This window comes from Pseudomonas yamanorum (assembly GCF_013386765.1).
Taxonomy (GTDB): Bacteria; Pseudomonadota; Gammaproteobacteria; order Pseudomonadales; family Pseudomonadaceae; genus Aquipseudomonas; species Aquipseudomonas yamanorum_A.
This window is the reverse complement of record NZ_JACARE010000014.1, coordinates 1-55,688: the sequence shown is the minus strand read 5'-3', so window position 1 is coordinate 55,688 and position 55,688 is coordinate 1. Positions and strand designations below refer to the sequence as shown.

Annotated in this window: 56 protein-coding genes and 2 pseudogenes (1 of these 58 running past the window's edge); 27 read left to right on the top strand and 31 right to left on the bottom strand. The window is 61.3% G+C overall.

Features of this window, described 5'->3' with window-relative positions; all coding sequences use genetic code 11:
* Positions 1–830, top strand: the 3' portion of a protein-coding gene (locus HX875_RS08620) for a transporter (protein ID WP_177042868.1). 193 nt of this gene lie to the left of the window's left edge; the window shows 830 of its 1,023 coding nt (coding positions 194–1,023); its start codon lies beyond the left edge, outside the window; it ends in the stop codon at positions 828–830.
* A gap of 217 nt (positions 831–1,047) precedes the next feature.
* Positions 1,048–2,664 carry an inorganic phosphate transporter gene (locus HX875_RS08615; RefSeq protein ID WP_177042867.1) on the top strand — a complete coding sequence of 539 codons (1,617 nt, stop codon included), beginning with the start codon at positions 1,048–1,050 and terminating at the stop codon, positions 2,662–2,664.
* Between the two features lie 154 nt (positions 2,665–2,818).
* On the opposite strand, the gene HX875_RS08610 is transcribed toward HX875_RS08615, so the two are convergent.
* From HX875_RS08610 to HX875_RS08600, 3 genes are all read right to left on the bottom strand, one after another.
* Positions 2,819–3,793 (bottom strand): biotin-dependent carboxyltransferase family protein, encoded by a 975-nt coding sequence (locus tag HX875_RS08610; RefSeq protein WP_177042866.1) that lies wholly within the window; start codon positions 3,791–3,793, stop codon positions 2,819–2,821.
* Complete coding sequence (locus HX875_RS08605) at positions 3,790–4,668, bottom strand: 5-oxoprolinase subunit B family protein (RefSeq protein WP_177042865.1); 879 nt, start codon at positions 4,666–4,668, stop codon at positions 3,790–3,792. Before HX875_RS08605 ends, HX875_RS08610 begins: the two co-directional genes overlap by 4 nt.
* A gap of 76 nt (positions 4,669–4,744) precedes the next feature.
* Positions 4,745–5,503, bottom strand: a complete 759-nt coding sequence (locus HX875_RS08600; protein WP_177042864.1) for a 5-oxoprolinase subunit PxpA — start codon at positions 5,501–5,503, stop codon at positions 4,745–4,747.
* Positions 5,504–5,609: 106 nt separating this feature from the next.
* Between HX875_RS08600 and HX875_RS08595 the strand changes: the two genes are divergently transcribed.
* A complete protein-coding gene (locus tag HX875_RS08595) occupies positions 5,610–6,527 on the top strand; it encodes a LysR family transcriptional regulator (RefSeq protein ID WP_177042863.1) in 918 nt (305 codons plus the stop codon).
* Here HX875_RS08595 and HX875_RS08590 read toward each other — a convergent pair.
* Positions 6,448–7,419, bottom strand: a complete 972-nt coding sequence (locus HX875_RS08590) for a LysR family transcriptional regulator (RefSeq protein WP_177042862.1) — start codon at positions 7,417–7,419, stop codon at positions 6,448–6,450. The genes HX875_RS08595 and HX875_RS08590 overlap by 80 nt on opposite strands.
* A 112-nt stretch (positions 7,420–7,531) precedes the next feature.
* Here HX875_RS08590 and HX875_RS08585 point away from each other — a divergent pair, with 112 nt between their 5' ends.
* Together HX875_RS08585 and HX875_RS08580 are read left to right on the top strand one after the other, a co-directional pair.
* Complete coding sequence (locus tag HX875_RS08585; RefSeq protein WP_177042861.1) at positions 7,532–8,290, top strand: SDR family NAD(P)-dependent oxidoreductase; 759 nt, start codon at positions 7,532–7,534, stop codon at positions 8,288–8,290.
* 57 nt (positions 8,291–8,347) lie between these two features.
* The gene (locus HX875_RS08580) at positions 8,348–9,256 is read left to right on the top strand and encodes a LysR family transcriptional regulator (protein ID WP_177042860.1); all 909 of its coding nucleotides are present in this window, start codon (positions 8,348–8,350) and stop codon (positions 9,254–9,256) included.
* Positions 9,257–9,417: 161 nt separating this feature from the next.
* On the opposite strand, the gene HX875_RS08575 is transcribed toward HX875_RS08580, so the two are convergent.
* Positions 9,418–9,861 carry a multidrug/biocide efflux PACE transporter gene (locus HX875_RS08575; protein WP_177042859.1) on the bottom strand — a complete coding sequence of 148 codons (444 nt, stop codon included), beginning with the start codon at positions 9,859–9,861 and terminating at the stop codon, positions 9,418–9,420.
* An 89-nt stretch (positions 9,862–9,950) separates the two neighbouring features.
* Here HX875_RS08575 and HX875_RS08570 point away from each other — a divergent pair, with 89 nt between their 5' ends.
* Complete coding sequence (locus HX875_RS08570; protein WP_177042858.1) at positions 9,951–10,805, top strand: LysR family transcriptional regulator; 855 nt, start codon at positions 9,951–9,953, stop codon at positions 10,803–10,805.
* 69 nt (positions 10,806–10,874) lie between these two features.
* On the opposite strand, the gene HX875_RS08565 is transcribed toward HX875_RS08570, so the two are convergent.
* Entirely contained in the window at positions 10,875–11,747 is an 873-nt protein-coding gene (locus tag HX875_RS08565) for a LysR family transcriptional regulator (protein WP_177042857.1), read from the bottom strand.
* Between the two features lie 111 nt (positions 11,748–11,858).
* On the opposite strand from HX875_RS08565, the gene HX875_RS08560 reads away from it, so the two are divergent.
* Positions 11,859–12,584, top strand: coding sequence for an SDR family oxidoreductase (locus tag HX875_RS08560; RefSeq protein ID WP_177042856.1), 726 nt, complete (start codon positions 11,859–11,861; stop codon positions 12,582–12,584).
* Between the two features lie 118 nt (positions 12,585–12,702).
* Here the strand turns inward: HX875_RS08560 and HX875_RS08555 are convergent, their stop codons facing one another.
* From HX875_RS08555 to HX875_RS08540, 4 genes are read right to left on the bottom strand one after another with little or no spacing between them, the layout of a single operon-like run.
* Positions 12,703–13,920 carry an RNA polymerase sigma factor gene (locus HX875_RS08555; protein ID WP_177042855.1) on the bottom strand — a complete coding sequence of 406 codons (1,218 nt, stop codon included), beginning with the start codon at positions 13,918–13,920 and terminating at the stop codon, positions 12,703–12,705.
* Positions 13,917–14,399, bottom strand: coding sequence for an SRPBCC family protein (locus HX875_RS08550; RefSeq protein ID WP_177042854.1), 483 nt, complete (start codon positions 14,397–14,399; stop codon positions 13,917–13,919). Before HX875_RS08550 ends, HX875_RS08555 begins: the two co-directional genes overlap by 4 nt.
* Positions 14,400–14,428: 29 nt before the next feature.
* On the bottom strand, positions 14,429–14,773 hold the full coding sequence (locus tag HX875_RS08545; protein WP_177042853.1) for a YciI family protein: 345 nt from the start codon (positions 14,771–14,773) through the stop codon (positions 14,429–14,431).
* Between the two features lie 42 nt (positions 14,774–14,815).
* On the bottom strand, positions 14,816–15,247 hold the full coding sequence (locus HX875_RS08540) for a YybH family protein (RefSeq protein WP_177042852.1): 432 nt from the start codon (positions 15,245–15,247) through the stop codon (positions 14,816–14,818).
* Between the two features lie 146 nt (positions 15,248–15,393).
* Here HX875_RS08540 and HX875_RS08535 point away from each other — a divergent pair, with 146 nt between their 5' ends.
* The 5 genes from HX875_RS08535 to HX875_RS08515 all read left to right on the top strand — a co-directional run bounded on the left by HX875_RS08535 (position 15,394) and on the right by HX875_RS08515 (position 19,396).
* Complete coding sequence (locus HX875_RS08535; protein WP_177042851.1) at positions 15,394–15,909, top strand: GNAT family N-acetyltransferase; 516 nt, start codon at positions 15,394–15,396, stop codon at positions 15,907–15,909.
* 42 nt (positions 15,910–15,951) lie between these two features.
* Positions 15,952–16,206: a helix-turn-helix domain-containing protein gene (locus HX875_RS08530; RefSeq protein WP_177042850.1), complete on the top strand. Its 255-nt coding sequence runs from the start codon at positions 15,952–15,954 to the stop codon at positions 16,204–16,206.
* Entirely contained in the window at positions 16,199–17,407 is a 1,209-nt protein-coding gene (locus HX875_RS08525; protein ID WP_177042849.1) for a type II toxin-antitoxin system HipA family toxin, read from the top strand. Before HX875_RS08530 ends, HX875_RS08525 begins: the two co-directional genes overlap by 8 nt.
* A gap of 33 nt (positions 17,408–17,440) precedes the next feature.
* Complete coding sequence (locus HX875_RS08520; RefSeq protein WP_063027754.1) at positions 17,441–18,046, top strand: pyridoxamine 5'-phosphate oxidase family protein; 606 nt, start codon at positions 17,441–17,443, stop codon at positions 18,044–18,046.
* A 165-nt stretch (positions 18,047–18,211) separates the two neighbouring features.
* Entirely contained in the window at positions 18,212–19,396 is a 1,185-nt protein-coding gene (locus tag HX875_RS08515) for a hypothetical protein (protein WP_177042848.1), read from the top strand.
* Positions 19,397–19,443: 47 nt separating this feature from the next.
* Here HX875_RS08515 and HX875_RS08510 read toward each other — a convergent pair whose 3' ends face one another.
* Positions 19,444–19,926, bottom strand: coding sequence for a GyrI-like domain-containing protein (locus HX875_RS08510; RefSeq protein WP_177042847.1), 483 nt, complete (start codon positions 19,924–19,926; stop codon positions 19,444–19,446).
* A 196-nt stretch (positions 19,927–20,122) separates the two neighbouring features.
* On the opposite strand from HX875_RS08510, the gene alaC reads away from it, so the two are divergent.
* Positions 20,123–21,349, top strand: a complete 1,227-nt coding sequence (gene alaC / locus HX875_RS08505; protein ID WP_177042846.1) for an alanine transaminase — start codon at positions 20,123–20,125, stop codon at positions 21,347–21,349.
* Between the two features lie 125 nt (positions 21,350–21,474).
* On the opposite strand, the gene HX875_RS08500 is transcribed toward alaC, so the two are convergent.
* Both HX875_RS08500 and HX875_RS08495 read right to left on the bottom strand, forming a co-directional pair.
* A complete protein-coding gene (locus tag HX875_RS08500; protein ID WP_177042845.1) occupies positions 21,475–22,830 on the bottom strand; it encodes a GntP family permease in 1,356 nt (451 codons plus the stop codon).
* A gap of 84 nt (positions 22,831–22,914) precedes the next feature.
* Complete coding sequence (locus HX875_RS08495) at positions 22,915–23,448, bottom strand: gluconokinase (RefSeq protein WP_177042844.1); 534 nt, start codon at positions 23,446–23,448, stop codon at positions 22,915–22,917.
* Between the two features lie 212 nt (positions 23,449–23,660).
* Here HX875_RS08495 and HX875_RS08490 point away from each other — a divergent pair, with 212 nt between their 5' ends.
* The 6 genes from HX875_RS08490 to HX875_RS08465 all read left to right on the top strand — a co-directional run bounded on the left by HX875_RS08490 (position 23,661) and on the right by HX875_RS08465 (position 28,889).
* Positions 23,661–24,692, top strand: coding sequence for a LacI family DNA-binding transcriptional regulator (locus HX875_RS08490; RefSeq protein ID WP_177043103.1), 1,032 nt, complete (start codon positions 23,661–23,663; stop codon positions 24,690–24,692).
* Between the two features lie 341 nt (positions 24,693–25,033).
* Positions 25,034–25,270: a DUF6124 family protein gene (locus tag HX875_RS08485; RefSeq protein ID WP_177042843.1), complete on the top strand. Its 237-nt coding sequence runs from the start codon at positions 25,034–25,036 to the stop codon at positions 25,268–25,270.
* A gap of 176 nt (positions 25,271–25,446) precedes the next feature.
* The gene (locus HX875_RS08480; protein WP_177042842.1) at positions 25,447–26,079 is read left to right on the top strand and encodes a glutathione S-transferase family protein; all 633 of its coding nucleotides are present in this window, start codon (positions 25,447–25,449) and stop codon (positions 26,077–26,079) included.
* 9 nt (positions 26,080–26,088) lie between these two features.
* Positions 26,089–26,826 carry an NAD-dependent epimerase/dehydratase family protein gene (locus tag HX875_RS08475; RefSeq protein ID WP_177042841.1) on the top strand — a complete coding sequence of 246 codons (738 nt, stop codon included), beginning with the start codon at positions 26,089–26,091 and terminating at the stop codon, positions 26,824–26,826.
* Between the two features lie 11 nt (positions 26,827–26,837).
* A complete protein-coding gene (locus tag HX875_RS08470; RefSeq protein ID WP_177042840.1) occupies positions 26,838–28,247 on the top strand; it encodes an MFS transporter in 1,410 nt (469 codons plus the stop codon).
* A gap of 135 nt (positions 28,248–28,382) precedes the next feature.
* Positions 28,383–28,889: a hypothetical protein gene (locus HX875_RS08465; protein ID WP_177042839.1), complete on the top strand. Its 507-nt coding sequence runs from the start codon at positions 28,383–28,385 to the stop codon at positions 28,887–28,889.
* Between the two features lie 209 nt (positions 28,890–29,098).
* On the opposite strand, the pseudogene HX875_RS33115 reads toward HX875_RS08465, so the two are convergent.
* From HX875_RS33115 to HX875_RS08455, 3 genes and pseudogenes are all read right to left on the bottom strand, one after another.
* A pseudogene (locus tag HX875_RS33115) lies at positions 29,099–29,518 on the bottom strand (methyl-accepting chemotaxis protein); the annotation flags it as partial.
* A gap of 171 nt (positions 29,519–29,689) precedes the next feature.
* Positions 29,690–30,313, bottom strand: a pseudogene (locus tag HX875_RS33110) (PAS domain-containing protein); the annotation flags it as partial.
* Positions 30,314–30,585: 272 nt separating this feature from the next.
* Positions 30,586–31,455 (bottom strand): LysR family transcriptional regulator, encoded by an 870-nt coding sequence (locus HX875_RS08455; protein WP_177042837.1) that lies wholly within the window; start codon positions 31,453–31,455, stop codon positions 30,586–30,588.
* Positions 31,456–31,553: 98 nt separating this feature from the next.
* Between HX875_RS08455 and gstA the strand changes: the two genes are divergently transcribed.
* Positions 31,554–32,156 (top strand): glutathione transferase GstA, encoded by a 603-nt coding sequence (gene gstA, locus HX875_RS08450; protein ID WP_177042836.1) that lies wholly within the window; start codon positions 31,554–31,556, stop codon positions 32,154–32,156.
* A 107-nt stretch (positions 32,157–32,263) separates the two neighbouring features.
* Here gstA and HX875_RS08445 read toward each other — a convergent pair whose 3' ends face one another.
* From HX875_RS08445 to HX875_RS08405, 9 genes are all read right to left on the bottom strand, one after another.
* On the bottom strand, positions 32,264–33,658 hold the full coding sequence (locus tag HX875_RS08445) for an aromatic amino acid lyase (RefSeq protein ID WP_177042835.1): 1,395 nt from the start codon (positions 33,656–33,658) through the stop codon (positions 32,264–32,266).
* Complete coding sequence (locus tag HX875_RS08440; RefSeq protein WP_177042834.1) at positions 33,655–34,659, bottom strand: ornithine cyclodeaminase family protein; 1,005 nt, start codon at positions 34,657–34,659, stop codon at positions 33,655–33,657. The genes HX875_RS08445 and HX875_RS08440 overlap by 4 nt, the downstream gene beginning before the upstream one ends.
* 359 nt (positions 34,660–35,018) lie before the next feature.
* Positions 35,019–35,945, bottom strand: a complete 927-nt coding sequence (locus HX875_RS08435) for an aliphatic sulfonate ABC transporter substrate-binding protein (RefSeq protein ID WP_177042833.1) — start codon at positions 35,943–35,945, stop codon at positions 35,019–35,021.
* Complete coding sequence (locus HX875_RS08430) at positions 35,945–36,958, bottom strand: ABC transporter substrate-binding protein (RefSeq protein WP_177042832.1); 1,014 nt, start codon at positions 36,956–36,958, stop codon at positions 35,945–35,947. The genes HX875_RS08435 and HX875_RS08430 overlap by 1 nt, the downstream gene beginning before the upstream one ends.
* 165 nt (positions 36,959–37,123) lie before the next feature.
* Positions 37,124–39,763 (bottom strand): TonB-dependent receptor, encoded by a 2,640-nt coding sequence (locus HX875_RS08425; protein ID WP_177042831.1) that lies wholly within the window; start codon positions 39,761–39,763, stop codon positions 37,124–37,126.
* Between the two features lie 253 nt (positions 39,764–40,016).
* The gene (locus tag HX875_RS08420) at positions 40,017–40,952 is read right to left on the bottom strand and encodes a FecR domain-containing protein (protein WP_177042830.1); all 936 of its coding nucleotides are present in this window, start codon (positions 40,950–40,952) and stop codon (positions 40,017–40,019) included.
* Positions 40,949–41,458, bottom strand: a complete 510-nt coding sequence (locus HX875_RS08415) for a sigma-70 family RNA polymerase sigma factor (protein WP_177042829.1) — start codon at positions 41,456–41,458, stop codon at positions 40,949–40,951. The genes HX875_RS08420 and HX875_RS08415 overlap by 4 nt, the downstream gene beginning before the upstream one ends.
* Before the next feature lie 108 nt (positions 41,459–41,566).
* Entirely contained in the window at positions 41,567–42,346 is a 780-nt protein-coding gene (locus HX875_RS08410) for a phosphate/phosphite/phosphonate ABC transporter substrate-binding protein (RefSeq protein ID WP_177042828.1), read from the bottom strand.
* Between the two features lie 9 nt (positions 42,347–42,355).
* Entirely contained in the window at positions 42,356–43,297 is a 942-nt protein-coding gene (locus HX875_RS08405) for a fatty acid desaturase (RefSeq protein ID WP_177042827.1), read from the bottom strand.
* Positions 43,298–43,631: 334 nt separating this feature from the next.
* Between HX875_RS08405 and HX875_RS08400 the strand changes: the two genes are divergently transcribed.
* Both HX875_RS08400 and HX875_RS08395 read left to right on the top strand, forming a co-directional pair.
* A complete protein-coding gene (locus HX875_RS08400) occupies positions 43,632–44,069 on the top strand; it encodes a GNAT family N-acetyltransferase (protein ID WP_177043102.1) in 438 nt (145 codons plus the stop codon).
* Between the two features lie 60 nt (positions 44,070–44,129).
* Positions 44,130–44,948: a class I SAM-dependent methyltransferase gene (locus HX875_RS08395; protein ID WP_177042826.1), complete on the top strand. Its 819-nt coding sequence runs from the start codon at positions 44,130–44,132 to the stop codon at positions 44,946–44,948.
* 172 nt (positions 44,949–45,120) lie between these two features.
* On the opposite strand, the gene def is transcribed toward HX875_RS08395, so the two are convergent.
* The 3 genes from def to HX875_RS08380 form a co-directional block, all read right to left on the bottom strand.
* Positions 45,121–45,660 carry a peptide deformylase gene (def, locus tag HX875_RS08390; RefSeq protein ID WP_003213049.1) on the bottom strand — a complete coding sequence of 180 codons (540 nt, stop codon included), beginning with the start codon at positions 45,658–45,660 and terminating at the stop codon, positions 45,121–45,123.
* Positions 45,661–45,663: 3 nt separating this feature from the next.
* Positions 45,664–46,608, bottom strand: coding sequence for a YihY/virulence factor BrkB family protein (locus HX875_RS08385; protein ID WP_177042825.1), 945 nt, complete (start codon positions 46,606–46,608; stop codon positions 45,664–45,666).
* 182 nt (positions 46,609–46,790) lie between these two features.
* Entirely contained in the window at positions 46,791–46,976 is a 186-nt protein-coding gene (locus HX875_RS08380) for a CsbD family protein (RefSeq protein WP_003213044.1), read from the bottom strand.
* A 199-nt stretch (positions 46,977–47,175) separates the two neighbouring features.
* Here HX875_RS08380 and HX875_RS08375 point away from each other — a divergent pair, with 199 nt between their 5' ends.
* Positions 47,176–47,553 (top strand): hypothetical protein, encoded by a 378-nt coding sequence (locus HX875_RS08375; RefSeq protein ID WP_177042824.1) that lies wholly within the window; start codon positions 47,176–47,178, stop codon positions 47,551–47,553.
* Positions 47,554–47,724: 171 nt separating this feature from the next.
* Here the strand turns inward: HX875_RS08375 and fadD1 are convergent, their stop codons facing one another.
* Together fadD1 and fadD2 are read right to left on the bottom strand one after the other, a co-directional pair.
* Entirely contained in the window at positions 47,725–49,416 is a 1,692-nt protein-coding gene (gene fadD1 / locus HX875_RS08370; protein ID WP_177042823.1) for a long-chain-fatty-acid--CoA ligase FadD1, read from the bottom strand.
* A 393-nt stretch (positions 49,417–49,809) separates the two neighbouring features.
* A complete protein-coding gene (fadD2, locus tag HX875_RS08365) occupies positions 49,810–51,498 on the bottom strand; it encodes a long-chain-fatty-acid--CoA ligase FadD2 (protein WP_177042822.1) in 1,689 nt (562 codons plus the stop codon).
* A 209-nt stretch (positions 51,499–51,707) separates the two neighbouring features.
* Here fadD2 and HX875_RS08360 point away from each other — a divergent pair, with 209 nt between their 5' ends.
* Together HX875_RS08360 and HX875_RS08355 are read left to right on the top strand one after the other, a co-directional pair.
* Positions 51,708–52,652 (top strand): alpha/beta hydrolase, encoded by a 945-nt coding sequence (locus HX875_RS08360; RefSeq protein ID WP_177042821.1) that lies wholly within the window; start codon positions 51,708–51,710, stop codon positions 52,650–52,652.
* Between the two features lie 58 nt (positions 52,653–52,710).
* Positions 52,711–53,181 carry a MaoC family dehydratase gene (locus HX875_RS08355; RefSeq protein ID WP_177042820.1) on the top strand — a complete coding sequence of 157 codons (471 nt, stop codon included), beginning with the start codon at positions 52,711–52,713 and terminating at the stop codon, positions 53,179–53,181.
* 56 nt (positions 53,182–53,237) lie between these two features.
* Here HX875_RS08355 and HX875_RS08350 read toward each other — a convergent pair whose 3' ends face one another.
* Positions 53,238–53,705 carry a ferritin-like domain-containing protein gene (locus HX875_RS08350; RefSeq protein WP_177042819.1) on the bottom strand — a complete coding sequence of 156 codons (468 nt, stop codon included), beginning with the start codon at positions 53,703–53,705 and terminating at the stop codon, positions 53,238–53,240.
* 206 nt (positions 53,706–53,911) lie between these two features.
* Here HX875_RS08350 and HX875_RS08345 point away from each other — a divergent pair, with 206 nt between their 5' ends.
* Positions 53,912–54,148, top strand: a complete 237-nt coding sequence (locus tag HX875_RS08345) for a DUF3820 family protein (protein WP_003213031.1) — start codon at positions 53,912–53,914, stop codon at positions 54,146–54,148.
* Between the two features lie 12 nt (positions 54,149–54,160).
* The gene (locus HX875_RS08340; protein ID WP_177042818.1) at positions 54,161–55,336 is read left to right on the top strand and encodes an aminotransferase class V-fold PLP-dependent enzyme; all 1,176 of its coding nucleotides are present in this window, start codon (positions 54,161–54,163) and stop codon (positions 55,334–55,336) included.
* Positions 55,337–55,688 lie beyond the last annotated feature (352 nt).

The window sequence follows — 55,688 nt, the reverse complement described above, 5'->3', positions numbered from 1 at the left end:
GGATGCAGGCGCACCTGGAACTGCCGGCGGAGTTCTTCGAAGCCTTGCACGAAGGCTCGCGCTCCACCCGTATCGAACACGTGGACTCGGCCTTGCTGGCGGTGGTCAACGACGTGGTGTTCAACTTCAGCAGCATGGTGTCTTCCGACATCTCCACCTTGTGGGTCTGCGCCCGCAGCCGGCTGCTGGTCAGCGCCCGCCTGCAACCGCTGCACTCGGTGGACAAGCTGCGCTCGTCGGTCAAGGCCGGTGAGCAGTTTCGTTCGCCTCTGGAATTGCTGGTGCATTTGCTGCGGGACCAGGGCGAGGTGCTGACGCAGATCGTGCGCAAGACCAGCCTCAGCGTCGACCAGATCGAAGATCAGTTGCTGTCGTCGCGGCTGTCCACCAACCGTGCCGAACTGGGCGCCGCGCGCCGGGTGCTGGTGCGCCTGCAACGGCTGCTGGCACTGGAGCCCGGCTCGTTGCTGCGGCTGCTCAACCGCCCACCGCAATGGTTGCAGAAGGAAGACGTTAAGGAATTGCGCAAATCCACCGAGGAATTTGCGCTGATCATCAACGACCTGACGGCGCTTGGGGAGCGGATCAAACTGCTGCAGGAAGAGATCGCCGCCAACCTCAACGAGCAAAGCAACCGCACGCTGTTTACCCTGACGGTGGTCACGGTGCTGGCGCTGCCGATCAATATCATCGCCGGTTTTTTTGGCATGAACGTGGGTGGCGTGCCGCTTTCTACGGACCCCGAGGGCTTCTGGATTCTGGTGGCGCTGGTGGCCACGTTCACGTTGATTGCCGGGCGCTGGGCGTTTCGCAAGCGCGGGGATTACTAGAGCTGAAATGCAATCAAATGTGGGAGCTGGCTTGCCTGCGATAGCGGTGTGTCAGTCACCACCGCTATCGCAGGCTTGCCAGCTCCCACATTTGATATGCGGTGTTTTGTAGACCGGCGGCAATCCCAATTCCTTAAACACTGATTTACCGCAGCATCTCTGTAACATTTTGCAATGATCATGACGGATATCCTTCCTCAACACTGGATGCTCCGGCATGGCCACCCCTTCCCTGACCGCCTCCACCGCCTCCGCCACCACCGACCCCAAACCGCGCCTGGACAAGAAACCCGGCCTTGTGACGGTGATCATTTTCTTCGCCGTACTCGCCATGGGCCTGCTGTTCACCGCCTACAGCCTGATGCACGACATGCACGAACTGGGCACCGTGGTCACCACCTGGACCCCGTTCCTGCTGCTGGGTGTGGCGCTGTTGATCGCCCTGGGTTTCGAGTTCGTCAACGGCTTCCACGACACCGCCAACGCCGTGGCCACGGTGATCTACACCAACTCGCTGCCGCCGCATTTCGCGGTGGTGTGGTCGGGCTTTTTCAACTTCCTCGGGGTGCTGCTGTCCAGCGGCGCGGTGGCGTTCGGCATCATCGCGCTGCTGCCGGTGGAGTTGATTTTGCAGGTCGGCTCCTCCGCCGGTTTTGCGATGATCTTCGCGCTGTTGATCGCCGCAATCCTGTGGAACCTCGGCACCTGGTGGCTGGGTTTGCCGGCGTCGTCGTCCCACACCCTGATCGGTTCGATCATCGGCGTCGGCGTGGCCAACGCATTGATGCACGGGCGTGACGGCACCAGCGGCGTCGACTGGGGCCAGGCGATCAAGATTGGTTATGCACTGCTGCTGTCGCCACTGATCGGCTTCGCCTTCGCCGCCTTGCTGTTGCTGGCGTTGCGGGCCTTCGTGAAAAACCGTGCACTGTACAAGGCGCCAAAAGGCGACACCCCGCCGCCCTGGTGGATTCGTGGCATGTTGATCGCCACCTGCACCGGTGTGTCGTTCGCCCACGGTTCCAACGACGGCCAGAAAGGCATGGGCCTGATCATGTTGATCCTGGTGGGCACCCTGCCGATGGCCTACGCGCTGAACCGCACCATGCCGGCCGGTGAGTCCTTGCAGTTCGCCGCCGTGGCCGAAGTCACCCAGGCGGCCCTGGTGAAAAGCGCCCCGCAACTGGCACCGGCCGATTCCCGTGCCACCTTGTCGACCTATGTGCGCACCAAGGAAGCCACGCCGGAACTGGTGCCCGCCCTCGCCGCCATCACCGGGCATATCGGCGAAGAAGTGAAGAGCTACGGCTCCCTCGCTGCCGTACCGGTGGAAGCGGTGGGCAACGTGCGTAACGACATGTACCTGACCAGCGAAACCATTCGCCTGATGGACAAGGGCAAGGTCGGCAACTTTGACGCCGACACCCAGAACAAGCTGCAACTGTTCAAGCAACAGATTGACAGCGCCACGCGGTTTATCCCGTTGTGGGTCAAGATCGCCGTGGCCATCGCCCTCGGCCTTGGGACCATGGTCGGCTGGAAACGTATCGTGGTGACGGTGGGCGAGAAGATCGGCAAGACCCACCTGACCTACGCCCAGGGCGCATCGGCGGAGATGGTGGCGATGCTGACCATCGGCGCGGCGGACATGTATGGCTTGCCGGTGTCCACCACCCATGTGCTGTCGTCGGGCGTAGCCGGGACCATGGTGGCGAACGGGGCGGGTTTGCAGATGAAGACCATCCGCAATTTGCTGATGGCCTGGGTGCTGACGTTGCCGGCGGCGATTTTGCTGTCGGGTAGCTTGTACTGGTTGTTTACCAAGTTGTTCTGACACAACCCGATGAAAATGTGGGAGCTGGCTTGTGTGGGAGCCGGGCTTGCCCGCGATGCAGGCGCCGCGGTGTATCAGTTACACCAAGGTGATGCTATCGCAGGCAAGCCAGCTCCCACACAAGCCAGTTCTCACAGTGGGTTCGGCGGTGTTTTCAGCTATTGAACAACCCGCCCATCAGCTTCAGCCGCTTCTTGTACACCCGCCGCGCCTCCAGCGCTTGCTCCAGCGTCACCGCCACAAACCCCGCTCGCTGGTTCGGCTGCATCTGCCCGATCAGGTCCAGATCGGCACTGATCACCGTGCCAATCATCGCGTAGCCGCCACCCGACACCGCGTCCCGATGCAGCACGATCGGCTCCAGCCCGGCCGGCACCTGGATCGAGCCGATGGGGTAGCAACTGTCGACGATGTTCGACGGATCCGAGCCAGCCCCAAACGGCTGCTCCCGTGGCTGAAAACTCAAGGCACTGCCGCCCTTGAATCGATAGCCGATGCGGTCCGCTTCCGAACCGACTGTCCAGGGCTCGGCAAAGAAACTGGTTTTTGCTGCGGGCGTCAGTCGCTCGTAATACAACCCCGGCACCACCCGTAGCGTCACGTCGCCGCCCACCGATTGGCGCAACGCCATGGGCAAGCTATTGCCCGCCCGGCCTTTGCCGCTGGCCTCGCCAACGGGCAGCTCATCACCCTCCACCAACCGCCGGCCCTGAAAACCGCCCAAGGCGCCAAGGGTGTAAGTAGAGCGGCTGCCCAACACCAGCGGCACATCAATGCCACCTGCCACCGCCAGGTAAGTCCGCGCACCGGCCTTGGGAAATTCGAAGCGCAATACTTGCCCGGCACGCACTTGAAACGCGGTGTCCTGATGCACCACCACACCGTCCAGGCGCGGCGACATCAAGGCGCCGCACAACGCCACCAGGGCGTCCTGCTGAAATTCCAGCTCCGGCCCGATCAACGTGCATTCCAGACCGGCGGCGCCGGCCGGGTTGCCCACCAGGTGGTTGGCCGCGCTCAACGCGTATTGGTCCAGCGCGCCGGACGGCGGGATGCCCAGGTGGTAATAACCTTCACGGCCAAGGTCCTGCACCGAGGTGGCGAGGCCGGGTTTGAGTACCTTGATCATGCCAGCGCCTCCTGCAGGGTTTTCGGATAACCGATGGGGTCGGCGAGAAAGGCGTCGAGGGAAAATTCCACCGGGCGGATGCGCAGGTCGAAACGCCCCGCGTCCACTTCTGCCACGGCCAGGTCATAGGCGTCGCGGTCCATGGGTTTGAATTGCACGATGTCGCCCGGGCGGAAGAACACCATGTGTTCCTTGAGGTACGCCAACTGCTGCTGAGGGTCGTAGATCGGTGCCGGGGTGACGCCGAACATCTGGTAACCGCCAGCGCCGCGTACCGAGTAGATACAGCCGAAGCAACCGCCGTGGCCGAGGGTCAGTTTTGGCGTGTCGGTGCGCGGGCGCAGGTACTTGGGCACCTGCAACTGCCGCTCGCGCTCCACCATCTGGAACATGAACGGCAGGCCCGCCACAAACCCCACCATCGAGACAAACCACGGCGCGCCACTGTGGGCCGCAATAAACGCCTCCACATCCGCCAGGCCGTTGATCCGCGCTGCGTACTCCAGGTCGGTACCGGTGGGGTCTTGATGACGGTCGCGAAAGCGCATCAAGGTTTCATGGGTCCAGGGGTCGTTGTACAGCACCGGGATTTCGATGATGCGGGTGTGCAAGGTGCGTTCGGCCACAGCCTGGGCTTCGGCGCTTTGCACCGCGTCGAGCAGCACATGGGGCGCGATGCGGTCCGGGTCGAAGCGGATCTGGAACGAGGCATTCGCCAGGCACACGTCCAGCACACCGTCCAGGGCCAGGCGCTCCACCGCGCGGGTGACGGCCATGCCCTTGAAGAAAGCCTCCAGGGACATGCTCTCGCTGACCTCGGCAAACAGGTGCTCATCACCGCCAAAGCTGTAGCGGATCGGGGAAGATTCGGCCATGTCTGTTCCTCTTGGAATCATTGTAGAAAGGCAGGCAAAAAATCAGTCAGACCCGGTGTCTGGGCACCGGTGTCGGTCAGCGAGGTGTGTGCACTTCAATCCCCGCCTGGTCCAGCGCTTCACGGGTGGCTTCCACCAATTCAAGGGCGCCGGGGGTGTCGCTGTGCAGGCAGATGGAATCGAATTCGATAAACAGGTCTTCCCCTTCGACGGTACGCACCAGCCCGGTCTGACACGCCCGCAGCACCCGCGCCGCCACCGTCGCAGGGTCCAGCGCCCGCACATTGCGGGTAAACACGATGGAGCCCGACAGATCGTACTCACGGTCGGCGTAAAACTCCCGCACCACCGGCTGGCCCAGTTCCTTGGCGATCCGCCAGATCACCGAATTGGGCATGCAATACAGCAACAACGTGGGCTCCAGCCGTTGCAGGTTTTCCACCAGCAAGCGTGCCGCCTCTTCGTCCCGGGCCAAGTGCATGTAGAGCGCGCCGTGGGGTTTGATGTGTTGCAGCGTCAGGCCCTGGGCCCGGGCGATTTCCCGCAGGGCGCCGAGCTGATAGAGCATGTCGTCCACCAGTTCCTGGGCCGGGGCATTGATGTGGCGACGGCCAAAACCCACCAGGTCACGAAAGCCCGGGTGTGCACCAATCGCCACGCCCAACTGCTTGGCGCGCTCGACGGTACGGCGCATGGTGCCCGGGTCGCCGGCGTGGAAGCCGGTGGCGATATTGGCCGAGCTGATGTAGGCCATCAGTTCACTGTCGACGCCGTCGCCGATGGTCCAGGGGCCGAAGCCTTCGCCCATGTCTGAGTTGAAATCCACTGCCTGCATCGGGGTCGCTCCGTTGAAGTTCATGCCATGGAAATTAGGCTGCGGCTTGACCCCTTGGGAAGATCTATTATCAGATGGGTCATCTTCTGAAAATCAGATACCCGACATGTCCCTGACCCTGCGCCAAATCCGTTACTTCGTCGCCACCGCCGAAATCGGCCAGATCTCCCAGGCGGCGATTCACCTGAACATCTCCCAATCGGCGGTGACCACCGCGATCAAGGAGCTGGAAGCGATGCTCGGCGCGCAGTTGTTTGTGCGCTCGGCCCAAGGCATGAGCCTGACCGACGCCGGGCGACATTTTCTGAACCGCGCCTATGTGATTGTGCGCAGCGTCGACGATGCCCTGAACAGCCCGTTGCCCGACTACCGCGCCAGCGGCGTACTGCGGGTGGCGGCCAGCTACACCGTGCTCGGCTACTTCCTGCCGCACCACTTGCAGCGCATGGAACACTGGCACCCGGACGTGACCATCGAGGTCTTCGAACAGGAACGCCAGGCCATCGAACACGGCCTGCTCAACGGCCAGTTCGACATGGCCGTGGTGCTCACCGCCAACCTCACTCACCCGGATATCGTCTCGGAAATCCTCTTCAACTCCGAGCGCCGCCTGTGGCTGCCCAGCCATCACCCGTTGTGCGAACGCCCGGCCGTCAGCCTCGCGGACGTGGCCCGGGAGCCGTACATTTTCCTCACTGTCGATGAAGCCGAACAAAGCGCCATGCGCTATTGGGAACAGGCCGGGCAAACGCCCAGGGTGCGGCTGCGCACCAGTTCGGTGGAGGCGGTGCGCAGCATGGTCGCCAACGGCAGCGGCGTGGCGATTTTGTCGGACCTGGTGCATCGCCCCTGGTCACTGGAAGGCAAGCGCATCGAAACCGTGAGCGTGACGGACAAGGTCACGCCCATGAGCGTCGGCCTGGCCTGGCACCGCGAGCGTGACTTCACCCCGGCGATGCAGGCGTTTCGGGATTACTTCCACGATGCGTTCCTGGCGCCGCAGCAGTTGTCTGCCCGGCGTTAAGCGCGGCCTGCAAGGTGGCGGCCAGCCAGTCCATGAACACTCGCACCCGCAGCGGCAAATGCCGTTGGCCCGCGTACAGCAGGGACACGTCCAGTGCCGGCGCCGGATAGTCCGGCAGTACCGCCACCAACTCGCCGCTGGCCAGTTGATCGTGAATGCCCAGGGCCGGCACCTGGGTCAGGCCAAAGCCACCGATGCACGCCGCCCGGTAAGCGTCGGTGCTGTTGACCGTGACGCGCCCGGCCATGGGAAGCCGGTGCACCTTGTTGCCTTGCACGTATTCAAACCCTGGCGAACGTGAGCCCAGCGGCCGTACGTAATGCACCAGTTGATGGTGAGCCAAATCAGCGAGCGTCTTGGGTACCCCATGGCGCTTCAGGTACGCAGCACTGGCGCAGTTGATCATCGGCATGCTGCACAACAACCGGGCTACCACCGACTGGTCCGGCTGTGCACCCACGCGCAATACGCAGTCGAAGCCCTCCGCCAGCAGATCAACCTGGCGGTCGGTGCTGCTGATTTCCAGCTCGATCAGCGGGTGCAGGTCCATGAATTCCGGCAGGCGCGGCAGGATCAGTTCGCGGGCCATGACGTTGGGCATGTCCACCCGGATTCGCCCCGCCAACTGCGCCTCATCCTGGCGAAACAAGCCTTCCAGCTCTTCCATATGGGACAGCAAATCCTTGCTGCGCTCGTACAGCACGCGGCCATCCTGGGTCGCCTGGACCTTGCGCGTGGTGCGCTGCAACAGGCGCGCCCCCAGCAATTCTTCCAGCGCCTGTACATGCTCCGACACCGTCGAGCGCGGCAGGCCCAGGCTCTCGCCCGCCTGGGTGAAGCTCGACAGTTCGGTGACGCGCACGAAGGTGCGCAGCAGCTCAAGTTTGTTCATGGGATTGTTCGCCTTATCCGGCCAGTGATTCCGGTATAGCTCTGTTTATCACGTTATGGGCGGACAAATACACTCAGTCCCACGAACACTCACACGCTCCGAGGACTCAACCATGACCCGTAAAATCGCACTGATCACCGGCGCCAGCCGCGGCCTGGGCAAAAGCGCTGCGCTGCACCTGGCGGCACAAGGCGTCGACATCATCGGCACGTACCACAGCGCGGCGGACGAAGCCCAGGCGGTGGTCGCCCAAGTCGAGGCGCTGGGCGGCAAGGCCGCGATGCTGCAACTGGATGTCAGCCAGAGTTCGACCTTCGATGCCTTCATCACCCAGGTCGGTTCGGTATTGCAGGAAGTGTTCGCCCAGGCGCACTTCAACTTCCTGATCAACAACGCCGGGATCGGCGCCCACGCCAGCTTCGCCGAAACCACCGAAGCGCAGTTCGACCAACTGGTAGCGATCCACTTCAAGGGCCCGTTTTTCCTGACCCAGAAACTGCTGCCGCTGATCAGCGACGGTGGCCGCATCATCAACATCTCCAGCGGCCTGGCGCGCTTCAGCCTGCCGGGATACTCGGCCTACGCTTCGATGAAAGGCGCGGTGGAAGTGCTGACCCGCTACCAGGCCAAGGAATTGGGCGCCCGTGGCATCACCGTCAACACCCTGGCCCCCGGCGCCATTGCCACCGACTTCAGCGGCGGCGCGGTGCGCGACAACCCGGACGTGAACGCCATGGTTGCCAACAACACTGCCCTGGGTCGCGCGGGCTTGCCGGATGACATTGGCGGGGCGATCTCCACCCTGCTGGCCGATGGCAGCAACTGGATCACCGGGCAGCGAGTCGAAGCGTCGGGCGGGATGTTTCTGTAACGCGCTCGGATTCTCCGCTAGCATCAATGCTTTCGGATACCTGACAGGCAATCACCCATGAGTTTTGATCCAGGACTGGCCGGTGGCATGGGCGTACTGGCCGCCGTGGTCGACAGCGGCAGTTTTGCCCGCGCCGCCGACAGCCTGGAGATGACGCCTTCGGGGGTCAGCCGGGCCATTTCGCGCCTGGAAAAACGCCTGGGGATTCGCCTGTTTGACCGCACCACCCGCTCGGTGCAATTGACCGACGAGGGCCGGCGTTTCTACCAGCAAATCGCCCCGCTGCTGGCCGGCCTGGAAGAGGCCGCCAGCTCCGCGGCCGACAGCGCCCTGACCGTGCGCGGGCGGCTACGGGTCAATATCGACCCGTACTTTTCGCGGCTGGTGCTGGGGCCGGTGCTCGGCGAATTCATGAGCCAATACCCGCAGCTGCAACTGGACCTGCACACCCGGGATCAACTCGGGGACCTGGTGGCGGATGGCTTTGACCTGGCCATCCGTTTTGGCATTCCGCAATCCTCCTCATTGATCGCGCGCCAGCTGATGGAAGTGCGGGTGCTGACCCTGGCCTCGCCGGCCTATCTCGAGCGCCATGGCCGCCCTTCACACCCGCTGGACCTGGAAGACGGCCAGCACGTGTGCATCGATTTTCGCGACTCCCAGACCGGCCGACCGTTTGGCTGGGAATTCCACCGGCCCGGCGAACAGATCAACGTCGCCACCAGCGGGCGGCTGGTGGTCAACGATGCCGGGACCTTGTACAGCGTGTGCGAACACGGGCATGCAGTGGCGCAGATGCTCGACCTCGGGCTTATGCCTGCGCTCGAATCCGGCGCGTTGGTCGAGCTGTTTCCCGACTGGCCCGACGAGCGCTTCCCGTTGTATGCCTTCTACCCGTCGCGGCATTTGCCGGCGGCCAAGGTGCGGGCGTTCCTCGATTTTGTCAGCGCGTTAAAACTCACCTGACTTCCCCCCCCGTAGCAGCTGTCGAGCCCAGGCGAGGCTGCGTAGGCCGCGCCGCCGATCCCGATGGCTGGCTCGGAACCGAGTCGCTCCCGACGCAGCCTCGCCCAGGCTCGACAGCTGCTACGCAAGTTGTTTACCCGGGTTTGTTTACCCGGGTTTTTCTAGGCGAGTTGTTTCGTCTCGCGTTTCTGCATGATCCGCTCCCGCACCGCGTCATACGCCCAGTGATACACATAGGTGTACGGCAGGAAAAACAGCAGCACGCCAATGTCGAGGATAAACGCCTGCATCAGGCTGATATTCAGCCACCAGGCAATCAACGGTACGCAGATCGCCACCAGGCCGCCTTCAAACATCAACGCATGCAGCACGCGGGTCCATACCCCGCCGGACAGTTGCAGGCGCGCCTTGAGACGGTCGAACAGGCCGTTGAAAATCACGTTCCAGGCCAGCGCCATAAGGCTGATGGCCAGGGTCACCATGCCCATCTCCAGGGCCGGTTTATCCATAATCCACGCCAGCAGCGGCGTACAGATCAACAAGGCCAGGCCTTCAAAACCAATGGCCTGCCAAACGCGTTCAGTAATCGACTTGGTGGGTGTCATGCCCCGTTCTCCGTGAGTGACGATGGTTGCCATCATTACCCCTTGAGCCGATACTTCATAACCAATAACCATCGATCAAGGCGATAGTCATGGCCTCCCATGAAGTGCTTCAGGCGTTTGTCCAGGCGGCGACCCAGGGTTCGTTTTCAGCGGCGGCGCGCAAATTGGGCAAGAGCCAGTCCACCGTCAGCGCGGCGGTGGCCAGCCTGGAGATTGACCTGGACGTGGTGCTGTTTGATCGCAGCAGCCGCAAGCCGACACTGACCCCGGCCGGGCACGTGCTGCTGCAACGCGCCGAGCAGGTGCTGGAGGCCAGCAGCCGCCTGGAGTTGGCGGCCAGCCAGTTGTCCCAGGGGTTGGAGCCCAAGCTGAGTATCGCCATGTCCGATACCTATCAGTCGGACCGCTTCGAAACCGCCCTCAGCGCGTTCGAGCAGCGCTACCCGGACCTGGAACTGGAATGCCTGATCGCCGAATGCGAAGACTTGATCGCCCTGGTACAAAGCGGCCGGGCGCAGATTGCGTTTATCGAGATGCAGGAAGTCTACCCGCCGGACCTCACCAGCACCGCCGTGGAAGAGCGTACGGAAATTGCGCTGTTTGTCTCACCCAAACATCCACTGGCGAACCTTGCGGACATCGACCAGCAGACCCTGGAAAAACACCGCGAACTGCGCCTGGCGAGCATCATCAACCCGAATGAAACCCGTGGCCTTGGCCGTGTGTGGTCGGCGCCGAGTTACCTGATGCTGATGGAAATGGCGCAACTGGGCTTCGGCTGGGCACCGCTGCCACGCTGGTTGGTGGAGCGGTTTGGCGGCGGCCACCTGTGTGAAATCAAGGCCCGGGGCTGGCCAAGGTCGGTGGCGGTGGATGCGTTGTGGTCACGCCAGCACCCGCCGGGCCCGGCGGGCAGTTGGTTGCTGGGCAAAATGCTGGAATAACGCCGGACCACCCTATTCGGAACAATGAAGATCCAATGTGGGAGCTGGCTTGCCTGCGATAGCGGTGTGTCAGTCACCACCGCTATCGCAGGCAAGCCAGCTCCCACATTGAATTTGCGGCGGGCGGTTGTTCTGGAAATACTCATGCAGCGCCCGCAACGCCGGCAACTCCAGAGCCTGGGCGGCAAAGCACAACCCCACCCGGCGCGTCGGTGCCGGCAGGTGCCAGGGGCGAATCACTACCCCGGCCCGTTCCGCCGCCAGCGACTGCGGCAACATCGCCACGCCCACACCGGCCGCCACCATGTGCAACGCCTGGGTCAACGAACCCGCATGCCCGGCCACCGCCTGGGGCGAGCGACCATACAACGCCATCAAACGCTGGTGGGAATCATGCTGCGGGCAGGTGATCCAGTCTTCAATCGGCGCCCACGCCTGGTCTTTTCCACCCGCCGCCATCGGGTGCGCAACCGGCAGTGCCATGACGTAGGACTCTTCCCAAAGCGGCAGGAACAATTCGTCCTCGCAGCACATTTCCTCCACCGCCAGGCGCCCTTCGCCTTCGCAGCCTTCCTGCAAGGTCAGCAGCAAACCGGGTAGGCCCTGGTGCGCCATGCGCAGGAAGGTTTCGATCTGGCTGTCGGCAATGTCGCCTTCCACCCCCAATTCCAGGGCGATGCGATTTTCGCGCCCGCGAAACAGCCGGCTCAATGCATCGGCCTCGGCCACCATGCGCCGCGCCTGCGGGTATAGCACCCGCGCTTCATCACTCACCTCAACCCCGCGGGGCTGGCGCAGAAACAGCGCCACGCCCAACTCTTCTTCCAGTTGCTTGATGGTCACCGACAACGTCGGCTGGCTGATGAACAGGCGCTGGGCGGCGGCGGTGATATTGCGCTCTTCGAACACCGCGAGAAACGCCTTGAGATGACGCACATCCATAGTTAATACCGATGACAGACAGAGAAATAAGGCATTTTTCAGCCAACCAAGGGCTAAATATACTGCGGCCCACGTTCAGTTATTTGTTTTTCTTATTTCAGGAGTTCCACCATGAGCAAGCCATTGATCATCATCACCGGCGCCAGTTCGGGTATTGGCGAAGCCACCGCGCGCTTGCTGTCGGCCGCCGGCCACCCGCTGTTGCTGCTGGCCCGTCGCATCGACCGGCTGAATGCCCTGGAGCTGCCGAACACCTTGAGTCGTGGCGTCGACATCACCGACCGCGCCGCGCTGGTGGCGGCGGTGAAAGAAGCCGAAGCCCAATTCGGCCCGGCCGATGCGCTGATCAACAATGCCGGCGTGATGCTGCTGGGCGCCGTCAGCGAACAGGACCCGGCACAGTGGGACCAGATGCTCGACGTCAACGTGAAAGGCCTGCTGAACGGTATTCATGCGGTGGCCGCCAGCATGGTCGAGCGCAAGGGCGGCACCATCATCAACGTCAGCTCGGTGGCCGGGCGCAAGACCTTCCCCAACCACGTTGCGTATGTGGGCACCAAGTTTGCGGTGCATGGGATTTCGGAAAACCTGCGGGAAGAATTGTCGCCGCACAATGTGCGCGTTATCACCATTGCCCCGGGCGCGGTGGAAACCGAACTGCTGAGCCACACCACTGATGAAGCGATCAAGACCGGCTACCAGGCTTGGAAACAGGACATGGGCGGCACCGTGCTGAGCGCGGATGATGTGGCCTCGGCGATTGCCTATGCCTACCAGCAACCGCAGCATGTGTGCATTCGCGAGATCGTGTTGGCGGCGACGCGTCAGCAGCCGTAAGAAGCCAAGCCAGACGACACAAATCCACTGTAGGAGCTGGCTTGCCTGCGATAGCGATGTATCAGCAACAGATGTATGGCTGACCCACCGCTATCGCTGGCAAGCCAGCTCCTACAGGCTATTTGAGTTCGGCCAGGCGCCGCTCGATGAAGCGCTGTTCGGGCGCTTGCCGGGTCAATGCCAGCGCCCGCTCAAAGGCCAGTCGCGCCTCGTCCACCCGCCCCAACCGCCGACAGAGTTCACCCCGCGCCGAGTACGCCAGGTGATAGTCCACCAACTCCCCCCGCGCCAGAATCCCGTCCACCAACTGCAATCCCGCCTGCGCCCCATCGCGCATCGCAACCGCCACCGCGCGATTCAGCTCGATCACCGGCGACGGCACCGCCCCTAACAACACGTCGTAAAGCCCGACAATCTGCGGCCAGTCGGTCTCATCAGCGCTCACGGCTTCAGCATGCACCGCCGCAATCGCCGCCTGCAGGCTGTAGGGCCCGAAGCGTCGCGAGGTCAGGGATTTCTCCACCAGGGAACATCCTTCAGCGATCAACGAAGCGTCCCACAGCGAACGGTCCTGCTCATCCAGCAGCACCAACTCACCGCCGGCCGAGGTGCGCGCCGGGCGCCGGGATTCGTGGAGCAGCATCAACGCCAGCAAGCCCATCACTTCCGGCTCCGGCAATAACTCCATCAGCAAGCGGCCCAGGCGAATCGCTTCGCGGGTCAGGTCTTCACGGGTCAAATCAGCGCCCATGGACGCCGAATACCCTTCGTTGAATACCAGGTAAATCACCCGCAGCACGCTGTCCAGGCGCTCGGGCAACTCCGCCAGGGCGGGCACTTGATAGGGGATTTTCGCTTCACGGATCTTGCCCTTGGCCCGCACGATGCGCTGGGCGATGGTGGCCGGCGTGGCGAGAAACGCCCGGGCGATTTCTTCGGTGGTGAGGTCACAGATCTCACGCAGGGTCAGCGCCGCCTGGGCGTCCGCCGCCAGTGCCGGGTGGCAACAGGTGAAAATCAGGCGCAGGCGGTCGTCTTCCACGTCTTCAACGCTCCAGTCGGCGGCTTCCAGCGCATCGGCCTGCGCCTGCAACAACGGGGTAAAACGCGCCTGGCGACGTAAACGGTCAATCGCCTTGAAGCGCCCGGTGGAGACCAGCCAGGCCCGGGGATTGTCGGGCACGCCGTCCTGCTCCCAGCGTTCGACCGCGACGAAGAACGCCTCGTGCAAGGCTTCTTCGGCGAGGTCGAAATCGCCAAGCAGGCGAATCAGGGTCGCCAGGATGCGCCGCGATTCGCTGCGATAAACCGCTTCTACCCGGGCTTGAACCGTCAATCGCGCAGGCCTTCGGTCACCAGCGTCACCAGGCGGTCCAGGCTCTGGCCCCAGCCTTCGTGAAAGCCCATGGCTTCGTGGGCCTGCTTGGTTTCGGCGCTCCAGTGCATGGCGCGGGCGGTGTAGAGGGTCTTGCCGTCGACGTCTTCAAAGGTCACTTCGGCGGTCATGAACGGCTGGCCCGAAGGGATCCAGCCAGGCGTGAAGGCGTCGGTAAACACCAGCCGACTGGGTGCGGTAATTTCGAGAAACACACCTTGCGTCGGGTACTCGCTGCCGTCGGGTGCACGCATCAGCGTGCGAAACTGCCCACCCACCCACAGGTCCATTTCGCACTCGGGCGTGGTCATGCCGTGTGGGCCCCACCACTGCTGCAACAACGCTGGCTCGGTCCAGGCGCGGAACACACGGCTGCGAGGGGCATCGATCAAGCGGCTGATAGACAGTTCAAATTCGGCGGGTCTGGGTTGATTGCTCATGGGAAACCTCCTGAGTTTTATTGTTGTGATCAGAGATTCAATTCGCGCACGGGGCGTACTTCCACACTGCCGACCCGGGCAGCCGGTATGCCGCCGGCCACCTGGATCGCTTCATTCAGGTCACGGGCTTCGATCAGATAAAACCCGGCGAGCTGCTCCTTGGTTTCGGCAAACGGCCCGTCGGTGATCGACAGCTTGCCGTTGCGCATGCGCACGGTGGTGGCGGTCGTCACCGACTCCAGCGGCTCGGCGGCGAGCATGCGCCCGCTGGCCATCACGGACTCGGCATAGGCAAAACATTCCGGGTCCTTGGGGCTGTCTGGCGAGTCGTGCAGCACCTGTTCGTTGCTATAGATCAGGCAGAGGTATTTCATGGGATTCTCCGTTTTCGGACACTCAACTATAGTCCCCGGCGATCAGGGTTCCAGCTCGAACAAGGTGGTGCCGGTGAGCATGTCGAACGGCGCCGACCAGTGTTCATGCACCACCTGCCATTGGCCGTTGATGCGCTGGTAGCCGGCGGTCACCCGCATCCAGCACGCTTTCACCACCCCGTCCGGCCCGGCGCCGCCGCAACGGGCCAGCCAGAAGGCAAACGCACTCTCGGCGGCCGGCACGATATGCAGTTCATGAAACTCGAAAATACCGGGGCCGGGGCACACCTTCATGCACGCCTCCCAATGGGCGCGGTAGGCGGCCTTGCCTTTGAATTGCAGGGCGCCAACGGCGTCGAATGAGACGATATCATCGGCGTAGAAGCTGACAATACGCTCGATATCCTTGGCCATCACGGCTTGCTGCCATTGTTCGATCAAACGGCTGATATCAGTTTTAACCTGGGCATTCATGGCGATACTCCTTGCGGGAAAAATCACTGAAGACACCCTTAGTCGAGTGGGATATCGGCTGATCGACAGCCCCGCGAAAAATAATTGCGATTACCGCAAACCCGCTAGAATCCGCGCTTCTTTGTAGGATTTCGGATGCCACGCCGATGGAAACCCGCCTCGTTCCCTATGAGACGTTGACTGCCCTGCAACAACAGCAACTCAACGCCCTGGAAGTGCATCCCGAACAACTGGCGTTTTCCGGCGATATCTACTGTGCGCTGAACACCCTGCTGGTCAATCCGAGCCCCGGTGTGGCGGGCTTTGCGCTCCTCGCCGACGAGACTCCCGTGGCCTTCCTGCTGCTCAAACGCCCGCCGTGCCTGCCCCACTGGGCCGATGAACACAGCGCCACCCTTCACGCCCTGCAAGTCGACCGCCATCAACAAGGCCTGGGATTCGGCAAAGCCTGCCTGCAAGCCCTGCCCGCCGCCGCGCGCCTGGTCTGGCCGCAGATCAAGGCGCTGGAGCTGTCGGTGGATACGGACAATGTGGCGGCGATGGGGTTGTATCTGCAGCAGGGCTGGGTGGACAGCGGGGAGGCGTATAAGGGGCGGATTGGGTATGAGCGCCGATTGGCGTGGGTGTTTGGACTCAAGAATCTTGACAACGTCAAAATGTAACGTATACATAACTTATTAATGCATATGTAATGGTTACGAGACATGGACCCTTCTGTCATCATCAAAAGAATCGGCAGCCAATTGCGCACGATGCGGCTCAATCGAGGCTATAAACAAGCGGAATTGGCCCGTTTAGCGGGCGTCACTCGGCAAAAACTGATTGAAATCGAGCAGGGCAGCCCGACGGTCTCCATGCACGCCTACGCTCGAGTGATTGCCGCCTTGGGCAGTGAAGTAAAGCTGCTACCTGCCACCATGCCGACACTGGAAGAAGTGGAGGACTTGTTTAATGAATAGCCCGAAGCTTCAAGTTCATACCCCTCAGGGTGCCAGCGGCAGCGTATTCACCAGTGCTGGCGACTATCTTTTCCGCTACGGCGATAACGCGCCGCCTCATAGCGCACTCAGCCTGGTAATGCCCGTTCGCGCGGATGAATACCGCCGACGAGAGTTGCACCCGATCTTCCAGATGAACCTGCCAGAAGGCTTCGTGCTGGAACAGCTTCGCAATCGCCTCGCCAAGACAGTCAGGGTAGACCCTATGCTACTGCTGGCATTGTCCGGTAGCAGTGCGCCTATCGGCCGGGTCTTCGTTTCCTCGGACCAAGTCAATGAGTTGATTCAGCGCAACGGCGCTCCGTCGACGGGAGAAAACCTCGACGAAATTCTCGCCTGGGACGGGGCGGAAGATCTTTTTGCCGACTTGGTGGACCGATACATCCTGCGAGCAGGGATTTCTGGCGTGCAGCCCAAGGTACTGGTGCCCGAAAAGCCACAAACATCGGAGCAGAAATTCACCTCGAAAACTCATGATCTGATTATCAAAAGCGGACGCGACGAGTTTCCGGGATTGGCCATTAACGAATACTTGTGCATGTCCATTGCCAGAGACGCAGGCATACCCGTGCCGCCGTTCTACCTGTCTCAGAATCATAAGCTCTTCATCATGCGGCGCTTTGATCGGGATGAGCACCTCAACCCTCTGGGCTTTGAAGACATGACCACCCTGATGGGCCTGTCTGCCGAGCAGAAATACAGCAAGAGCTACAACATGATTGCCAAGGCCGTGCGTCTTTACTGTGCGATCGAGCATGAACGCAGCTCTCTCGACCAGTTGTTCGACAGCGTGGCCTTGAGCTGCATCGTGGGCAACGGCGACGCCCACCTGAAGAATTTCGGCCTGCTGTATAGCAACCCAATCAACAGCGATGCCAGGCTTGCACCGGCTTACGACATCGCAAATACCACCGCCTACATCCCCGAGGATGCGCTCGCCTTGGACCTTGCCGGCAACAAGTCATTTTTTGCCTCACGCCTGGGCATCCTTGAGTTCGCCAGAACCTGTGAGGTGGAAAAACCCGAGGAGCGAATTCGGGCACTGCTCCAAACTCTTGAAGTTGTTCTCAAGCGCGAAGACGATTATTGCCGCCAGGCCCCTAACGTTGTGCAGGCCATACGACAATCAGCGCAAGGCTATCACCGCAGCTTCGGTGGCTGAACACATCCCCTGACCGATCGATAAGGAGTCCCAATGCTGACCACGCTGGAACAACTCGAATCCCTCTACGGCCTCCCCCACGAGCGGGCCGTGCGCAAGGAAATCCCGTTTCTCAACGAGGATTACCAGGCCATGGTCCGCGCCTCTCCCCTGGTGGTGGTCAGTTCGTCCGGCCCGGACGGCATTGATGGCTCGCCCCGTGGCGATGTGCCTGGGTTTGTACGAATCATCGATGAGCGCACGTTGGCCATTCCGGATCGGCCGGGGAATAACCGCCTCGACACCTTGCGTAACCTGGTGGTGGACCCGCGTATTGCGTTGCTGTTCATCATCCCGGGAATTGGCGAGACCTTGCGGGTCAACGGTCGCGCGCAGATTTCCATCGAGCCCGAGTTACTGGAGAGCTTTGCGGTGAATGGCAAAGCGGCCCGCTCGGTGATTCTGGTGCAGGTGGAGGCGGCGTATTTCCATTGCTCCAAAGCGTTTGTGCGCTCCGATTGCTGGAACCCGGAAAAGCATCTGGATCGCTCGGCACTGCCCAGCGCCGGGGCGTTTCACAAGCGCTTGAATGACGGGGCATTTGACGCCGAAGCCTATGACCGGGAAATGCCGGAGCGGGTCAAGGCCACACTGTATTGAGAGGAGGCTGCGAACGCCTCGCCGGCCCCTTGTGTGCGCCCTACCTGTTATTTCTAACAGCTATCCGCCCTGCGGTTTGTGGTGTGTACTGCTGCTCCGACGTTGTCGCTTCGTGATGTTGAAGGAGCAGGTGTGGATAACTTGCCACTCACAAGGAGCTCCATCATGACCAACGCCCTAAACATTGCCGGCAGTTTGGATACCAGCTTTGGCACAGACCACAACGGTATCGTTCGCTTGGAACCACTCGCCGGATTCACCCGTCTGCTCGACGACCAAACCCTGATCACGGCAGGAATCAAGCACAGCACACAAACCGAATACGCTTTCGAAGCGGTAAAACACGACGTCGACGGGTATTTCGAGAAAGAACTCGCGACCACTTCTCTTCGGGGAAACGGCCTGTTCGCTGCAATGACTGTGCAAGCCGATGGCAAATACCTGGTGCTATGGGGACTACACAGCGCCTCTCATTATGATGCTTACGTCACCCGGTTCACTCGAGAAGGCATGCCGGACCTGGACTTCGCCCCATCCCTTAACGGCACGGTTCCACTTTTCCAGACCATCGTAGACGACCTGATACAAAAATGGGGTCTGAAGGTTCGTGAAAGTGACGGGGAAGTCTTTGTGGCATTCAGGACCTCCCAATACGACAGTCATATTTTCAAAATCGCCGGCGATGCATCAAAGCGCTCATTACCAAATAGAGAATGGCGTGTTTATGTTCCCGGCACAGCATTGCATGACCTGGCATTTCGCAAGGACGGCCGCCTTCTGGTGGTCGGTACCCATAAGGACAAAGCCATTATCAGTTGCTACGACGATACTGGGAAACTCGACCCCCTGTTTGGCACCGCCGGCCATGTTGAGCTGAACTCTGCAGATGCCGACAACCCGTTATGTATCTTCAGTATCGTGGTCGACGATCAGGATCGAATCACCGTCGCCGGGTCAAACGCCAAACTGCGGCAAACCCAAAATTTCGTGGCCGGTTTCACCGCCAATGGACAACCGGACCATACGTTCAATCAAGGCGCAGTGCTGCATAGCGACGTGGAAGACGGCTCCTATGTCTGCCACGTGGTCCAGAGCGACGGAAAAGTCGTGGTATTGGCTCGGGAACAAGCAACGGGGTTCACCACCAAACTGGTGAGGTACACCCGCGATGCACGCAAGGATCAAAGCTTTGGGAATGCAGGTGTGGCGCTGGCCTACACAAGGAGCAGCGGCCCGGGGAGGGCTTTTGTAGACACCGTAGAGTTGCAGCACCCTGGCGAAAAATTCCTGGTGTCCGGCCCCAACGAGAACTACTACACCTATATCACGCGTCTGCTCAACGACACCTGAGTCACGGCCACCGGGTGGGAGGCGCTCCCACCCGGTGTTTCAAGCCATCAGGACTCAGCTTCGATCGGAATCCAAATTTCTACTGAGCCCGTGCCCTTATCCACATCGAAGTCGGCGCTGTAGCGCTCAAAATCAGCCCCGACCACCTTGTACCCTGAACCCGGCAGCCACTCGAACATGATACGTTCATAGGTCTGCGCCAGCGCCTGCACCGGGCCGTAGTGCGGGAACACGGCATAACGATGGGCGGGTATTTCAATCGACTGGAAGTTGCTCGGCACATCGCCCTTGGTCGGGACTTCAACACCGGCCAGGTAGTCGAATTCATCGTGCCTGGCGTTGTAGCACACGCCGTAAGTCACGCCGCCCACGCGCTTCTTGATCTCTCTGAAGCAGCTGTCAAACAACTCCCATAACTTGGGAATATCGCCAATCGTGGCTTTCGAGTAACGCCCTTGCACACCCGCGATCACCAGGGCCTTGCCCTCTTCCATGCGCGGCTGTAACGGCAGTTTTGTCTGTTGATCCATCTGAACAGTCTCCTTCTTATGAGGGAACAAACCCGCGTAGAGTATAGGGGCATATCCCGGCCGTACTCCAAGCAGAAATTTTTACAGCCGCATCTGGACAATTGGCCATCATCGACCGTATTGTCTGCCCCGCAGGCCACCGCAGTGGCCGACGTCGCTCGGACGGTTCCGGGCGCTTACGTATTTCGAGGCAACAATGGCCGAACCAAGTTCGCCGCGCCGCTTTGCGCGCATAGATCGACTCCCCCCTTACGTTTTCAATATCACTGCCGAGCTGAAGATGGCTGCGCGTCGGCGCGGCGAAGACATCATCGACTTGAGCATGGGTAACCCCGACGGCGCCACTCCACCGCACATCGTGGAAAAAATGGTCACCGTCGCCCAGCGTGAAGACACCCACGGTTACTCCACCTCCAAAGGCATTCCGCGGCTGCGCCGGGCGATTTCCCGCTGGTACAAAGACCGCTACGAAGTGGACATCGACCCGGAAACCGAAGCCATCGTGACCATCGGTTCCAAGGAAGGCCTGGCGCACTTGATGCTGGCCACCCTGGACCAGGGCGACACGGTGCTGGTGCCCAACCCCAGCTACCCGATTCACATCTACGGTGCCGTGATTGCCGGTGCCCAGGTGCGTTCGGTGCCGCTGATTCCCGGCGTGGATTTCTTCGCTGAACTGGAACGCGCTATCCGTGGCTCGATTCCCAAGCCGAAGATGATGATCCTCGGTTTCCCGTCCAACCCCACCGCGCAGTGCGTGGAGCTGGACTTCTTCGAACGAGTGATCGCCCTGGCCAAGCAGTACGACGTGCTGGTGGTGCATGACCTGGCCTACGCCGACATCGTCTACGACGGCTGGAAAGCCCCTTCGATCATGCAAGTGCCGGGCGCCAAGGACATTGCGGTGGAGTTTTTCACCCTGTCCAAGAGCTACAACATGGCCGGCTGGCGCATTGGTTTCATGGTGGGCAACCCGGAACTGGTCAACGCCCTGGCGCGGATCAAGAGTTACCACGACTACGGCACCTTCACCCCGCTGCAAGTGGCGGCGATTGCCGCGCTGGAAGGCGATCAGCAGTGCGTGAAAGACATTGCCGAGCAGTACCGCCAGCGGCGTAACGTACTGGTCAAAGGCCTGCATGAGTTGGGCTGGATGGTCGAGAACCCGAAGGCATCGATGTACGTCTGGGCGAAGATCCCCGAGGCGTATGCCGCGATGGGGTCGCTGGAGTTTGCCAAGAAGTTGCTGCTTGAGGCGAAGGTGTGTGTGTCGCCGGGGATTGGCTTTGGTGAATATGGCGACGACCATGTGCGATTTGCGCTGATCGAAAACCAGGACCGGATTCGCCAGGCAGTGCGGGGCATCCGGGCGATGTTCCGGGCGGATGGGCTGGTTAAAAAGCTGACGCCTGACCCAATCTAACGGTAGAAACCCAATCTATGTAGGAGCTGGCTTGCCTGCGATGCAGGCACCTCGGTATATCAGCCATACCGAGGTGATGCTATCGCAGGCAAGCCAGCTCCCACATTTGTTTTGCGGTGTGCCTGTTAGACCACCAACGACAGCAACATGATAAAGCCCAACGCCACCACCGACAGGATGGTCTCCATCGCCGTCCAGGTCTTGAACGTCTCGGCCACGGTCATGTTGAAGTACTGCTTCACCAGCCAGAACCCCGCATCGTTGACGTGAGACAGCACCAACGAGCCCGCCCCCGTCGCCAATACGAGCAACTCGCGGTTCACGCCAGGAATCATCCCCACCACCGGCACCACAATGCCGGCGCCGGTAATGGTCGCCACGGTCGCGGAGCCAGTGGCCACACGAATCACCGCCGCTACCAGCCAGGCCAGCAGGATCGGGTTGATCTGCGCGGTCACCGCCATATGGCCGATCACATCACCCACGCCGCTGGTCACCAGCATCTGCTTGAAACCACCACCGGCACCGATGATCAGGATGATCGCCGCAGTCGGCGCCAGGCTGGCGTCGAGCAGCTTGAGGATTTGCTTGGAACCGATGCCCTGGCGATGGCCAAAGGTGTACAGCGACAGCAGCAAGGCCAGCAGCAAGGCGGTGATCGGGTGACCGATCATGTCCATCCAGTTGCGGATCACGTGGCCGTCCGGCAGGGCGACGTCGGCAAAGGTTTTCAGCAGCATCAGGAACACCGGCAGCAGCACGGTGATCAGGGTGATGCTGAAGCTCGGCAGGGTCTTGGACTCCGGCTGCTCACTGGCCAGTTGGTCCACCAGCTCCTGGGACGGGTTGCCCGGGATGTACTTGGCGATAAACGAACCGTAGAGCGGGCCGGCGATGATGGCTGTAGGCAGCGCGACAATCAGGCCGTAGAGAATGGTCTTGCCGATGTCGGCACCGAACACGCCGATCGCCAGCAACGGGCCCGGGTGCGGTGGCACCAGGCCGTGCACCGCCGACAGGCCGGCCAGCAGCGGGATGCCGATCTTGATCAGCGACACGCCGGTGCGGCGCGCCACGATAAACACCAGCGGGATCAGCAGTACAAAACCGATCTCGAAGAACAGCGGAATGCCCACCAGGAACGCGGCGAACATCATGGCCCACTGCACCTTCTCCTTGCCGAAGGCCCGCACCAGGGTTTGGGCGATCTGATCGGCACCGCCGGAATCGGCCATCATCTTGCCAAGCATCGTACCCAGCGCGAGGATAATCCCGACAAAGCCGAGCACCCCGCCAAAGCCGTCCTGGAAGGCCTTGATGATCTTGTCCACGGGCATGCCCGAGGTCAGGCCGAGGAAGCCTGCGGCGATGATCAGCGCCAGGAACGGGTGGACTTTGAACCGGGTGATCAACACGATCAGGCCGATAATGGTGACCACTGCATCGAGTAGCAGGTAGGTATCGTGGGACAAGCCAAACATGGGGGTCTCTCCTGTTTGTTGTTGTTATTAAAGCGGGTAAACAATTCAGTGCAGGCGGACAGCGCTATCTTGTCCGGCAAAAAATTATTGGGTTGGTTCAAAGCCGTGTTCGAGCCACCAGGCATTGGTTTGCTCGGCCAGCTCTTCGACGCTGTCTACGCTGGCGTTGAGGGCCAGAGTCAATGGCTCGCCCACCGGCGATTCAAGGGTGGCGAACTGGCTGTCTATGAGGCTTGCCGGCATGAAATGGCCGGGGCGATGGGACACACGGTCGGCGGCGACTTCGCGGGTCAGCTCCAGAAACACAAACCCCAGGCCCGGCGCGGCTTCGCGCAGGTGGTCGCGGTATTTCTTCTTCAGGGCCGAACAGGTGAGCACCGGATGCTCGCCGGCTTTGAGCGAGCGGCGCAGTTCATCGCACAGGATGTCGAGCCAGCCGGCGCGGTCGTCGTCGTTAAGGGGATGGCCGGCACTCATCTTCTCGATGTTCGCGGCGGGGTGAAAGCTGTCGCCTTCGATGGCAGTGGCGCCGTTCAGCAGGCACAAGGCCTCGCTAACGCTGGACTTGCCACAGCCGGAAACACCCATGATCACGAGGGCAGTAACAGGTTGACTCATGAAACACCTCAAGACGCAGATAGCGCTACCTTTGCACGCTGTAAGGCTAGTGCAAAAACAGGCTTTTCCCGCGCCGTCTTGTCATTTTTATGGAGTGACGCGTGCATCTGCTCCAAAGGTTTGAACGGGAACAGGCATCCCGACGTTCAAGAATTTGCAGGGTCTTGGAGACAGCGCTACCTTAGTGCCTCGATTTTTGTTTGGCAAGCCGCCTGATGACTCCCAAGAACGATAAAAATACCCGCACCACGGGCCGCCCTACCCTCAATGAAGTCGCGCGCCTGGCCGGCGTAAGCCCGATTACCGCCTCCCGGGCCTTGCGCGGCATCAGCACCGTGGCCACCGAACTGGTGGAAAAAGTGCAAAAAGCTGCCGCCGAACTGAGCTACGTGGTCAACCCGGCCGCCCGTGCCCTGGCGTCGGCCCAGAGCCAGTCGGTGGTGGTGCTGGTGCCGTCGCTGTCCAACCTTTTGTTTATCGAAACCCTGGAAGCCATCCACCAGGTGCTGCGGCCCAAGGGCTTCGAAGTGCTGATCGGCAACACCCATTATTCCCGCGATGAAGAAGAAGACCTGCTGCGCAACTACATGGCCTATCAGCCACGGGGTTTGCTGCTGACCGGGTTTGACCGTACGGAAAGTGCCCGGCGCATGGTGGAATCGAGCAATGTGCCGTGTGTGTACATGATGGATCTGGACCCGAATGCCGGCCTGAACTGCGTAGGCTTTTCGCAGTTGAACGCGGGGGAAACGGCGGCGGCGCATCTTATCTCACGGGGTCGCAAGCGCCTGGCCTACATCGGTGCGCAACTGGACCAGCGCACGTTATTGCGCGGTGAAGGCTTTCGTCGGGCGTTGCAACAGGCGGGGTTGTACGACCCGGCACTGGAAGTACTGACGCCACGGCCGTCGTCGCTGGGCCTGGGCGGCGAGTTGTTCCTGCAACTGCTGGCCAGCCATCCGGACGTGGACGCGATCTTCTTTGGTAACGACGACCTGGCTCAGGGCGCGTTACTGGAAGCGCTGCGTCATGGCATCAAGATACCGGAGCAGATCTCGGTGTTGGGCTTCAACGACCTGCCGTCGTCCTCGTTCATGGTGCCGCGTTTAAGCAGCATCAGTACGCCCCGCGAAGCCATTGGCCGGCGTGCGGCGGAGCATTTGTTGACGGTGATGGCGGGCAACAAGATCGCCCGGCCGGTGGTGGACATGGGGTTTGAGCTGAAGGTGCGCGAGAGCACCTAGGCGGTAGCTGTAGGAAGTGACTGATGTTGATGGCAGCGCCTTGTCCCATTGCCTACAGGTACGTCAGAATCCGCCGGCTTGTGCGCCTGGGTAGGGCTCTCTAAGGTTGCCCGGTCGCTGAATTTCTCAGTGATCGGGTTTAGTAGCCTGAGCAGCCCCATACAAATGTGCATGAGCGTCATCTGTCGGACTTACCTGTCTGTGCTTGATGGTGGCTGTGCGCAGGGCGCCCTCGTGGCGCGCCGGGTTTTGTGTGGGGTTACCGGTCTACTAACTTGCGTGCAGCCGCCACCCTTTCGTTTAGTAGCGATCAGGTGGTGGCCCAGTTAGAGATCCCGCATATGTTCAAAGCAACTCCGAATCCTCCTTCCTTATTCACCGTCAGCACCGACGTCAGCAGCGAAAGCCTGATCGTCAACAGCTATGAGACGTTTTCCTCGGTCAGCACGTTATTGCTCGACCTGTCTGATGAACTCACCGGCAAAGACCGCGACACGGCATTGGCCATTCACCAGTTGAGTGAATTGGGTGTATTGCTGATGGGCAAGCTGATGGACCAGGAATCACCGCGCTGCTAAGGGCCCGGACGCGGTCAATGTGGGAGCTGGCTTGCCTGCGATGCAGGCACCTCGGTGTATCAGCCATACCGAGGTGATGCTATCGCAGGCAAGCCAGCTCCCACATTTTTAATCGTCGTCGCTCCATACCCCTGCTAAATTGCCCCCTGCCTTCTCACCCTCGTCAGGAAAGCACCATGGGCCATTCGCTGAAAATCCTGGGTCGCACTTCTTCCATCAACGTGCGAAAAGTCCTGTGGACCTGCCAGGAACTGGATATCCCCTACGACCGCGAAGACTGGGGCATCGGCTTCACCCCCACCCAATCCCCCGAATTCCTGGCCCTGAACCCCAACGCCCAAGTCCCGGTACTGATCGATGCCAACGGCGTACTGTGGGAATCCAACACCATCTGCCGCTACCTCGCAGGCCTGCACCAACGCCACGACCTGCTGCCCGCCGAACCCGCCGCCCGGGCCAGGGTCGAGCAGTGGATGGACTGGCAAGCCACCGAACTCAACCCGTCCTGGGGCTACGCCTTCCACGCCCTGGTACGCAAAAACCCGGACTACCAGGACCCGCAGCGCATCAAAGCCGGCGTAAAAGGCTGGAACGACAAGATGGGCCTGCTGGAACAGCAACTCATCAAGACCGGCGCCTACGTGGCCGGTAAAGATTTCACCCTGGCCGATATCCTGATCGGCCTGTCGGTACACCGCTGGCGGATGACACCCATGGAGCATTCGTCCTACCCTGCTGTCAGCACTTACTACGAACGCCTCAGCCAACGCCCCGGCTTCCAGACCTTCGCCCTTGATGGTCACAACTAAGGATAAAAAATGAAAGGACTCAACGTACTGCTCACCGGCGCCTGCGGTCGCATCGGCAAGACATTTTTCGAAGCCTCGAAAGACCGCTACCGCTTCACCCTCACCGACCGCATCGAACCAGACTTTGCCCTGGGCGAACACCGCTTCGTACACGCCGACCTGAGCGACAAAACCACCCTCGCCGCCCTGCTCGACGGCATTGACGTGATCGTGCACCTGTCCGGCATCCCCCACGCCAGCGCCACCTTCGACGAGTTGCTGCCCAACAACATCCTGGCCACCACCTACCTGTTCGAAGCCGCCGTGGCCGCCGGGGTAAAACGCCTGGTGTTCGCCAGCAGCGCGCAAACCATCGAAGGCTACCCGGTAGACCGGCAAATCACCCCCGGCATGCCCGTACTGCCCGCCAACCTGTACGGCGTGAGCAAATGCTACGGCGAAGCCCTGTGCGGTTATTACGCCGCCAAGACCCCGCTCTCCACCATCGCCCTGCGCATTGGCGCATTTGAATTCCCCGAAACCCACGACCTTAACAACGCCCGCGACCTCAGCGCCTGGCTCAGCCCGCGGGACGCCGTGCAGTTGCTGCAACGCTCGGTGGAAACCGTCGGGGTGAAACACCTGATCGCCCACGGCATTTCCAATAACCGCTTCAAACGCCTGGACCTCAGCGAAACCACCCGTGTGCTGGGTTACCAACCGGTGGATGATGCGTTCCAGGAATTCGAGATCCCGATCACTTACTGAGTTTTCTGCCCATGTCTTCCCCTTCTACCGCAGACGGCATCGACCCGATCCGCGCCGCCCACATCAGCGCGCGCATCGACCGGCTGCCCGCCGTCGCCACTGTGTGGCGCCTGGTGGCGCTGCTGTCGATTGGCGGTTTTTTCGAGCTGTACGACCTGTTCCAGACCGCCTACATCAGCCCCGGTTTGATCAGCGACGGGATTTTCCACACCGGCAGCCAAGGCGTATTCGGCTTCTCCGACCAGGCGGCCTTTGCCTCGGCGACCTTCCTCGGCCTGTTCCTCGGCGCCAGCCTGCTCAGCCCGATTGCCGACCGCTACGGGCGCCGGGCGATCTTCACCTTTGCGTTGATCTGGTACACCGTCGCCACCGTGTTGATGGGCATCCAGACCTCCGCCTTGGGGATTATCTGCATGCGCTTCCTGGTGGGCATCGGCCTGGGCATCGAGCTGGTGACCATCGACGCCTATCTTTCGGAACTGGTGCCCAAGCGCATGCGCAGTTCGGCGTTTGCCTTTGCGTTTTTCATCCAGTTCCTGTCGGTGCCGGCGGTGGCGCTGATGTCGTGGTGGCTGGTGCCCCAGGCGCCGTTCGGGGTTTCCGGCTGGCGCTGGGTAGTGCTGAGCAGTGCGGTGTTTGCGCTGTTTATCTGGCAACTGCGCAAGCGCCTGCCGGAATCACCGCGCTGGCTCGCGCAAAAAGGTCGTTTCGACGAAGCCGGGCAGATCATGGACAACCTGGAGGCACGCTGCCAGAAGGACCACGGCAAGCCACTGGATGAACCGGAACCGCAAGCCGTCAGCGTGCAGGGCCAAGGGCGCTTCGCCGATATCTGGCAACCGCCGTACCGGCGCCGGGCGTTGATGCTGATTGTGTTCCATGTGTTCCAGGCCATCGGCTTTTTCGGCTTCGGCAATTGGTTGCCGGCGCTGCTGTCGGGCCAGGGTGTGAGCGTGACTCACAGTCTGGGCTACGCCTTCATCATCACCCTCGCCTACCCGCTGGGGCCGCTGCTGTTTGTGAAGGTGGCCAACCGGTTTGAAAACAAATGGCAGATCGTCGGCTCGGCGCTTGGCGCGGTGATCTTCGGCAGTTTGTTCGCGCTGCAAACCACCGCCGTGGGGCTGGTGTTCTGCGGGGTGATGATCACCTTCTGCAACGCCTGGCTGAGCTTCAGTTATCACTCCTACCAGAGCGAACTGTTCCCCACCAACATCCGCGCCCGAGCCGTGGGGTTCTGCTATTCCTTCAGCCGGTTGTCGACGGTGTTCAGCAGCCTGTTGATCGGGGTGATCCTCGAGCACCTCGGCACGCCGGGCGTATTGGCATTTATCGCCAGCAGCATGTTGATCGTGATGATCACCATCAGTTGGTTCGGCCCGCGCACCCGCAACCTGGCGCTGGAGAACATTGCCCACTAGCGGCAAACAATGGCCGTCGGCACGCCAAGCCTTGCCGACGGTAGCGGCCAAAAGCCCCGTAAACACGGGGCCATATCATTGGGCACGCTAATTGCTCCACCTGTGGCACCGCTCACATCCACAGGTGTCCTGATCATGCTGATCAACAACAATCCCCAGGCTCAGTCGACGATCCAACGCATCAAACGCGCCGACATGGACCCGGCCAACGCCGCGGCCAGCGCGCTGTACAGCGGCGCCGCGCAAAACGTCCAGGGTGCCACCGGCGTGTCCACCACCCAGGCCGCCGCCGACGCCACTGCAGACAACATCAATGCGGCCTTCGCCAAGACCCGCGTGCAGTTGCAGGCCACCACTGCCACCACGTCGACCACCGATGTGCCCAAGACCGACTCCACCTCGTCGGCCCGCAGTGACTTCACCGACTACATGAAGAAAAGCCCGGCCGAGCGCATCCGCGAGCAACTGCTCAAGGAACAGGGTTTGACCGAAGATGATGTTAAGAACATGCCGCAGGACAAGCAGGACGCGATTTCCAAGGAAGTGGCAGAGCGCGTGAAAGAGCAGCAGGCGCAGCAGGTAGCGGCGAAGACGGCTGACCCGCAGGCGCAGAACGTGAAAGCGACCCTGGCTGCGATCTAAGCCCTGACCATATAAGCCCTGTGGCTGGGGCGCTTGCTGTGGCTAGGGAGCTTGCTGTGGCTGGGGAGCTGCTGTGGCGAGGGAGCTTGCTCCCGCTGGAGTGCGCAGCGCTCCCAAGATTTTGGGGCCGCTTCGCAGCCCAGCGGGAGCAAGCTCCCTCGCCACAACAAGCTCCCTAGCCACAGGTATGTGTCAGGCATGAATGCTGGTTACTGCAGTTGAAGTGTCGAATTGAACTGACTGATCGCATCCACCACATGCCGTGACCCTTCCTGAATCTCCAGGATCACCTGCCCCGCCTCATTCGCCAGTTCCACCCCAAGCCCCGTACGGCTCAAGCTCGACTGCATGCTCGACACCGCGCTGATCGACAGGTCGTGGTTCTTGCGCACCACGTCCACAATCTCGATCGTCGCCTGGCTGGTGCGCGCCGCCAGACTGCGCACCTCGTCCGCCACCACCGCAAACCCTCGCCCATGCTCACCCGCCCTGGCCGCTTCGATTGCGGCGTTCAGCGCCAGCAGGTTGGTCTGGTCGGCGATGCCACGGATCGTCTGGACGATGCTGCCGATGATGTCCGACTGCTTGCTGACCGCGTCGATGCTCACGGCGGCTTCGTTCAGGTCGCGGGAAATTTCTTCGATGATCTGTACGGTCTGCTGCACCACTTCCGAACCCTTGCGAGCGCAGGCGTCGTTCTGCACCGAGGTGGCGTGGGCCGAGTCGGCAGCCGTGCGCAGGGTGGTGACCTGGTCGGTGATGTCACTGGCGAACTTCACCACTTTGTACAGGCGCCCGTTGGTATCGAAGATCGGGTTGTAGGAAGCTTCCAAAAACAGCGTCTGACCGTATTTGTTTTTGCGCTCGAAACGATGGGAGTGGTACTCGCCGCGATTGAGGGAAGCCCAAAACGCCTTGTAGGTCGGCGACTCGGTTTCCTGGCGATGGCAGAACATGCTGTGGTGCTGGCCGACGATTTCGCCGAGGGAATAGCCCACCGTCTTCAGGAAGTTATCGTTTGCATTCAGGATCTGGCCCTGTGGCGTGAATTCGATCACCGCCATTGAGCGGCCGATGGCGTCGATCAGGCTCTGGTTTTCATGCTCGCGGTGAATCCGTGCGGAGATGTCCGAGGCGACCTTGATCACGCTCTGCACCTGGTTGTCGGCACCGAGCACCGGCATGTAGCTGGCTTCCAGCCACACTTCCTGGCCATGCTTGTTCAAGCGCATGAAGGTGCCGCTGAGGGGCTCGCCACGGCCCAGGTCGCGCCAGAGCTTGGCGTAGGCGTCGGTGTGGGTGTAGGCCTCTTCGCAGAAAATCCGGTGATGCTTGCCGCGAATTTCCTCGGCGCTGTAGCCCATGGTCTTGCAGAAGTTTTCATTGGCATCCAGCACGATGCCGTCGCGATCAAACTCGATCATTGCCATGGAACGGCTGATGGCGGCTAATTTGGCTTTGGCTTCGGTAAGGGCACAGGAGAAGCGTTCGATTTCCAGCAGGTCGGATTTGTGTTGGCGGTTGAACATGTCAGATCACCCTTTATTATCCCGACGCCCACGCGGGCGCATTCCATTCACGGTTTGAATCTTGATCGCAGACCTTTATGGGGAAACCTATCCGAAACGCTTTATATGCCGAGCGTCATCAACGGTTCTGGGTGAGCATAGACAGGCGTTGGCGCTATGCAAGGCCACTAGTCAGCCAGCATTTGCAACAAAGCATTTACCACTGCGGAAGGCGGCTGGTGGCGTGATGTCACCAACGCAAACTCGCGGTGCACCGGCTCCGCCAGCGGCATGATGCGCAAGCCGTGACGCTGGGCAGGCAGGGTCATCTCGGGTACCAGTGTCACGCCGACACCTTCGCGCACCAGGCTGAAGGCGCTGTTCCATTCCCGCACCTCCACCCGCACCTCACGCAACACCAGGCCGGCTTCCTGGGCCAGGCTGCGGGCGTTGACGGTGCAGCCGCCGGTGGCGAGCACGAACGGTTGCTCCACCAGCTCTTCCAGGGTGACCGTGGCCTGGGCCGGGCGCCGGGAAAACACATGGGCCATCGGCAGCACGGCCACCCAGTTATCGCGCCCCAGCACCGCCGCACTGCGCTCCGACGGTGGGTTGAGCACCACGCCCAGGTCGATCAGGTTCGCGTCGAGCAAGGTGTTCACTTCATCGTCCGTGACTTCCAGGGCCGTGACCTCGATGCCCGGGTAAAGCTGGTTGAACCGGCGCAGCAGCGGCGGCAGAAACACCGCCAGCACCATGGGGAAACTCGCGATGCGAATCGTCCCACGCAGCATCGGCCGCGCTTCATCCACCGTGGTGCGAATCGCCTGCAAGGCCCCCAGCATCACCCGCGCCTGCTCGATCACTTGCAAGCCCAAGGCGGTGGGGACGGTCTGGCGCGCCTCGCGGGTGAACAACTGCGCCCCGAGATTGGCTTCGATAGCGGCCATCGCCTGGCTGGCAGCGGACTGGGTCATGCCCACCCGTTCAGAGGCGGCGGTGATACTGCCGTTGTCCGCCACCGCCACCAGCAGGCGCCAGTGCATCAGGTTCATCATGACAGTAGCTGTCCTTATGGCAGGATTCTGAAAGATTAATTTTACGCAAGGTGCCACGCCCGTGAGACTGAAGGCAACTGTCCTGCGGAGTTACCTTGATGAAGCTGTATTTTTCCCCGAATGCCTGTTCCCTCGCCTCCCACATCGTGTTGCGGGAACTGGCCCTGCCGTTTGAATTGATTCGCGTCGACAACCAGAAAAAGCTCACGGCTGACGGTGATGATTTCTTGCAGATCAACCCCAAGGGTTATGTCGCCGCGCTGCAACTGGACAATGGCGAGGTGCTGACCGAAGGCGCCGCCATCCTGCAATACCTGGCCGACCAGGTGCCGGCGGCGGGCCTGGTGCCGGTCAATGGCAGTTGGGAGCGGGTGCGTTTGCAGGAGTGGCTGAACTTTGTCTCCAGCGAGATTCATGGCGGGCTGGGGGTGTTGTTCAAGGACGCGATTCCCGCTGAGGTGAAGGCGCTGTTCAAGGCCACGCTGTTCAAGCGGTTTGCGGTTCTGGTGCAGACACTGGAGCGTCAGGATTACCTGCTGGGCGCGCAGTACTCGGTGGCGGATGCGTACCTGTTTGTGGTGCTGCGCTGGGCAGCATTTTTTGATATCGATTTGCAGCAGTGGCCGGCGCTGGCGAAGTTTCAACAGCGGATCGGTGAACGCCCGGCAGTGATTGCCGCCCTGGCCGCTGAAAATCCATGACCTGAAATGCAGTCAAACATGTGGGAGCTGGCTTGCCTGCGATAGCGATGGTGAATCCAACACCGCTATCGCAGGCAAGCCAGCTCCCACAGTTGAGCTTCTTTGATTTAGAGAATGGGGTTCAAGCCAGCGTTTTCAATGAATGCACTTAACGCCAACACATCCACTGACCCGGAGCGATCCTGATCCAGGTGCGCCACCTGGCTGCGCACCGCCTGATGAATACGCCGGGTGCCCTCGCCCAGTTCAACGCTGCCGCGCAGGTCTACTGCCTGCGCCGCCACGATCAATTCGATACTGCCCAGCCACACCACACGCTGCACCAGTTGCCGGGTCTTCTCGACCACCGCCAGCGCCTGCCCCGCATAATCTTCCACGCGATCCGCCACCGGCACACTCACCGCCGGGATCGGATTGGCCAAGTGCCCGATCTCCGCCACCAACGCCGAACTGGTGCGCTGCAACGCAGCCATGCCCACATGCCCGGGCTGGTTGATCAGAAAGCGCGGCAGTTCACTGGAGGCCGGCGACAACAGCTTGGCAATCCGCTCGGCGCTGCACACCGCCACGCGACTCAAGGCCAGGCCCAAGCCTTCGGCCGCCAGCGCCAAATGTGTGCTGTCGAAATTCGCCGTGGCGAGCACCAGCGCCTCTTCGCTGATCAACGCCGGATTGTCCGCACCGCTGGCCAGTTCCAGTTCGATCAACTCGCGCAATGCCTGCACTGCCTGTTGCGCCGCGCCCTGAACCACCGTGGCACAACGAAAGCTCAGCGGGTCTTGGAGCCGGCGTGGGTTATCGGCCAATTCGCCGCCCGCCAGCAACGCCAACAAGGCCGCTGATTGCCCGCTTTGCCCCGGCGCCGGACGCAACCGCGAAGCCCATGGCTGGAACGGACTGAGGTTGGCCCGATAGCCTTCACACGACAACGCCAGCCCCGCCAACACGGCCTGCAATGCCTGTTCGGCCTCGGCCACCAGCAACGCGCCGAGGCCGATACTCGCGGAATTGGCCGACACCAGCGCCAGACCATCCTTGCCCGTCAGCGGCACATTCAGTGCCAGGCTCAAATGCGCCAACGGCGCCAGGTCGCTCTCGCCCAACGAACCGAGCAACGGCACCTCGGGCTCGACGCCGGAGTTCAGTAACGCCAACAGCGCCTGCGCTGCACCCGGTGAAATACCCGAACGCCCTTGAGCCAATCCGGCCAGGCGAGCTGCGGTGATTGCCCGTAGTTCCTGTCGATTGGCCAGGCGCCCCACCCCCACCGCACGCCCCAGTGGAATGCTGGCCTGCACCGGCGCGACCTGCGTATCCACTGCCGCACCAAGGCCAGTGGTGACGCCGTAAATCGGCGTGCCTGTCGCCACCAGACGCAGCAACAGTTGATGGCCTTCGTCGATGCGCTGGCGGGCCGCTTCGCTGAAGTCAGCCGGCGCGTCTTGCCGGGCAATTGACAGCAGATCCTCAATTGCCAAACCCGCGGGATCGAAGTGAATCATGCCCAGCGCAGCCGCTGGCCGATCCCCAGGCGCCTGGATTTTTCCAGCAATGCGTGGCCCAACGCGATATCGCTGAGGCTCAAGCCACGGTGCCAGAACAGGATGGTTTCCTGCGGGTTTTCCCGGCCGGTTTTCAAGCCGGCCACGATCTGCCCCAACTCGGCATGCAAGGTCTCGGCGCTGAGTTTTCCCGCGTCGACATGAGCGCGCAAGGCGCCAAACATCCCGCCTTTGCACTGGCCCCAATCGTCTACCACCAACTTGTGCATGATGTCGGTCAACGACAGTTCCACCGCGCTCATGGTGCCGTAGGGCACCACGAACGCACCGGGTTTGATCCACTCGGTGTGCAGCAAGGGTTGCGGCTGGTCCAGGCGTGAAGCCTCCACCACGATGTCGGCGCCGCGCACCGTGGACTCCCAATCGTCGGTGACAATCACCGGCTTGCCGAGGTCGCGGCGCAGGCGTTCGGCGAAGGCTTCGCGGCTTTCGCTGCGGCGCGAGTGCACGCGGATTTCGTCGAAGTCGAACAGGTGGTCCAGCAGCCGCACGTTCCAATAGGCGGTGCCGCGGGCGCCGATGTGCGCGAGGATTTTACTGTCGGGCCGGGCCAGGTATTTGGCGCCGATGGCGGTAACTGCGCCGGTGCGCATGTCGGTGATTGCCGAGGCGTCGAGGATGGCCTTGGGGATGCCGGTGGCCGGGTCCAGCAGGTTGAGAATCGCCAGTTCCGAGGGCAGGCCCTTGCGGTAGTTGTCGACGAAATCCCCCACCACCTTGACCCCGGCGTAGCCGATCGCGCCGCCCAATACGCCGCGCAGCACGTTGAAGTGGCCGTTGATTGCGCCGCCGGGAATCAGGTGCATGCGCGGCTCGATCACCGCCTCGCTGCGACCCTGGATGGCCAGGCTGGATTCGATGGCGTTGAGGATTTCGTCGTTGGTCAGGGCCAGTTCGTCGATGTCCAGGCCGTTGAGAAAGTCGATGTAGATCGGTTGCATGGTCTGCTCACTGATGGGTTACGAAGGTCGGCGCTGATGACGCTTTTATGTGGGGAGAGAGCTTGCTGTGGTGAAGGAGCTTGTTGTGGTGAGGGAGCTTGTTGTGGTGAAGGAGCTTGTTGTGGCGAGGGAGCTTGCTCCCGCTGGAGTGCGCAGCGCTCCCAGGATTTTGGGGCCGCTGCGCAGNNGGTGAAGGAGCTTGTTGTGGCGAGGGAGCTTGCTCCCGCTGGAGTGCGCAGCGCTCCCAGGATTTTGGGGCCGCTGCGCAGCCCAGCGGGAGCAAGCTCCCTCGCCACAGCAAGCTCCTCACCACAGCAGGGTCCCTCCCCACAGCAAGCTCCCTCGCCACAGGGATAACGTTACGGAGCCTTGAACACCACTTGCTGCACATCGACCTTTTTCGGGATCAGGCCGTTGGCAAAAAACGCATCCGCCGTGCCTTGCTGGGTGGCGATGTCCGTCGCGTTCAGTGGCCGGCTTGGCGTCGGCGAGCGGTGCTGGAAGTAACTCTCCACCACCGCCGGCTGCAGGCCCAGGGTCTTGGCCATCAGCGCGACGCTTTGGTCATGCTGGTCCAGGGACAACCGCTGCGCCTGGGCAAACACCTTGAGGATCGCCGCAATCGCCTGTGGGTGCTGCCTGGCAAACGGGCCGCTGGCGATGAAAAAACTGCCCGCCGGGTTCAGCCCCTGGCCATCCCCCAGCACCTTCGCCGAACCGTCTACCACGGCCGCCGAGTAGTACGGGTCCCACACCACCCAGGCGTCGACCTTGCCTTGTTCAAACGCCGCGCGACCGTCGGACGGCGACAGGTACACCACGTTCACGTCCTTCCATTGCAAGCCGGCACGCAGCAGGCTTTTGAGGAACAGGTTGTGGGCGCTGGAGCCCTTGAGCAGCGCCACGCGCTTGCCCTTGAGTTCGGCCACGCTTTTTACCGTGCTGTCCTTGGGCAGCAGGATGGCTTCGGTGCGGCCGTCATTGGGCTCGACGCCGATGTACTGCATGTCGATCCCGGCCGCCTGGGCGAAGATCGGCGGGATGTCGCCGATGTTGCCGATGTCGATGCTGCCGCCGTTCAAGGCTTCGATCAGCGGCGGGCCGCCGAGGAATTCGATCCACTCGACCTTGGTGCCCGGCAGCCCCTGTTCGAACAGGTGATGCTCACGGGCGAGCACCATGCTCACCGAGCTTTTCTGGTAGCCGACGCGCAGGGTGGCCGGCTCTGCCGCCAGCAGAGGCCCGGCGCACAACGCCAACAGTGTGGCTGCGATGAGTTTGCGCATCAGAGACTCTCCTTGACCTTGGCCGCGACGTCCGCCGGCACCCATTGCTGCCAGACCTGTGGCTGTTCTTTGAGGAACGCTTCGGCCACCAGGCGTGGCGCGGTGCGTTTCTCGGCCATGTGCGCGAGGATGCCGTTGAGCAGGTCGATCGGCAGGTCGACCTTTTCAAAGAACGTCACCAGTTGCGGGTACTGCGCCTTGAACGGCGCCGACACGCCAATCGCCAGGTGCGCCGGCATCGAACGGGTGCCGATGGGGTGCGGGTTGTTGGCGTCGGCCAGGGTCTTCCAGGCTTCGGCGTTGAACGGTGGCTCTTCCAGTTTGATCAGCTTGAAGCGGCCCAACAGCGGCGTCGGCGACCAGTAGTAGAACAGCACCGGTTTGCCGCGGCGGATCGACGAAGCCACCTCGGCATCCAGCGCCGCGCCGGAGCCGGTGCGGAAGTTGACGAAGCTGTCGGTCAGGCCATAGGCCTTGATTTTCTGGCTGTTGACGATCTCCGAGGTCCAGCCGGTGGGGCTGTTGAGGAAGCGCCCACGGGTCGGGTCTTCTGGGTCGCGGAACACGTCTTTGTAGCGGGCCAGGTCGGCCACGGATTTAAGCTCCGGGGCCAGGGGCTTGATGCCGCGTTCGGCGTCGCCCTTGATCACGTACTCCGGCACCCACCAGCCTTCGGTGGCGCCTTTGACCGTGTCGCCCAGGCCGAAGACCTTGCCTTCGCTTTCGGCCTTGACCCACGCCGGACTGCGCCCGGCCCATTCTTCGCCGATCACCTGGATATCGTCCTTGGCCAGGGCGGCCTCCAGGCTCACGGTGCTGCCGGGCAAGGTGTCGGTGGGCAGGCCGTAGCCTTTCTCGACGATCAGGCGCAGCACTTCGGTGATCAGGCTGCCGCTTTCCCAGGTGATGTCACCGAAGTGGATCGGTTTGACGGGTTCGGCGGCCGTGGCGGACTGGGCCAGGACGGTGAGTGCCAATAGCGAGCCACCGAGCAGGTTTTTTAGTGTTCTCATGAGTAGCCTCTTGGAGATTCAAAACAGGTCCAAAGTGGGCAGCGTCAGTGTGGGAGCTGGCTTGCCTGCGATGCAGACACCTCGGTTTTTCAGGCAGACCGAGGTGATGCAATCGCAGGCAAGCCAGCTCCCACATTTGACCTCCACACCCTTCAAGATCAGGGTTTAAAAGTCATAACTGAGCCGCGTGTAGTAAAACGCCCCTTCCGGCGCCGTCGGCGACAGGTAGCTGTATTGCTGGCCCGGGGTCTGGCGCAAACGGGTGTTGTAGTCGTCCGGCTTGCTGTCGAACAGGTTGTTGACGCCCACCGACACCCGCAGTTGTTTGGTGAAGGCGTAGTTCACGTCCAGGTCGGTGGTCCATTGCGCGCCGAAGGTCTGGTCGTACTGGGCGTTGGCTTCGCTGGGCGCATATTTGCGGTACTTGCCGTAGCGGGTTTCGTTGAGGGCGATGGTCCATTGGTTGAGCTTGTGCACCGCGCCAAACACCAGTTTGTCTTCCGGGTAGCCGTGCTCCAGGAAGCCTCGGGATTCGCGGGTCAGCACTTCGAAACCGTTGGGGTTTTCGTGGACTTTCTCGATGGTGGTACGGGCCTTGGTGTAGCCCGCCGACAGGTTCAGGTTGCCGAACTGTTCAAGGTCCAGGTTGTACTTGCCCACGATGTCGACGCCGCGGGTGCGGGTGTCGGCGGCGTTGGTCATGAACTGCGCCCAGGAGTACTGGCCGTAGCCGGCATCCTTGAGGATCTGCTCGGCCAGCGGCCCGGAGATGCCGCCGCTGAACAGCAGGCGGTCACGAATCGAGATCTGGTAGGCGTCGATGGTCAGCGACGCCTGGTCGGTCGGGCGCAGCACCAGGCCCAGGGAGAGGTTGGTGGATTTCTCGGGCTTCAGCGGCTGGGCGCCCAGGGCGCGGGCGGCCGGGTTGTCGGCCGGCAACATGCGGGTCAGCACCGGGTTGCCGTTGGCGTCGAGGTTGGTGGTGGTGGTCCAGGAGGTGCCGATCTGGCCCAGGCTTGGCGCGTGGTAGGCGTTGTTGACCGTGGCCCGCAGGCCGACTTTCGGGGTGAAGTCATAGCGCGCCGAGAGCTTGCCGGTGGTGGCTGAACCGAAGTCCGAGTAGTGCTCGGTACGCCCGGCGATGCCCACCTGAAGCTTGTCGGTGACCTGGTTTTCCAGGCCGAAGTACACGCCGCCCACATCACGCTTGAAGGTGCCAGCGTCGTCCGGGGTCAGGCCCGAAGCCTGCACGGCGCCCACCTGCACGCCGTCGATGCCGCCATAGGAGTAGGAATCGTAGTCGCCCGCCTCCAGCCGATATTGTTCATGCCGGTAGGCCACGCCCGCCGACACGGTGAGCGGATGGCTCGACCAGTCGACGTCCAGGTCCTTGGCGTAATCCAGGGTGATGTTGGTCTGGTCGTTGACCAGGGTGGCGACGTTGAACTTGGTCGGGCTGTTCAGGCCATAGCTCGGGTTGACCGTGTTGAAGGCCAGTTCGTCGTGCTCGTCGCGGCCATAGGTGGCGCTCAAATCGAAGCGGCCGATGCTCTCGTCTTCGTAGCGGGTGCCGACGGTGATTGCGCCGTCCTCATAGCGGTAGCGGTATTTCGGGATGGTGCCGTTGGGGTAGATCCCGGCGACGTTGTTCGGGCTGCTGGCCAGCAGCGGTGGCGTGTTGTTCACCGAGGTGTCCTGGCCGAACGTGGCGAAACTGTAGAGGCGCCACTGGTCGTTCAGGCCGATTTCGGCGTTGGCCGCCAGGTTGTATTTGTCGCGCCCGGCACCGCCCCAGCGCGGGTCTTGTACCTGGCCGTCGGCGACGTATTTGTCGCCGATGTCATCGGGTTTGTTGTTCAGGGTGTTGAAGCTCAGGGTCAGGAAACCGTCCCCCGGCAAGCCGATGCCGTACCAGCCGTCGGTGGTTTTGCTGAAGCCGTCGCCCTGGGCGTACTTGCCCAGTTGGGTGTTGATGCCGCCACCGCTGTCGCGCTCCTTGAGCACGATGTTGACCACACCCGCCACCGCGTCAGACCCGTATTGCGCCGAGGCACCATCGCGCAGCACTTCGACGTGGTCGATGGCGCTGATGGGGATCATGTCCAGGTCCACCGGCTGCGCGCCAATGAACGGCACGCCGCCGGAAATGTTCACCACCGCCGAGGTGTGCCGGCGCTTGCCGTTGATCAGCACCAGGGTCTGGTCGGGCGACAGGCCGCGCAGGGACGCGCCTTTGGGGTCTTGCCCGCGGGTGGCGCTGTTGTTCTGTGGAAAGTTGAACGAGGGCAGCAACTGGAACAGCGCCTGGTTGAGGCTGGTGGCGCCGGTTTGCTTGAGTTCTTCGGCGTTGATCACATCCACCGGGGCGCTGCTGGTGAGGGCCGTGGCGTCGCTGCGCCGGGTGCCGATGGCAACCACGCGATCGAGGGTCGGCGCCTGGGCTTCGGCGGTTTGCGCCTTGATGTTGTTGCTGGCAGGCAGCGCTTTGGCGCCTTCCTTGATGATGAACGCCCCGTCCGGGCTGACCTGCACTTGCAGGCCGGTGCCCTTGAGCGCGGCGTCTACCGCCTGTTGCGCCGACAGCGAACCGTCGACACGGGCGGAGGAATAGTTGCCCAACTGCGGCGTGAAGGAAATCACCTGGCCGCTCTGACGGCTGATGTTCAGCAGCACTTCATCCAGCGGGCCGGGTGCAATGTGGTAGACCTGCCGCGCGTCTTCGGCGCTGGCAGCGAACGACAGGAACAGGCTGGCCAACGGCACCAGGGCAAAGGCTCGAAGCGGTGTACGGTTGAATGGGTTCATGTTGGCTCCCCCCAATGAAACTCCTGGGCGCTGCTCCCCGCAGCGCCTACGGGAGTGATGTGGGATGGCCGGGGCAAAACTTGCAGATCGTTTGGTTATGTCGTTAGAACCGACCTTTGGACGCGACTCGATCAAATGTGGGAGCTGTCGAGCTTTAGCGAGGCTGCGATGGGATCGACTCGGTGCAACTGCGGCACCGAGGTGTCTGCATCGCAGGCAAGCCAGCTCCCACATTGACCGAGGCGAACCGTTTTTATGTGGCACTGACAGTCACCCACAAGCCGGTCCGGCGGGTGATATGGATCGGCAGGGTGCGAGCCAGGGTGTCGAGGATCTGGTCGGGGTTGTCGAGGCGATACAGGCCGCTGACCCGCAAACCCGCCACCGCCGGATCGAGGCGCAGCACACCATTGTGGTAAGGGCGCAACGCATCGATCACCTCCACCAGCGGGCGGTCGCGCACTTGCAGGAAACCGTCGATCCACGCCGTCGCACCCGAGGAACTGGCGAGCACCGGGCCGAAGCCGAAGCGGTCGTAAGTCACTTCGTGCCCGGCCTCCAGTTGCAGGCGCTCGCCGTTCTGGCCGTCGATCTCCAGGGCGCCATTGAGCGCAACAATGTGGCCCTGCCCTTCGCGCTCGCGCAGCAACAGGCGATTGCCCAAGGCATGCAGCCGGGCTTGATCTGTGTGGATGAAAAACGGTCGGTTGCTGTCCCTGGCAATCTTCACCAGCAACTCGCCGTCACGCAGGCGGACGACGCGGCGTTGCGGGTCGAATTGAATGTCGGCGGCGCTGCGGGCGTTGAGCAGCAACTCACTGCCATCGGCCAATTCCACGGTGCGCCGCTCGCCGGTGCCGGTGCGAATGTCGGCGGTCAAATCTTCCACCATCGGCCGGGCCAGCCAGCCGGCGCCGAGCATCAGACCGGCGCCCACCAGGGCACCGCGCAATACCGTGCGGCGACTGGAGGGCGCGTCCAGTGCCTGCTGCAACACCTTGCCGCTGACGCCTTGGGCGTGGGGAATCTGAAACACGCCGAGGCGGGTTTCCAGTTGTTGGCACAAGGCTTCGTGGCGCGGGTCTGCGGCGCGCCATTGGTGGTAGCGCTGCCAGTCGGCAGCACTCGCCTCGCCGGAGCGCAGCAGCACTACCCAGCGGGTGGCGCTGTCGATCAGTTCGTCGCTCATTCCAGGCACAGCCGCAGGCAGCGATTGACGGCGCGGGTCATGTAGTCGCTGACCGAGCGTTGGGAGATGCCCAGCTCGGCCGCGATTTGCGGGTAGGTCAGGCCATTGAGTTGCGACAGCAGGAAGGTCGCCTTGACCTTGGCCGGCAAGCCGTCGAGCAACTGGTCGATGGCCTGCAGGGCTTCGAGCATTTGCGCCAGATCCTCAGGGGATGGCGCCGGCGAGGTTTCGTCCTGGTCGAGGGCGTCGAGGTAGGCGCGCTCCAGGTCACGCCGGCGCCACAGTTGGTACATCAGGCGCTGGGCGATGGTGGTGAGCAAGGCGCGGGGCTGGCGAATCGGCGCCACACCCGGGGAACTCAGGAGCTGGACGAAGGTGTCGGCGGCGATGTCTTCGGCGTGGGCACGGGAGTCGAGATGGCGGTGCAAACGGCTGCACAGCCAGTCGTAATGACTGCGGAATAATCCGCCCACGTAGTCGCTGTGAGAAGTGTCGGCGCCGGACATAGTGGCTCCATCTGAGTAGGTTGCGCGTTATGTCCGGTGTTCCGGTGGAGCGATCCTAGCAAGGCTGCTTATTCTTTAATAATATTTAAAAGGTATTTTTATATAACCTTATTCAAGCTTCGGATAACCCAGGGCTTCGGCCTGCTGCCGGTAATCCAGCAGCACCTGGTAATCGGCTTCGGTGGCGGGCAGCACTTCGTGTACGCCGAGGGTTTGCACCACGTCGGGCAAGTCCTGCAAGGCCAGGTTCATGACTTCGCGCAGGGCTTCACTTGCGCCCAGCGCGCTGATGTAAGGCAACGTCGGGCTGGGCGCACTGCGGCTGACGATCCGCAGCCCGGCCACTTCCTCTGGCGCAAAGCGGGCGAGGTAGTCGAAGGTCACGCTGTCGATGGCGGCCAGGTCCGCACGGTCTTCCCGCAGCCAGCGCAGGCTTTCGCGATGGGCGCCGCTGATGCCCACCTCGGCAAAGAACCGGCCGCCCTGCTGCAACGGCGCCAGGCGTTCGCGCAGCAGGTTCATGCCACTGTTGGAGTCGTGACCGTTGATCACGCCGCGGCTGTCGTAGAAGTCGGCCAAGGCGGTGCGCGGGTTGTCGTCGCGGGTCAGCAGCAGGCTGCAATGCTCGCCGGCGCTGCTGTGGGCCAACTCGTAGCGCGGGCGGCCGATGACCTGGACTTGCCCGCGCAGCTCGGTCATCAGCGGGTAGCCGCAGGTTTGCGTCAGCAGCAATTCGGGGGCGCGCCACAGGCTGCGCAGGTCGAGGTGATCGGCTTGGCGGCGGGTCGCGCCCAGGCGTTCGAGGATGCGCGAAAGCCAACGTTCGTTGGCCTGTTGCACCTGCTGCGGCGCCACGTACATCAGCAGTTCGGCGTAGCGGTCACTCATGGTCGTCTCTCAGGCAAAAGGGTGCCGCGGGCTGTCGATGGCCTTGAGCCCGTGGCGGCCGATCAACTGGCCGTAACCTTGCACCAGGAACCCGCCGCTGCGCGCCACCCATTGTTCGCGGCGCGCGCGGTAGACGGTGGGCAGCAAATACCACGGCAGCTTGGGCAAGTCGTGATGCACCAGGTGCAGGTTGTTATTGAGGAACAGCCAGGTCCACGGCCAGGCGGCTTCGTTAAGCACTGTGCGCTGTTCCGGTTGTGGGTGCGGGCGGTGTTCATAGTAGGAACGGATCGCCGCCACCGACAAGGCCGGCACGCTGACCAGCGCCACGTAGTGCCACACCGGCAGCACGCTGTACTGGGCGATGAAGGCCAGCATCAACACGGTCACCGCGCCATGGCTCAACCACATCAACCACGCCTGGCGCTGGCCTTGGCGCAGGCGCCTGAACTCGTTGCGCGCCAGCTTCCACAGCGCCAGCGGCGAACCCAGCAGGAAGCGCCCGACCACGGTCTTGGTCAGCCAGTGCAAAGTGCGCTCGAACAGCGAACTGGCATCCCACTGCTGCTGTTTCAGGTAGCGGCTTTCCGGATCGACGCCGGGCACCGTCAGGTCTTCGTCGTTGTGGTGCACCAGGTGGCAGTTGCGGTACAGGGTGTAGGGGTACCAGACGGCAAACGGCGCGTAGCCGAGGACTTTGTTCAGGGCGTTGAAGCGAGTGGGATGGCCGTGCAGGAGTTCGTGTTGCAGAGACATCCACAGCGCCACCAGCGGGATCAACAAGGCGGTGCTCAACCAAAGGCCAAGCCAGTGGCTGCCGAGGATCACGGCAAACCAGCCGGCATACACGCCGATCAACAGCAGCCAGGTCGGCCACTCGGTGCGGGCAGTCAAGGTACGGCCCAGGGCTTCGATTTCGAGGCTGTGGGTTTCATCAAGGTAGTTGGACATCGGCAGCTCAGGGCAGGCGTGGCCGACGAAAAAGTCGGCTTCATCCTGCTCTGTGCAATGGGGCGGGAAAATCTTGCAGATCGTTTGGTGCTGAGCTTAGAACTTAATGACCGAACAGATTGCTGTCGGTTTTCTTGGCCTTTTTGTCGGCGCGTTTTTCATCGGCGGTCTTTGCCGGTTTCTTCTTGTCAGCTTTCTTGGAATTCAGACCTTTGGCCATGATGCGTGCTCCACTTACAGGGGATGTAACACTGGGTATAACACCTATTGACCAGCAGAAGGCGCTTTGCCCGACTTATAATCCGCAGCCCCGGAACCTGTGTGTTTGAAAACCATGCCCGAGTTGCACATCGATCGACTGGCAGAGCCATTGTGGCCGCTGCTGAACAAGTTTTACCGCAGCCACAACTCACCGATGAAAGCCCTCAAGGGCGGCCAGTTGTGGGTGGCCAAGGGCCGCGAGATTGTCGCGGGCCTGTGCCTCACGCCGGTGGTGGGCGGGCAATGGCTGACCGGCTTGTTTGTCGACCCGGCGTTGCGTGGCCAGGGGCTGGCAACGCGGCTGATACAGGGCGCCGCTGCCGGCGTCGAGGGCACGCTGTGGCTGCTGTGCCATCCGGAGCTGGAAGGCTTTTACCAGCGCCTCGGTTTTACCCAGGACACCGTGCTCCCGCAGTCCTTGTCGGAGCGCCTGGTACGTTACAAACGCAACAAGCCCATGATCGCCATGGGCTTAGAACCGTTGGTGAGGTCGACCTTCAATAAAGTGTGATCAGCGGTCGCGGGCCCCATGCTAGCCTCGGCGGCACCAGCGGCCCATTACAGGATGATCATGAAAGCGACCCTTGCAGCCTTATCCCTTGCAGCCCTCCTCACCCCGGCCTTGAGCCAGGCAGCCCAAACCCCGGTTTCCGCCGAGCAATATGCAACCGTGCTCGCCGGCAGCTGGCGTGTACCGGCCAACAGCGCGCGGGATGTTTATCGTCATCCCCAGCAGACGTTGGAATTCTTTGGCCTGCGGGCTAACCAGACGCTGATCGAAATCACCCCGGGTGGCGGCTGGTACAGCGAAGTGCTGGCGCCGCTGCTCAAGGACAACGGCCATTACATCGCAGCGGTGCAGGCGCCGAGCAGCAGTGCTTATGCGCGTACGTCAGAGGAAAACCTGAAGAAGAAATTCGCCGCAGACCCGGTGCATTATTCCAAGGCCGGCTTTGCCGAGTTCGACCCCAAGGTGCCGGTGCTGGGCAAGCCGGGCTCGGCGGACACGGTGCTGACCTTTCGCAACGTGCATAACTGGGTGATGGCGGATACGGCGCCGGCGATGTTCCAGGCATTCTTCAAGGTGTTGAAACCGGGCGGCGTGCTGGGGGTGGTGGATCACCGGGCCAAGGACGGGGCGTCACTGGAAGACATCAAGCACAGCGGGTACCTGACCACCGCGTATGTGGTGAAACTGGCGACTGATGCGGGGTTCAAGCTTGAGGGGCAGAGCGAGGTGAATGCCAACCCGAAAGACACCAAGGATTACCCGGATGGCGTCTGGACCTTGCCGCCGGCGTTGACGTTGGGGGAGAAGGACAAGGCGAAGTATGTGGCGATTGGTGAGTCGGACCGGATGACGTTGCGGTTTGTGAAGCCCGCAAAATAAACCACACCGTCTGTGATGAGAGAGCTTGCTGTGTGGAGGGAGCTCCCTCGCCACAGCAAGCTCCCTCCACACACCAAGCTCCCTCACCACAGCAGTTCCCTCGCCACACCAAGCTCCCTCACCACAGCAGCTCCCTCCACACAGCAAGCTCCCTCACCACAGGGATCGCCGGTTATTCGTCTGCCGTCGGATCCATGTCCGGGAACATCACTTCGATAAACCCGAACTTGCTGAAATCAGTAATCCGCGACGGGTACAGCCGGCCGATCAGGTGATCGCACTCGTGCTGTACCACACGCGCATGGAAGCCCTCGGCAATCCGCACAATCGGCTCGCCCTTGGGGTCAAACCCTTCGTAGCGAATCTGCTGGTAACGGTCCACCGCACCACGCAAGCCAGGCACCGACAGGCAGCCTTCATAGCCCTCTTCCAGCACCGGGCTGAGCGGCGTGATCAGCGGGTTGATCAGGATGGTCTGGGGCACGGCGGGCGCGTCCGGGTAGCGCTCGCTGCTCTCGAATCCGAAGATCACCAGTTGCAGGTCCACACCTATCTGCGGCGCAGCCAGGCCGACGCCACCGACGTGTTCCATGGTCTGGAACATGTCGTCAATCAGTTGCCACAACTCGGGGCTGTCGAACATTTCCGGCGGAACCGGCGGGGCAATACGCAGCAGGCGCTCATCGCCCATTTTCAGGATTTCACGGATCATCGATCAGACTTCGTCGGTAGTGGGCTTGAGTGAGTGGTCCCGGCCAAGGCCTGAGACATGTTGTTTGTCGTCGTGCTCGCCAAAGTCCTTTTCACCAGGGTCCTTGCCTTCGGCCGACATGTGTTCGATCACCGCGTTCATCTCCGCCCCCAGCAACAGCACGGCGGCGGAAATGTAGAAGTACAGGAGCAACACAATGATCGCGCCGATACTGCCATACATGGCGTTGTAGTCGGCAAAGGTTTTGACGTAGTAGCCAAACCCCAGGGAAGCGATGATCCAGACCACCACCGCCAGCACCGAACCCGGGGTGATGAAGCGGAATTTCTGCTTCACGTCAGGCATCACGTAGTACATCAAGGCCACGGCGAACATCAGCAGGATCACGATCAGCGGCCAACGCAGGATGGTCCACAACGTGACCACGAATTCCTGCATGCCGATCTGCCCCGCCAGCCATTCCATCACCTGCGGCCCGAGCACCATCAAGGCGGCGGCGGCCAACAGCATGCCGGCGATGCCGATGGTGTAGAACACCGACAGCGGGAAACGCTTCCAGATCGGCCGGCCTTCCACCACGTCGTAGGCGGCATTCATCGCGCTCATCATCAGGCGCACACCCGCCGAAGCGGTGTACAGCGCAATCACGATACCCACCGACAGCAGGCCGCCCTTGGATTGCTGCAACTGGTCGATCACCGGGTTGACCTGCTCCAGGGCCTGGGGCGGCAACACCAGTTCCGACTGCATGCGCAGCCAGGTGAAGAAGTCCGGCAGGTGCAGGAAACCGATCAGGGCAATCAGGAAAAGCAGGAAGGGAAACAGCGAGAACAGCATCTGGTAGGCCAGTGCCGAGGCGTACGTCGGCATTTCGTCATCGACGAATTCTTTGACGGTGCGCACCAGCACTTTGTGCAGGGGCAAGCCTTGTAATACCGGAAAAATCATAGCGTCTCCTTTCGCCGCAAAAAAGATGAGTTAGTGGGCGACTCAGGGGCCGTTTACTACATCAAGGTAGCCCATTTGGCGACCTCGAAACAATTTCCAAACTTTAATTACCGCAGGTGACACAAAAACGGCCATCCGTGGATGGCCGTCGGGCTGCTGGAGTGCAGTCAGCCGGGTCGGGACTATTTGACCGCTTTCTTTACCGCGTCCTTGGTGTCGCCGACGGCTTTTTGCACTTCGCCTTTCTTTTCCTGAACCACACCTTCAGCCCGCAATTTGTCATTGCCGGTGACTTTGCCAACACCTTGCTTGATGTTGCCAACGGCCTCGTTCGCCAAACCTTTTGCCTTATCCGATGTGCTACTCATGGTATTTCTCCTGGGAACAATCAAGGATTTTGGTCACTACGTAGAGGTTGACCCTGGGCCTTTCCCGAGAGTTTCAATTATTTTTTGAGCGGCATTTCATCGCGGCGTACAGGTTTGGCTTTATGTTTTGCAGCCAACCCACGAGAATGCCGGGCACATCCAGGCGCAAGCGCTGGATAACAGATCCCGTAGGAAGGTTATGAAACTCAATAAAGCACAGGCCATTGCCCGCAGAAACCAGGAACTGGGCGGTGCCGTACTCGGCGTCAACAACTGCCACTTCACCGACCTGGACCGCAAACGCAACATCTGGTGGTTCGACCTGCCGGTGGGCCGGATTGCCGTGGGCCAGTACGAGTGGATTCACTTGTTGATGCACAACGCCGAAAGCGACCAGTTGTTGCACTTGAAGGTGCCAACGGTGTTTTTGCGCGAGAAGCTTGAAGGTCTGGTGGTGCGCAATGCTGGCAAGCGCAAGCCGGAGATCACCCTGGAGCTGAGTGCCGACAAGGATTCGTTCCTCAAGGATGTACGCCCGGCCGGTGCTGGCGTGAGCTTTGCGCAGTTCACGGTTTAGACCTGTGGGAGCTGGCTTGCCTGCGATAGCGGTGGGTCAGCTCACACTGCTGTGACTGGCCCACCGCTATCGCAGGCAAGCCAGCTCCCACATTTGGATTGCATTTCAAGTGGTGGAATCAGCGTTCAATAAAAAGCCCCGCATCTGCGGGGCTTTTTGTTGTGGGGCGAATTACTTCTTCAGACCCAGCTTCTTCAGCTCTTCATCCCGCAGTTCACGGCGCAAAATCTTGCCAACATTGGTAGTCGGCAGTGCATCGCGGAACTCCACGGCCTTGGGCACCTTGTAGCCGGTGACGTTGGCGCGCATATGCTCCATCACCTGGTCTTTGGTCAGGGTGGCGCCCGGCTTGACCACGATGAAGATCTTGATGTGTTCCCCGGACTTCTCGTCCGGCACACCAATGGCCGCACATTGCAGCACGCCCGGCAGGCCCGCCAGCACGTCTTCCAGCTCGTTGGGGTAAACGTTGAAACCGGAGACCAGGATCATGTCCTTCTTGCGGTCGACAATGCGCATGTAGCCATCCGGCTGGATGATCGCGATGTCACCGGTCTTCAGCCAGCCTTCGCTGTCGAGGATCTCGGCGGTGGCTTCGTCGCGCTGCCAGTAGCCTTTCATCACTTGCGGGCCCTTGACGCACAGCTCGCCCACTTCCCCCAGCGCCAACTCCACGCCGTCATCGGTGATGACCTTGCACAGGGTCGACGGCACCGGAATGCCGATGGTGCCGATCTGGATGTTCTGGATCGGGTTCACGGTGGCCACCGGGCTGGTTTCGGTCATGCCGTAACCTTCGCAGATGGAGCAGCCGGTGACGGCTTTCCAACGCTCGGCCGCGGCCAGTTGCAGGGCCATGCCGCCGGACAGGGTGACTTTCAGCGCCGAGAAATCCAGCTTGCGGAAGGCGTCGTTGTTGCACAGGGCAACAAACAGGGTGTTCAGGCCGACAAAGCCGCTGAACTTCCACTTCGACAGTTCCTTGACCATCGCCGACAGGTCGCGCGGGTTGCTGATCAGGATGTTGTGGTTGCCGATCAGCATCATCGCCATGCAATGAAAGGTGAAGGCATAGATGTGGTACAGCGGCAGCGGGGTGATCAGGATCTCGCAACCTTCATTGAGGTTGGAGCCCATCAGCGCCTTGCACTGCAACATGTTGGCCACGAGGTTGCGGTGGGTCAGCATCGCGCCCTTGGCCACGCCGGTGGTGCCACCGGTGTATTGCAGCACGGCGACTTCGTCGCTGGCGGGGCTGACTTCGTTGATCGGCTGGCCGTGGCCCTTGGCCAATACGTCGTTGAACTTGATCGCCTTGGGCAAGTGATACGCCGGGACCATCTTCTTCACGTACTTGATGACGCTGTTGATCAGCAGGCGCTTGAGCGGCGGCAACAGGTCGGCGACTTCGGTGACGATCACGTGCTTGACGGAGGTCTTGGGCACGACTTTTTCAGCCAGGTGCGCCATGTTGGCCAGGCAGACCAGGGCCTTGGCACCGGAGTCGTTGAATTGGTGTTCCATTTCCCGCGCGGTGTACAGCGGGTTGGTGTTGACCACGATCAAGCCGGCGCGGATGGCACCGAACACAGCGACCGGGTACTGCAGGACGTTGGGCAGCTGCACGGCGATTCGATCACCGGGCTGCAAGTCGGTATGCTGTTGCAGGTAGGCGGCAAAGGCGCCGGACAGTTCGTACAGCTCACCGTAGGTGAGTGTCTTGCCCAGGTTGCTGAAAGCCGGTTTGTTGGCGAAGCGCTGGCAGGACTGTTTCAGTACCGCCTGAATATTCTGATACTCGTCTGGATTGATTTCTGCAGCAATCCCGGCGGGGTACTTATCCTTCCAAAAGTCTTCGATCATGGAAGCCCACTCCTCAGCGACGCGAATTCATTCATCGCATTTGATGCGATTATTATTTGTTTGTTTTTGGGTGAGTCTGGCGGTTAAAAGCAGGCCAAGAGGTCACAAAGCGCGCCGAGAGTAGCAGCTTTGCCAAGGGCCGCCTAGAGCCAAAAGAGGCCCCTACGGTCATAAACATGACTCAAGAATATCTAATGGTCACTTTTAGAGCAAAGATTCTATAGCGCAAAAAAAGGCTCTGGAATGGGCTCTACAGGGCGAAAAAAACAATGTGGGAGCTGGCTTGCCTGCGATGGCATAACGGCGGTGTACCTGATACACCGAGGTGCCTGCATCGCGGGCAAGCCCGGCTCCCACACAAGCCAGCTCCCACCTTTTTGACGCTGTTTCAGATCAGGCTATGTCGCGCAATTCCCTGCGCAAGATCTTGCCCACCGGCGTCATCGGCAACGAGTCACGCAACACAATGTGCTTGGGCACCTTGTAGCCGGTGAAGTTGGCCTTGCAGTAGGTCTTCAGTTCTTCAAGGCTCACGCCCTGGGCACGCGCCACCACAAACAGCTTCACCGCCTCGCCGGTACGCTCGTCCGGCACGCCGATCACCGCGCAACTGGCCACCGCCGGATGCGCCATCACCACGTCTTCAATCTCGTTGGGGTACACGTTGAAACCCGAGACGATGATCAGGTCCTTCTTGCGATCAACGATGCGCACAAAGCCATCCGGGTCGATCACCGCAATGTCGCCGGTCTTGAGCCAGCCTTCGGCGTCCAGCGTCTCGGCGGTCGCCACCGGTTGCTGCCAGTAGCCCTTCATCACCTGCGGGCCCTTGATGCACAGCTCGCCCCGCTCGCCCAGCGGCAACTCCGCGCCGTTGTCATCGATGATCTTCATCGCCGTGCCCGGCACCGGAATACCCACGGTGCCCAGCTTGGATTTGCCGCCATACGGGTTGGTGCTGGCCACCGGTGAGGTTTCGGTCAGCCCGTAGCCTTCACCAATCGCGCAGCCGGTGAGTTGCTGCCAGCGCTCAGCCGTGGCCTTGACCAGCGCGGTGCCGCCGGAATTGGTGAGCTTGAGGTGGGAGAAATCCAGGGTCTTGAAATCCGGGTGGTCCATCAGTGCCACAAACAGCGTGTTGAGCCCCAGCAGCCCGGTGAAGCGCCACTTTTTCAGCTCCTTGATAAAGCCACCGATGTCCCGGGGATTGGTGATGAGTACGTTGTGGTTGCCCGACACCATCATGCACATGCAATTCGCGGTGAAGGCATAGATGTGGTACAGCGGCAGCGGCGCCACCATCACCTCCTGCCCTTCCTTGATCAGTGGATGGCCGTCGTCGCCCAGCTGCGACATGCACGCCCGCACCTGCTGCATGTTGGCTACCAGGTTGCCATGGGTGAGCATGGCGCCCTTGGCCAGGCCAGTGGTGCCGCCGGTGTATTGCAGCACCGCGATGTCATCGAGGGTCACCGGGTGGCGGTTGAGCGCCTGGCCCGCACCCATGCTCAGGGCGCGCTTGAAGGAAATGGCCTGCGGCAGGTTGTACGCCGGGACCATCTTCTTGACCTTGTCGACCACGGTGTTGATCAGCCAGCCCTTGGCGGCGGGCATGAAGTCGCCCATCTTCGCCTCGATCAGGTACTCGATCTCGGTGTCCTTGCTCACTTCTTCAACCCGCGAGCCAAACAGGTTCAGGTACACCAGCGCACGAATGCCGGCGTCCTTGAACTGGTGGCGCATTTCCCGCGGGGTGTAGAGCGGGTTGGTGTTGACCACGATCAGCCCGGCGCGCAAGGCACCGAACACGGCAATCGGATAATGCAGGACGTTGGGCATCTGCACCGCAATGCGATCACCCGGCTTGAGGTCGGTGTGCCATTGCAGGTAACCGGCGAACGCTGCGCTGCGGCGGTCCAGCTCGGCGTAGGTCAGGGTGATCCCCATGTTGCTGAACGCCGGACGATCGGCAAAGGTCTTGCAGGACCGCTCGAAAACTTCGATCACCGACTTGTAGGCCGTGAGGTCGATCTCGTTGGGCACCCCGGCCGCGCGTTTGTCATTCCAGAAATCAGGTTGCATTATTCTTGTCCTCTTACCTGAGTGGTCCGGCCGCTTTTAATGCTGCGATGAAAGCGGAGCTTTGGGGACGTTAGCAGCTATGGTCAATCAGGCAAATACAACAAGATGCGTCATTGATTGTGTGAATCTCCCCGCCAAGGCTTGCGCTGATCCAGCAGCCGCCGGCAGATGAGCGATACACTGCAACGACCCTGAGCAAAGGAAGCGCCATGAACCACACCACTTTCTGGCTGACCGCGAATGACCGCAGTCGGGTGTATGTCAACCAATGGCTGCCGGACGGACCGCCCAAGGCGCTGATCATGCTGGCCCATGGCATGGCCGAGCACAGTGGGCGCTATGCCCGCCTGGCCCAGGCGTTGTGTGACGCCGGTTACGGCCTGTACGCACCCGACCAGCGCGGCCACGGGCGTACTGCCGACGAGGGCACCCTGGGGCTGTTTGCCGAGAAAGATGGCTGGAACAAAGTGGTGGGCGACCTGGCGAGCCTCAACCAGCACATCGGCCAGCAGGCGCCGGGGGTGCCGATCATTCTGCTGGGCCACAGCATGGGCAGCTACATTGCCCAGGCGTACCTGCTGCACCACAGCGCGAGCCTCAACGGCGCGATTCTCAGTGGTTCTAACTTCCAACCGGTGGCGCTGTACGGTGCGGCCAAGGTGATTGCCCACGTTGAACGCTTGCGCCAGGGTTTGCGGGGGCGCAGTGCACTGATCGATTTCCTGTCATTTGGATCGTTCAACAAGGCGTTTAAACCCAATCGCACTGCTTTTGACTGGCTGAGCCGCGACCCGGCCGAGGTCGACAAGTACGTCAACGACCCGCTCTGCGGCTTTCGCTGCACCAACCAGCTGTGGATCGACCTGCTGGGTGGCTTGCAGCAAATCAGCAAAGCGTCCAATCTCGCTCAGATCGACCCGGGCCTGCCGATCCTGATAATGGGCGGCGAATGTGATCCGGTCAGTGAAGGCAAGCGTCTCAAAAGCCTGGCCAACGCGTTGCGTGAAGCCGGCTGCCAGAACCTGGAGCTGAGCATTTACCCGCAGGCGCGCCACGAATTATTCAACGAAACCAACCGTGATGCGGTCACAGCCGATGTGCTGGCGTGGCTGGCCCAGGCAGCAGTGCTGCGCCGCCCTACTCGCTGCGAATGATTTTTCGTTTAAAATCAACATTTTAAGTTTATTGATTAGCCACAGGATGCAGCATCTGATGACCCAGGTTACCAACACGCCTTACGAAGCCCTCGAAGTCGGCCAGACCGCCAGCTACAGCAAGACCGTCGAAGAGCGCGATATCCAGTTGTTCGCGGCAATGTCCGGCGACCACAACCCGGTGCACCTGGACGCCGAATTCGCCAAGGCGACCATGTTCAAGGAGCGCATTGCCCACGGCATGTTCAGCGGCGCCCTGATCAGCGCCGCGGTCGCTTGTGAGCTGCCTGGGCCCGGCACCATCTACATCGGCCAGCAAATGAGCTTCCAGAAGCCGGTAAAGATCGGCGACACCCTGACCGTGCGTCTGGAAATCCTCGAGAAGCTGCCGAAGTTTCGCGTGCGTATCGCCACCCGCGTGTTCAACCAGCGCGATGAGCTGGTGGTGGACGGCGAAGCCGAGATCCTGGCGCCGCGCAAGCAGCAGACCGTGACCTTGACCGAACTGCCGGCCATCAGCATCGGCTGACCCATCGCCCATGAAAAAGCCCCGCATCTGCGGGGCTTTTTTTATTCAGGCCGGGCTCAAGACTGAGCGCGTGCCTGGTTACGCAGGGCTTTCACCTGGTCGTGGTTGCGTTGCGCACCGTGGAACTGGCGCTCCACCAGGTCACGAATACCCAGCAGGTTATGCTTGTTGATCTTCTCGATCGCTTCTTTGTAAGCCTTCAGGGCATGGTCTTCACCGCGCTCGGCTTCGTTCAGCACAGCCTCTTCGTCTTTACCGGTGACCAGCGACTTCACGTCGACCCAGCCACGGTGCAAGGCACCGGCGACGCTACCGGATTTTTCCGGGTCGCCACCCAAGGCTTTAACGGCGGTCTGCAGTTCGGCAGCGGCGGTGGCGCAATCAGCGGAACGTTTGGCAAACAGGGCTTTGAGCTCTGGGTGCTTGATGTCTTCTGCGCAGGTCTTGAAGCCTTCCTGGCCGTCTTTGCTGGTCTCGATCAGGTCATTGAGTACGGAGATCGATTCTTTGTTGATATCAGTCATTTTTCAATTCCTTCGCGGGTTAAGAAACGTGTCTTAGTAATTGCAGCGCCCGTGCCAGCTTTTGAAAAACGAATTAATTCATATATTTCAACAAGTTATAGATTACCCGAAAATCTGTATCCGCTTTATTTGCATGATCTGTCATTTGGCCTCCATGCAGAATGCCTGTATTTTCCAAGGCATCGACTCAAACACCTGAAGCCCCAATGAACCCTGAAAAACTTGAACTGCTGATCACCCGCGAAATGCCCTTCGGCAAGTACAAGGGCCGGATCATTGCCGACTTGCCTGGCCCTTACCTGAACTGGTTTGCCCGTGAGGGTTTCCCCCACGGTGAGCTGGGCGGGTTGCTGGCACTGATGCAGGAAATCGACCACAACGGTTTATCCGAACTGCTGGAACCGCTACGCGCCAAACACGGCAAGCCAGCCCCTCGTCATTAATAGAGCACGCACATGGACAGTACCCGCGACGAACAACACTGGCACGCAATCGCCCAGCGCTACGACCTGGAGCCTGGCCCGATCAACCTCGAAAACGGTTACTTCGGGCGCATGAGCCGCGCGGTACTTGAGCAGTATCAGGACCACGTAGCCTTCATCAACCGCAGCAACTCGATCCATGTGCGCCAGCGTTTCGAGCAGGGCGAGAACGTCGAGATCCGTGACCAGTTGGCGCAATTGATGGACGCCGACCCTGAAGCGATCGCCCTCACCCGCTGCGCTTCGGATGCGTTGCAGTCGCTGATCCGCAATTACAACCGTTTGCAGCCGGGCGACCAGGTGCTGATCAGCGACCTGGAATACGACACCGTGAAGGGTGCCATGCGCTGGCTGGCGAAGCATCGCGGGGTGGAGGTGGTCGAGATTGCCCACGAACATCCGGCAAGTTTCGACAGCCTGGTGCAGACGTATCGTGATGCGTTCGTGCGCTACCCGCGTCTGAAATTGCTGGCGCTGACCTACGTGACCCACCGCACCGGGCTGGTGATGCCGGTGGAGGCGATTGCCACGGCGGCCCGGGAACACGGGGTGGATGTGATTCTGGACGGCGCCCATGCGTTGGGGCAGATCGAGTTCAACCTGGCGCAGTTGGGTATCGCGTTTGCCGGCTTCAACCTGCACAAGTGGATCGGTGCGCCGTTGACCCTGGGCTTTATCTACATCGACCCGCAACGGTTGGCGGACATTGATCCGGACATGGGTGAGTTTCACTACCCGGTCACCGATGTACGGGCGCGTACGCCGTACAGCACGCCGAATTTCCCGGCGCTGATGACCTTGCCGCTGGTGTTCGAAGAGCATCGTTTGCTGGGTGGGTCGAAGGCCAAGGGCGCGCGGCTCAATTACCTGCGGGATTTGTGGGTGAGTGAGGTGCGGCAGTTGCCGGGGATTGAAGTGCTGACGCCGGATGATCCACGGCTGTATTGCGCGATTACCTCGTTCAAGTTCACTGATCAGCCGGATCAGCAGGTGATGGCGGATCGGTTGCTCAAGGAATATGACCTGTTTACCACGACCCGCAGCGGGGCTTCGTTTGGCAGTTGTATTCGGGTGACGCCGGGGTTCTTGACGTCCGCGGCAGATATCCATGTGCTGATCAAAGCTATCACCGAGCTGAGTGCGACCTAGCGTGTATATCCGTTATTTAGGTAACGGCTTCTATTGGTTCCGCTCTTACAGCGGCTCACTTTTGAAAAGCGCAAAAGTAAGCAAAACGCTCTTGCCCCACCACTCGGCACCTCGCTAAGGCTCGGTGTGCCCTCTCTCCGGTATCACTCCGCGGGCCGCCGCGACGGGGCGTCCCTGCCCCGTCGCGGCTAAACCGGCGTCCTGCCGGTTTACCCGCTCCGTACTACCTGCGTTCGGCCAGCGTGGTTTAACGGGGCGCCTAAGATCAAAATCAAGATCAAAAGCCAGAGCACAGCGGCCTACAGGCCGGCTTGAGTGTGGTGAAGCAAAGGCAACATCAAAATCTAAAGCG

Coding starts and splice junctions, on each gene's coding strand:
- HX875_RS08375 (WP_177042824.1), top strand. CDS start 47,176: ATGAAACTCAATAAAGCACAGGCCATTGCCCGCAGAAACCAGGAACTG.
- HX875_RS08420 (WP_177042830.1), bottom strand. CDS start 40,952: ATGAGCGACGAACTGATCGACAGCGCCACCCGCTGGGTAGTGCTGCTG.
- HX875_RS08605 (WP_177042865.1), bottom strand. CDS start 4,668: ATGGCCGAATCTTCCCCGATCCGCTACAGCTTTGGCGGTGATGAGCAC.
- alaC (WP_177042846.1), top strand. CDS start 20,123: ATGGCCGAACCAAGTTCGCCGCGCCGCTTTGCGCGCATAGATCGACTC.
- gstA (WP_177042836.1), top strand. CDS start 31,554: ATGAAGCTGTATTTTTCCCCGAATGCCTGTTCCCTCGCCTCCCACATC.
- HX875_RS08445 (WP_177042835.1), bottom strand. CDS start 33,658: ATGATTCACTTCGATCCCGCGGGTTTGGCAATTGAGGATCTGCTGTCA.
- HX875_RS08495 (WP_177042844.1), bottom strand. CDS start 23,448: ATGAGTCAACCTGTTACTGCCCTCGTGATCATGGGTGTTTCCGGCTGT.
- HX875_RS08525 (WP_177042849.1), top strand. CDS start 16,199: ATGAATAGCCCGAAGCTTCAAGTTCATACCCCTCAGGGTGCCAGCGGC.
- HX875_RS08395 (WP_177042826.1), top strand. CDS start 44,130: ATGAAAGCGACCCTTGCAGCCTTATCCCTTGCAGCCCTCCTCACCCCG.
- HX875_RS08415 (WP_177042829.1), bottom strand. CDS start 41,458: ATGTCCGGCGCCGACACTTCTCACAGCGACTACGTGGGCGGATTATTC.
- HX875_RS08515 (WP_177042848.1), top strand. CDS start 18,212: ATGACCAACGCCCTAAACATTGCCGGCAGTTTGGATACCAGCTTTGGC.
- HX875_RS08410 (WP_177042828.1), bottom strand. CDS start 42,346: ATGAGTGACCGCTACGCCGAACTGCTGATGTACGTGGCGCCGCAGCAG.
- HX875_RS08430 (WP_177042832.1), bottom strand. CDS start 36,958: ATGAGAACACTAAAAAACCTGCTCGGTGGCTCGCTATTGGCACTCACC.
- HX875_RS08575 (WP_177042859.1), bottom strand. CDS start 9,861: ATGACACCCACCAAGTCGATTACTGAACGCGTTTGGCAGGCCATTGGT.
- HX875_RS08400 (WP_177043102.1), top strand. CDS start 43,632: ATGCCCGAGTTGCACATCGATCGACTGGCAGAGCCATTGTGGCCGCTG.
- HX875_RS08340 (WP_177042818.1), top strand. CDS start 54,161: ATGGACAGTACCCGCGACGAACAACACTGGCACGCAATCGCCCAGCGC.
- HX875_RS08580 (WP_177042860.1), top strand. CDS start 8,348: ATGAGTTTTGATCCAGGACTGGCCGGTGGCATGGGCGTACTGGCCGCC.
- HX875_RS08595 (WP_177042863.1), top strand. CDS start 5,610: ATGTCCCTGACCCTGCGCCAAATCCGTTACTTCGTCGCCACCGCCGAA.
- HX875_RS08500 (WP_177042845.1), bottom strand. CDS start 22,830: ATGTTTGGCTTGTCCCACGATACCTACCTGCTACTCGATGCAGTGGTC.
- HX875_RS08535 (WP_177042851.1), top strand. CDS start 15,394: ATGGAAACCCGCCTCGTTCCCTATGAGACGTTGACTGCCCTGCAACAA.
- HX875_RS08570 (WP_177042858.1), top strand. CDS start 9,951: ATGGCCTCCCATGAAGTGCTTCAGGCGTTTGTCCAGGCGGCGACCCAG.
- HX875_RS08610 (WP_177042866.1), bottom strand. CDS start 3,793: ATGATCAAGGTACTCAAACCCGGCCTCGCCACCTCGGTGCAGGACCTT.
- HX875_RS08405 (WP_177042827.1), bottom strand. CDS start 43,297: ATGTCCAACTACCTTGATGAAACCCACAGCCTCGAAATCGAAGCCCTG.
- HX875_RS08600 (WP_177042864.1), bottom strand. CDS start 5,503: ATGCAGGCAGTGGATTTCAACTCAGACATGGGCGAAGGCTTCGGCCCC.
- HX875_RS08475 (WP_177042841.1), top strand. CDS start 26,089: ATGAAAGGACTCAACGTACTGCTCACCGGCGCCTGCGGTCGCATCGGC.
- HX875_RS08435 (WP_177042833.1), bottom strand. CDS start 35,945: ATGCGCAAACTCATCGCAGCCACACTGTTGGCGTTGTGCGCCGGGCCT.
- HX875_RS08590 (WP_177042862.1), bottom strand. CDS start 7,419: ATGAACAAACTTGAGCTGCTGCGCACCTTCGTGCGCGTCACCGAACTG.
- HX875_RS08360 (WP_177042821.1), top strand. CDS start 51,708: ATGAACCACACCACTTTCTGGCTGACCGCGAATGACCGCAGTCGGGTG.
- HX875_RS08380 (WP_003213044.1), bottom strand. CDS start 46,976: ATGAGTAGCACATCGGATAAGGCAAAAGGTTTGGCGAACGAGGCCGTT.
- HX875_RS08440 (WP_177042834.1), bottom strand. CDS start 34,659: ATGCAACCGATCTACATCGACTTTCTCAACGGCCTGGACATCGACGAA.
- HX875_RS08455 (WP_177042837.1), bottom strand. CDS start 31,455: ATGATGAACCTGATGCACTGGCGCCTGCTGGTGGCGGTGGCGGACAAC.
- HX875_RS08615 (WP_177042867.1), top strand. CDS start 1,048: ATGGCCACCCCTTCCCTGACCGCCTCCACCGCCTCCGCCACCACCGAC.
- HX875_RS08510 (WP_177042847.1), bottom strand. CDS start 19,926: ATGGATCAACAGACAAAACTGCCGTTACAGCCGCGCATGGAAGAGGGC.
- HX875_RS08355 (WP_177042820.1), top strand. CDS start 52,711: ATGACCCAGGTTACCAACACGCCTTACGAAGCCCTCGAAGTCGGCCAG.
- def (WP_003213049.1), bottom strand. CDS start 45,660: ATGATCCGTGAAATCCTGAAAATGGGCGATGAGCGCCTGCTGCGTATT.
- HX875_RS08465 (WP_177042839.1), top strand. CDS start 28,383: ATGCTGATCAACAACAATCCCCAGGCTCAGTCGACGATCCAACGCATC.
- HX875_RS08470 (WP_177042840.1), top strand. CDS start 26,838: ATGTCTTCCCCTTCTACCGCAGACGGCATCGACCCGATCCGCGCCGCC.
- fadD1 (WP_177042823.1), bottom strand. CDS start 49,416: ATGATCGAAGACTTTTGGAAGGATAAGTACCCCGCCGGGATTGCTGCA.
- HX875_RS08545 (WP_177042853.1), bottom strand. CDS start 14,773: ATGAAATACCTCTGCCTGATCTATAGCAACGAACAGGTGCTGCACGAC.
- HX875_RS08550 (WP_177042854.1), bottom strand. CDS start 14,399: ATGAGCAATCAACCCAGACCCGCCGAATTTGAACTGTCTATCAGCCGC.
- HX875_RS08565 (WP_177042857.1), bottom strand. CDS start 11,747: ATGGATGTGCGTCATCTCAAGGCGTTTCTCGCGGTGTTCGAAGAGCGC.
- HX875_RS08560 (WP_177042856.1), top strand. CDS start 11,859: ATGAGCAAGCCATTGATCATCATCACCGGCGCCAGTTCGGGTATTGGC.
- HX875_RS08520 (WP_063027754.1), top strand. CDS start 17,441: ATGCTGACCACGCTGGAACAACTCGAATCCCTCTACGGCCTCCCCCAC.
- HX875_RS08425 (WP_177042831.1), bottom strand. CDS start 39,763: ATGAACCCATTCAACCGTACACCGCTTCGAGCCTTTGCCCTGGTGCCG.
- HX875_RS08350 (WP_177042819.1), bottom strand. CDS start 53,705: ATGACTGATATCAACAAAGAATCGATCTCCGTACTCAATGACCTGATC.
- HX875_RS08480 (WP_177042842.1), top strand. CDS start 25,447: ATGGGCCATTCGCTGAAAATCCTGGGTCGCACTTCTTCCATCAACGTG.
- HX875_RS08530 (WP_177042850.1), top strand. CDS start 15,952: ATGGACCCTTCTGTCATCATCAAAAGAATCGGCAGCCAATTGCGCACG.
- fadD2 (WP_177042822.1), bottom strand. CDS start 51,498: ATGCAACCTGATTTCTGGAATGACAAACGCGCGGCCGGGGTGCCCAAC.
- HX875_RS08485 (WP_177042843.1), top strand. CDS start 25,034: ATGTTCAAAGCAACTCCGAATCCTCCTTCCTTATTCACCGTCAGCACC.
- HX875_RS08385 (WP_177042825.1), bottom strand. CDS start 46,608: ATGATTTTTCCGGTATTACAAGGCTTGCCCCTGCACAAAGTGCTGGTG.
- HX875_RS08585 (WP_177042861.1), top strand. CDS start 7,532: ATGACCCGTAAAATCGCACTGATCACCGGCGCCAGCCGCGGCCTGGGC.
- HX875_RS08345 (WP_003213031.1), top strand. CDS start 53,912: ATGAACCCTGAAAAACTTGAACTGCTGATCACCCGCGAAATGCCCTTC.
- HX875_RS08540 (WP_177042852.1), bottom strand. CDS start 15,247: ATGAATGCCCAGGTTAAAACTGATATCAGCCGTTTGATCGAACAATGG.